Origin of the sequence: Kocuria rosea subsp. polaris, assembly GCF_001483755.1 — a bacterium.
Lineage (GTDB): Bacteria > Actinomycetota > Actinomycetes > Actinomycetales > Micrococcaceae > Kocuria > Kocuria cellulosilytica.
Window position 1 is genome coordinate 169,897 of the sequence record NZ_LQBK01000040.1, and the last position, 55,970, is coordinate 225,866.

General features: G+C 74.5%; 50 protein-coding genes and 4 tRNA genes (2 of these 54 only partly in view). 30 read left to right on the forward strand and 24 right to left on the reverse strand.

All coding sequences use genetic code 11. From position 1 onward, the window contains the following. The 4 genes from AVL61_RS15980 to glsA form a co-directional block, all read right to left on the reverse strand. Positions 1–757, reverse strand: partial view of an inorganic phosphate transporter gene (locus AVL61_RS15980; protein WP_058875301.1) — the 5' portion only. It extends 257 nt beyond the left edge of the window; 757 of the gene's 1,014 nt are visible here — the first part of the coding sequence; the start codon lies at positions 755–757; its stop codon lies off the left edge, out of view. A gap of 4 nt (positions 758–761) precedes the next feature. Next, on the reverse strand, positions 762–1,376 hold the full coding sequence (locus AVL61_RS15985) for a DUF47 domain-containing protein (protein ID WP_058875302.1): 615 nt from the start codon (positions 1,374–1,376) through the stop codon (positions 762–764). Between the two features lie 294 nt (positions 1,377–1,670). Further along, positions 1,671–2,315 (reverse strand): hypothetical protein, encoded by a 645-nt coding sequence (locus AVL61_RS15990; RefSeq protein WP_058875303.1) that lies wholly within the window; start codon positions 2,313–2,315, stop codon positions 1,671–1,673. Between the two features lie 43 nt (positions 2,316–2,358). Beyond that, complete coding sequence (glsA, locus tag AVL61_RS15995) at positions 2,359–4,230, reverse strand: glutaminase A (RefSeq protein WP_058875304.1); 1,872 nt, start codon at positions 4,228–4,230, stop codon at positions 2,359–2,361. A gap of 182 nt (positions 4,231–4,412) precedes the next feature. Here glsA and AVL61_RS16000 point away from each other — a divergent pair. Then, positions 4,413–4,485 (forward strand) — tRNA-Lys (locus AVL61_RS16000). A gap of 917 nt (positions 4,486–5,402) precedes the next feature. Here the strand turns inward: AVL61_RS16000 and AVL61_RS16005 are convergent. Next, positions 5,403–5,684, reverse strand: a complete 282-nt coding sequence (locus AVL61_RS16005; RefSeq protein ID WP_058875305.1) for a hypothetical protein — start codon at positions 5,682–5,684, stop codon at positions 5,403–5,405. A gap of 174 nt (positions 5,685–5,858) precedes the next feature. Further along, entirely contained in the window at positions 5,859–6,113 is a 255-nt protein-coding gene (locus AVL61_RS16010; protein WP_058875306.1) for a hypothetical protein, read from the reverse strand. 162 nt (positions 6,114–6,275) lie between these two features. Between AVL61_RS16010 and AVL61_RS16015 the strand changes: the two genes are divergently transcribed. Next, a complete protein-coding gene (locus AVL61_RS16015; protein ID WP_058875307.1) occupies positions 6,276–6,515 on the forward strand; it encodes a hypothetical protein in 240 nt (79 codons plus the stop codon). 111 nt (positions 6,516–6,626) lie between these two features. Here the strand turns inward: AVL61_RS16015 and pstS are convergent, their stop codons facing one another. After that, complete coding sequence (gene pstS, locus AVL61_RS16020; protein ID WP_058875308.1) at positions 6,627–7,775, reverse strand: phosphate ABC transporter substrate-binding protein PstS; 1,149 nt, start codon at positions 7,773–7,775, stop codon at positions 6,627–6,629. Between the two features lie 121 nt (positions 7,776–7,896). On the opposite strand from pstS, the gene AVL61_RS16025 reads away from it, so the two are divergent. Then, a complete protein-coding gene (locus AVL61_RS16025; RefSeq protein ID WP_058875309.1) occupies positions 7,897–9,189 on the forward strand; it encodes a DUF2254 domain-containing protein in 1,293 nt (430 codons plus the stop codon). A 9-nt stretch (positions 9,190–9,198) separates the two neighbouring features. Here AVL61_RS16025 and AVL61_RS16030 read toward each other — a convergent pair whose 3' ends face one another. Then, positions 9,199–10,725 (reverse strand): MFS transporter, encoded by a 1,527-nt coding sequence (locus tag AVL61_RS16030; protein ID WP_058875310.1) that lies wholly within the window; start codon positions 10,723–10,725, stop codon positions 9,199–9,201. 171 nt (positions 10,726–10,896) lie between these two features. Here AVL61_RS16030 and AVL61_RS16035 point away from each other — a divergent pair, with 171 nt between their 5' ends. The 4 genes from AVL61_RS16035 to AVL61_RS16050 all read left to right on the forward strand — a co-directional run bounded on the left by AVL61_RS16035 (position 10,897) and on the right by AVL61_RS16050 (position 18,806). Further along, a complete protein-coding gene (locus AVL61_RS16035) occupies positions 10,897–12,687 on the forward strand; it encodes an AMP-binding protein (protein ID WP_058875311.1) in 1,791 nt (596 codons plus the stop codon). A gap of 614 nt (positions 12,688–13,301) precedes the next feature. Continuing rightward, complete coding sequence (locus tag AVL61_RS16040; RefSeq protein ID WP_058875312.1) at positions 13,302–15,488, forward strand: RecQ family ATP-dependent DNA helicase; 2,187 nt, start codon at positions 13,302–13,304, stop codon at positions 15,486–15,488. 54 nt (positions 15,489–15,542) lie between these two features. Next, on the forward strand, positions 15,543–16,634 hold the full coding sequence (locus tag AVL61_RS18640) for a glycosyltransferase family 2 protein (protein ID WP_082697235.1): 1,092 nt from the start codon (positions 15,543–15,545) through the stop codon (positions 16,632–16,634). A gap of 75 nt (positions 16,635–16,709) precedes the next feature. Continuing rightward, a complete protein-coding gene (locus AVL61_RS16050; RefSeq protein ID WP_082697236.1) occupies positions 16,710–18,806 on the forward strand; it encodes an acyltransferase family protein in 2,097 nt (698 codons plus the stop codon). Between the two features lie 19 nt (positions 18,807–18,825). Here the strand turns inward: AVL61_RS16050 and AVL61_RS16055 are convergent, their stop codons facing one another. Beyond that, positions 18,826–20,283 (reverse strand): lipopolysaccharide biosynthesis protein, encoded by a 1,458-nt coding sequence (locus tag AVL61_RS16055; RefSeq protein ID WP_058875315.1) that lies wholly within the window; start codon positions 20,281–20,283, stop codon positions 18,826–18,828. Between the two features lie 108 nt (positions 20,284–20,391). On the opposite strand from AVL61_RS16055, the gene AVL61_RS18645 reads away from it, so the two are divergent. The 3 genes from AVL61_RS18645 (at position 20,392) to AVL61_RS16065 (ending at position 21,777) form a co-directional block, all read left to right on the forward strand. Beyond that, entirely contained in the window at positions 20,392–20,514 is a 123-nt protein-coding gene (locus AVL61_RS18645) for a hypothetical protein (protein WP_269433324.1), read from the forward strand. A 5-nt stretch (positions 20,515–20,519) separates the two neighbouring features. Beyond that, positions 20,520–21,626 (forward strand): glycosyltransferase, encoded by a 1,107-nt coding sequence (locus AVL61_RS16060; RefSeq protein ID WP_058875316.1) that lies wholly within the window; start codon positions 20,520–20,522, stop codon positions 21,624–21,626. A 62-nt stretch (positions 21,627–21,688) separates the two neighbouring features. Then, positions 21,689–21,777: transfer RNA gene (locus AVL61_RS16065), tRNA-Ser, on the forward strand. A gap of 68 nt (positions 21,778–21,845) precedes the next feature. Here the strand turns inward: AVL61_RS16065 and AVL61_RS16070 are convergent. Next, entirely contained in the window at positions 21,846–23,132 is a 1,287-nt protein-coding gene (locus tag AVL61_RS16070; RefSeq protein WP_058875317.1) for a hypothetical protein, read from the reverse strand. 244 nt (positions 23,133–23,376) lie between these two features. On the opposite strand from AVL61_RS16070, the gene AVL61_RS18290 reads away from it, so the two are divergent. Together AVL61_RS18290 and AVL61_RS16080 are read left to right on the forward strand one after the other, a co-directional pair. Further along, on the forward strand, positions 23,377–23,766 hold the full coding sequence (locus AVL61_RS18290; RefSeq protein ID WP_197412739.1) for a spore germination protein GerW family protein: 390 nt from the start codon (positions 23,377–23,379) through the stop codon (positions 23,764–23,766). A 12-nt stretch (positions 23,767–23,778) separates the two neighbouring features. Next, positions 23,779–24,189, forward strand: coding sequence for a phage holin family protein (locus tag AVL61_RS16080; protein ID WP_058875318.1), 411 nt, complete (start codon positions 23,779–23,781; stop codon positions 24,187–24,189). Between the two features lie 13 nt (positions 24,190–24,202). Here AVL61_RS16080 and AVL61_RS16085 read toward each other — a convergent pair whose 3' ends face one another. Beyond that, on the reverse strand, positions 24,203–26,320 hold the full coding sequence (locus AVL61_RS16085; protein ID WP_058875319.1) for a prolyl oligopeptidase family serine peptidase: 2,118 nt from the start codon (positions 26,318–26,320) through the stop codon (positions 24,203–24,205). 64 nt (positions 26,321–26,384) lie between these two features. Here AVL61_RS16085 and AVL61_RS16090 point away from each other — a divergent pair, with 64 nt between their 5' ends. Then, on the forward strand, positions 26,385–28,349 hold the full coding sequence (locus AVL61_RS16090) for an FAD/NAD(P)-binding protein (RefSeq protein WP_058875320.1): 1,965 nt from the start codon (positions 26,385–26,387) through the stop codon (positions 28,347–28,349). Between the two features lie 67 nt (positions 28,350–28,416). Here AVL61_RS16090 and AVL61_RS16095 read toward each other — a convergent pair. Further along, positions 28,417–28,504: transfer RNA gene (locus AVL61_RS16095), tRNA-Ser, on the reverse strand. A 95-nt stretch (positions 28,505–28,599) separates the two neighbouring features. On the opposite strand from AVL61_RS16095, the gene AVL61_RS16100 reads away from it, so the two are divergent. The 4 genes from AVL61_RS16100 to AVL61_RS16115 all read left to right on the forward strand — a co-directional run bounded on the left by AVL61_RS16100 (position 28,600) and on the right by AVL61_RS16115 (position 32,156). Further along, entirely contained in the window at positions 28,600–30,036 is a 1,437-nt protein-coding gene (locus AVL61_RS16100; RefSeq protein ID WP_197412740.1) for a cryptochrome/photolyase family protein, read from the forward strand. A 169-nt stretch (positions 30,037–30,205) separates the two neighbouring features. Further along, positions 30,206–31,189: an NAD(P)H-quinone oxidoreductase gene (locus AVL61_RS16105; RefSeq protein WP_058875321.1), complete on the forward strand. Its 984-nt coding sequence runs from the start codon at positions 30,206–30,208 to the stop codon at positions 31,187–31,189. 122 nt (positions 31,190–31,311) lie between these two features. Beyond that, positions 31,312–31,776 carry a hypothetical protein gene (locus AVL61_RS16110; protein ID WP_058875322.1) on the forward strand — a complete coding sequence of 155 codons (465 nt, stop codon included), beginning with the start codon at positions 31,312–31,314 and terminating at the stop codon, positions 31,774–31,776. A gap of 59 nt (positions 31,777–31,835) precedes the next feature. Then, entirely contained in the window at positions 31,836–32,156 is a 321-nt protein-coding gene (locus tag AVL61_RS16115) for a hypothetical protein (RefSeq protein WP_157571470.1), read from the forward strand. A gap of 13 nt (positions 32,157–32,169) precedes the next feature. Here AVL61_RS16115 and AVL61_RS16120 read toward each other — a convergent pair whose 3' ends face one another. The 5 genes from AVL61_RS16120 to AVL61_RS16140 form a co-directional block, all read right to left on the reverse strand. Further along, positions 32,170–32,760: a glycosyltransferase family 2 protein gene (locus AVL61_RS16120; RefSeq protein ID WP_058875324.1), complete on the reverse strand. Its 591-nt coding sequence runs from the start codon at positions 32,758–32,760 to the stop codon at positions 32,170–32,172. Positions 32,761–32,978: 218 nt separating this feature from the next. Next, positions 32,979–33,410 carry an ATP-binding protein gene (locus tag AVL61_RS16125; protein WP_058875325.1) on the reverse strand — a complete coding sequence of 144 codons (432 nt, stop codon included), beginning with the start codon at positions 33,408–33,410 and terminating at the stop codon, positions 32,979–32,981. Continuing rightward, positions 33,403–33,735 (reverse strand): STAS domain-containing protein, encoded by a 333-nt coding sequence (locus AVL61_RS16130; protein WP_058875326.1) that lies wholly within the window; start codon positions 33,733–33,735, stop codon positions 33,403–33,405. The genes AVL61_RS16125 and AVL61_RS16130 overlap by 8 nt, the downstream gene beginning before the upstream one ends. Beyond that, positions 33,719–35,674, reverse strand: coding sequence for a glycosyltransferase family 2 protein (locus tag AVL61_RS16135; protein ID WP_058875327.1), 1,956 nt, complete (start codon positions 35,672–35,674; stop codon positions 33,719–33,721). The genes AVL61_RS16130 and AVL61_RS16135 overlap by 17 nt, the downstream gene beginning before the upstream one ends. Beyond that, entirely contained in the window at positions 35,671–36,768 is a 1,098-nt protein-coding gene (locus AVL61_RS16140) for a PP2C family protein-serine/threonine phosphatase (RefSeq protein ID WP_058875328.1), read from the reverse strand. Before AVL61_RS16140 ends, AVL61_RS16135 begins: the two co-directional genes overlap by 4 nt. A gap of 80 nt (positions 36,769–36,848) precedes the next feature. Between AVL61_RS16140 and AVL61_RS17655 the strand changes: the two genes are divergently transcribed. Beyond that, positions 36,849–38,681 (forward strand): sensor histidine kinase, encoded by a 1,833-nt coding sequence (locus AVL61_RS17655; protein WP_082697239.1) that lies wholly within the window; start codon positions 36,849–36,851, stop codon positions 38,679–38,681. 761 nt (positions 38,682–39,442) lie between these two features. On the opposite strand, the gene AVL61_RS16150 is transcribed toward AVL61_RS17655, so the two are convergent. Continuing rightward, a complete protein-coding gene (locus AVL61_RS16150) occupies positions 39,443–40,354 on the reverse strand; it encodes a hypothetical protein (protein WP_157571472.1) in 912 nt (303 codons plus the stop codon). 194 nt (positions 40,355–40,548) lie between these two features. Next, a tRNA-Thr gene (locus AVL61_RS16155) sits at positions 40,549–40,621 on the reverse strand. Positions 40,622–40,842: 221 nt separating this feature from the next. On the opposite strand from AVL61_RS16155, the gene AVL61_RS16160 reads away from it, so the two are divergent. Both AVL61_RS16160 and AVL61_RS16165 read left to right on the forward strand, forming a co-directional pair. Further along, entirely contained in the window at positions 40,843–41,562 is a 720-nt protein-coding gene (locus AVL61_RS16160) for an HAD-IA family hydrolase (protein WP_058875330.1), read from the forward strand. A gap of 182 nt (positions 41,563–41,744) precedes the next feature. Then, positions 41,745–42,395, forward strand: coding sequence for a hypothetical protein (locus tag AVL61_RS16165; RefSeq protein WP_058875331.1), 651 nt, complete (start codon positions 41,745–41,747; stop codon positions 42,393–42,395). Between the two features lie 25 nt (positions 42,396–42,420). Here AVL61_RS16165 and AVL61_RS16170 read toward each other — a convergent pair whose 3' ends face one another. Genes AVL61_RS16170 through tmk form a run of 3 tightly spaced genes read right to left on the reverse strand, consistent with a single transcriptional unit; the run spans position 42,421 to position 45,902 of the window. Next, positions 42,421–44,010 carry an alpha/beta hydrolase gene (locus AVL61_RS16170; RefSeq protein ID WP_058875332.1) on the reverse strand — a complete coding sequence of 530 codons (1,590 nt, stop codon included), beginning with the start codon at positions 44,008–44,010 and terminating at the stop codon, positions 42,421–42,423. A gap of 33 nt (positions 44,011–44,043) precedes the next feature. Continuing rightward, entirely contained in the window at positions 44,044–45,183 is a 1,140-nt protein-coding gene (locus tag AVL61_RS16175) for a DNA polymerase III subunit delta' (protein WP_058875333.1), read from the reverse strand. Further along, a complete protein-coding gene (tmk, locus tag AVL61_RS16180; protein WP_082697240.1) occupies positions 45,180–45,902 on the reverse strand; it encodes a dTMP kinase in 723 nt (240 codons plus the stop codon). Before tmk ends, AVL61_RS16175 begins: the two co-directional genes overlap by 4 nt. 82 nt (positions 45,903–45,984) lie before the next feature. Here tmk and AVL61_RS16185 point away from each other — a divergent pair, with 82 nt between their 5' ends. From AVL61_RS16185 to AVL61_RS16195, 3 genes are all read left to right on the forward strand, one after another. Further along, the gene (locus AVL61_RS16185; RefSeq protein ID WP_058875334.1) at positions 45,985–47,154 is read left to right on the forward strand and encodes a trans-sulfuration enzyme family protein; all 1,170 of its coding nucleotides are present in this window, start codon (positions 45,985–45,987) and stop codon (positions 47,152–47,154) included. A gap of 10 nt (positions 47,155–47,164) precedes the next feature. Next, a complete protein-coding gene (locus AVL61_RS16190) occupies positions 47,165–47,479 on the forward strand; it encodes a DUF2516 family protein (protein ID WP_058875335.1) in 315 nt (104 codons plus the stop codon). A gap of 95 nt (positions 47,480–47,574) precedes the next feature. Then, positions 47,575–48,333 carry a phosphoglyceromutase gene (locus tag AVL61_RS16195; RefSeq protein WP_058875336.1) on the forward strand — a complete coding sequence of 253 codons (759 nt, stop codon included), beginning with the start codon at positions 47,575–47,577 and terminating at the stop codon, positions 48,331–48,333. A gap of 109 nt (positions 48,334–48,442) precedes the next feature. On the opposite strand, the gene phoU is transcribed toward AVL61_RS16195, so the two are convergent. After that, positions 48,443–49,141, reverse strand: coding sequence for a phosphate signaling complex protein PhoU (phoU, locus tag AVL61_RS16200; RefSeq protein WP_058875337.1), 699 nt, complete (start codon positions 49,139–49,141; stop codon positions 48,443–48,445). Between the two features lie 220 nt (positions 49,142–49,361). On the opposite strand from phoU, the gene AVL61_RS16205 reads away from it, so the two are divergent. Both AVL61_RS16205 and AVL61_RS16210 read left to right on the forward strand, forming a co-directional pair. Then, on the forward strand, positions 49,362–50,630 hold the full coding sequence (locus AVL61_RS16205; RefSeq protein WP_058875338.1) for a sensor histidine kinase: 1,269 nt from the start codon (positions 49,362–49,364) through the stop codon (positions 50,628–50,630). Beyond that, a complete protein-coding gene (locus tag AVL61_RS16210; RefSeq protein WP_058875339.1) occupies positions 50,627–51,307 on the forward strand; it encodes a response regulator transcription factor in 681 nt (226 codons plus the stop codon). The genes AVL61_RS16205 and AVL61_RS16210 overlap by 4 nt, the downstream gene beginning before the upstream one ends. Before the next feature lie 84 nt (positions 51,308–51,391). Here the strand turns inward: AVL61_RS16210 and AVL61_RS16215 are convergent, their stop codons facing one another. After that, positions 51,392–51,940 carry a hypothetical protein gene (locus tag AVL61_RS16215; protein ID WP_058875340.1) on the reverse strand — a complete coding sequence of 183 codons (549 nt, stop codon included), beginning with the start codon at positions 51,938–51,940 and terminating at the stop codon, positions 51,392–51,394. A gap of 156 nt (positions 51,941–52,096) precedes the next feature. On the opposite strand from AVL61_RS16215, the gene AVL61_RS16220 reads away from it, so the two are divergent. The 5 genes in view from AVL61_RS16220 to rlmB are tightly spaced (at most 40 nt apart) and all read left to right on the forward strand, a layout consistent with a single transcriptional unit that may run on beyond the window. Beyond that, positions 52,097–52,579, forward strand: coding sequence for a CarD family transcriptional regulator (locus tag AVL61_RS16220; protein WP_017831963.1), 483 nt, complete (start codon positions 52,097–52,099; stop codon positions 52,577–52,579). 7 nt (positions 52,580–52,586) lie between these two features. Next, positions 52,587–53,411, forward strand: a complete 825-nt coding sequence (ispD, locus tag AVL61_RS16225; protein ID WP_058875341.1) for a 2-C-methyl-D-erythritol 4-phosphate cytidylyltransferase — start codon at positions 52,587–52,589, stop codon at positions 53,409–53,411. Between the two features lie 4 nt (positions 53,412–53,415). Beyond that, the gene (gene ispF / locus AVL61_RS16230; RefSeq protein WP_197412741.1) at positions 53,416–53,907 is read left to right on the forward strand and encodes a 2-C-methyl-D-erythritol 2,4-cyclodiphosphate synthase; all 492 of its coding nucleotides are present in this window, start codon (positions 53,416–53,418) and stop codon (positions 53,905–53,907) included. 35 nt (positions 53,908–53,942) lie between these two features. Beyond that, the gene (gene cysS, locus AVL61_RS16235) at positions 53,943–55,373 is read left to right on the forward strand and encodes a cysteine--tRNA ligase (protein ID WP_058875343.1); all 1,431 of its coding nucleotides are present in this window, start codon (positions 53,943–53,945) and stop codon (positions 55,371–55,373) included. A 40-nt stretch (positions 55,374–55,413) separates the two neighbouring features. After that, positions 55,414–55,970 carry the 5' portion of a 23S rRNA (guanosine(2251)-2'-O)-methyltransferase RlmB gene (gene rlmB / locus AVL61_RS16240; protein WP_058875344.1) on the forward strand. Its footprint extends 418 nt past the window's final position, so the window shows 557 of its 975 coding nt (coding positions 1–557); the start codon lies at positions 55,414–55,416; the stop codon falls past the right edge of the window.

Genomic DNA, 55,970 nt, shown 5'->3' on the forward strand with positions numbered 1-55,970 from the left:
TGATCATCCGGGAGGAGAGGGTGTAGGCGATCCGCCAGGCCCCGAACAGGGTGCCCGTGGCCAGCCCGGCCGCGATGAGCAGGAACAGCCACGGGGTGGAGCCGGCCAGCGGGTCCGCGAACCCGGCGCACAGCAGCAGCGTCGCGAGGATCCACGCGGCCCGGCGGCCGTGGTGGATGCCGTGCCCGAAGGAGACGGCCGCCGCGCCGCCGGCCAGGACCAGCCGGGAGCGGAACGTGGTCGTGTCCGGCTCGGAGTGCCGCAGCAGGTGCAGCAGGGGCACCACGAGCACCCAGGCCACGGCGTAGGCGGACAGCGGCGCCAGCACGAGGGGCACGACGACCTGGTACAGGGCCTCGGCCGTCAGCGGGTTCCCGTCGACGAGGTCCACGGCGTGGGCGCCCAGCAGCGCGCCGAGCAGCCCGCCCGACAGCGCCGTGGTCGAGGAGCTCGGCATGCCCCACCACCAGGTGAGCAGGTTCCAGCCGATCGTGGTCACCAGGGCGCAGACGATCGTCGCGGAGCCCACCACGTCGTGCGGCACGGGCACGCCCGTGATGATCCAGTCCGCGAGCAGGTACGCGGCGGCCCACACGCCGGCGGCGTTGACGAGCGCGGTGAACACCAGGCCCACCCGGGGCGTGAGCGCGCGGAAGCGCACGGGCAGGGCCAGGGCGTTGGGGGCGTCGTGGAAACCGTTGACGAGCACGTGGGCCACGGCCAGGACGATCCCGAGAACGGTCAGGGCCGTCAGCACGGGGTCAGGACTCCGCCACGACGATGCGGCCCACCTCGGTGGAGACCCGGACGAGGGCCCGGGCGGCTCCGGCGAAGCGCCGGACGGCGCGCTCCCGCCGCATCGCGGCGATCGCCTTGTGGTGCTCCAGCAGGTGGGACATGTGCAGCTGGTAGATGCGCTCCGACTGCTTGCCCAGCCGCAGCATCTCGTACCAGTAGTCGTCCAGGCCCTGGAGGCTGCCGAGGTCGCGCATCGCCCGGGTGGTCAGCTCGGACATCCGCTCGATCACCCCGAGCTGGTCCGTGGCGTACGAGGGCGGCCGGGTGAGGGCGTAGGCGACGTGGGCCTCCGCGACGGCCAGCAGCTCCTCGGCGGCCTTGTTGAGCCAGTGCCCCAGGATGTAGACGTCCTGCCGGGGAATGGGGATCACGAACGTGGAGCGCACCGTGGTCATCACGGAGAAGTACAGGTCCGTGGACCGGGCCTCGCACTCGCGGACCGCGTCGAGGGTCGTGGTGTCGACCTCGGGGGAGCCCAGCAGCTCGGACAGGAGCCGGACGGCCTCCGTCACCTGTCCCGACATGTCCGCCAGCAGGTCCAGGACCAGCTCGTCCTCCGGGAAGATGCGAAGCGCCATGTGGTGACCGTCCTGGGCGTGGGGACCTGCGCCGCGGAGCACGGCGGATCCCACTGTACATGGGGGCGTCGGGCGGCCCGGGGGCGCCCGGTGGTCCCCGGGAGGAGGGAAGAGGGGCGGTGCCGGACCGGGAGCGCCTCTCGGCGGAAGGCCGCTCGTGGCGGCTATGTGATGGAGCCCGGGGCTGCCGCGGCCCGGCACCTGGCTCCCATGGTAGTCGACGTGCACGTGAGGCCAAGTCCTGCGGCTGTGGGCTCCCGCACGGCAGGGCTCACGGGGCCGGCGCGGCGGAGCTCAGTCGAGGTGGCCGCGGCGCCACTGGTTCGCGGCGGCCTCGAGCTCCTCCGCGGTCCGTTCGAGCCGCTGGGTGAGGGCCACGGTGCTCGGGGGCCGTGCCGCGCCGGGGTCCACGACCGGCATCTGCCCGGTGTCCGCCAGCCGGATCCGGCCGAGGGCGATCACGCGGCAGAAGGCCGCGAACCGGTCCAGGGCGACGTCGAACTCCCCGTTGAACGCCCCGGAGAGGATGGCGTCCGCCATCGAGGTGATCTCCTCCGCCCCGGGCGGCTCCGCGACCCCGGCCACCACGTGCGAGACCTGCGCGGTGCTCCGCCCCGCCGCGAAGTAGCGGCCCATCCGCACCGGGTCCTTCCGGACCCCGGCCCGCAGGGCGTAGAGCCGCCACAGGGCCCCGGGCAGGGAGACCGCCGGGGCCTCCGCCCACATCTCGGCGATCCCCTCCAGGCCCTGCTCGTCGGTCAGCTCGATGAGCCGCCGGCTGATCTCGGGGTCGTCGCTGGCGCGCCCGCGGGAGACCAGGGCGTGGGCGGCGAGGTGGGCGGCCTCGGAGACGCGCGCCGGGTCGGGGCCGCCCTCGTGCGCGTCGAACTGCTCCGGGGAGAACTTCACCGGCTTGTGGTGGCGGGGAGCTTCGCTCATGCGTCCAGCGTACGGCCGTGGCCCGCGGCGGGCCACGGAGCGCTCACCAGTCGCTGGCCGAGGCGTGCACCGCCGCGTCCCGCCACTGCTGGTCGGCCCGCTCGAAGCCGTCCCGGGCCAGTGCCTTCCACAGCCGCAGTCCCAGGGCGGGGTCCTCCTGCTCGAGCTCCGCGAGCGTCTGCGGGGGCAGCACCCGCGCGGTGACGTCGGTGACGGCGCTGAGCGTCACGTGCTGCTTGTCCCCGGTGCCGAGGGCGAGCTCCCCGAAGCTCATCCCGGGCCCGAGGACCTGCAGCTCGACGCGCTCGCCGACGGGGGTGCGCAGGGACATCGAGACGCTGCCGCTGACGATGAGGTGGATGCCGGCGAAGTTCTGTCCCGTGCGCAGGATGTTCTCCCCGGCCGCCCACGTCCGTTCGACGGTCCGCGCGCGGAGGGCGCGGGCGTCCTCGGGCTCCAGCCGGGAGAACAGCTCGGACTCCACGGGCCGGACCCGGGACGGGGTGCACTCCGGTCCGCCGTGCTCCTCGAGCAGCGCGTCCTCGACCCACTTGATGGCCGCGGCCCGGCTGGGGAAGACCTCCAGCGGCGGCTCGCCCTCGAAGGAGTCGGCGAAGCCCGGATCGGTGGCCACCGCCACCACGGTGCGGCCCGCCGCCTGCAGCTCGGCCCGGGTCTTGGCCAGCAGCGGTATGGCGTACTCCGCGATCACGTCCACCCGGCGCAGGTCCACCACCACGTACTGGGCGCCGTAGGCGACGTCGCGGACCGTGCGGATCGCGGTCTCGGTGCCCGTGAACAGCAGGTCGCCCTGGAGCTCCACGACCACGGCGTCCTTGCCGTGCTCGGCCAGCACCGCCTCGGCCTCGGCGTTGCGGCGCACGAGCGACGGGGACTGGTCGATCGGGTAGCTGGCGCGCACGGTGGAGCGGGCCACCCGGGCGGTGTGCGTGAAGTGCAGGTCGAGGTCCTGGGAGAGCCGCTCGCAGGCGAGCACCCCGCGCACGCTGTTGCCGTGCCGGTCCAGGGCCGGGGAGAAGGTGGCCACCGCCAGCTCCCCGGGCAGGACGGCGATGATGCCGCCGCCCACCCCGGACTTCGCGGGCAGGCCCACCCGGACCATCCACTCGCCGGCGTCGTCGTACATCCCGCAGGAGCTCATGACGGACAGCACCCGGGAGACCGTCCCGACGTCGAACACCTCGTCCCCGGTCAGCGGGTTCGTGCCCCCGTTGGCGAGGGTCGCGCCCATCAGGGCGAGGTCGCGGCACGTGATGAGCACCGAGCACTGGGCGAAGTAGTCCTCGAGGGCCTGGGTCGGGTCCCCGTCGATGATCCCGGCGGAGGCCAGGAGATAGCCGAGGGCGCGGTTGCGGTCCCCGGCGTCGCGCTCCTGGTCGAGGACCTCCGGGCTGATCGCCAGCTCCCGGCCCGCGCACCGCGAGTAGGCGTCCCGGATCCGGTCCCGGCGCAGGTCGCGGTCGCTGTCGGGCACGAGCCACGTCGAGGCGATAGCGCCGGCGTTGATCATCGGGTTGGCGGGCCGTCCGGTGCCGGGCTGGAGGGAGATCTCGTTGTAGGCGTCCCCGCTGGGCTCCACGTCCATCTTCGCGTGCACCGCCTCCGCCCCGAGGTCGGAGAGCGCGAGCGCGTAGGTGAAGGCCTTGGAGATCGACTGGATGCTGAACTCGTCCCGCGTGCTGCCGGCCTCGTAGACGTGCCCGTCCGCGGTGGCGATGACGACGCCGAAGCGCTCGGTGTCGGCCTGCGCGAGCGCGGGGATGGAGGGGCTGGGCTCGCCGCCGCGGACGTCCCGCAGCTGCTCCACCACCTGCGCGAGGTACTCGGTGACGGCCGACGGGCCGAAGAGCCCCGTCTCGGCGCGTGCTTCTTCCTCGGTGCTCGGGTGCGGCACGGTCGGTCCTCCGGTCGGGTCGGCGTGGGCGGCACGGGACAGGCCACCACTCTAGCCGTCGGGCGGCTGAGCGGATCCGGCCTGCCCGCCGGGGGCGGCGGGGTCCGGGTCGCGGCGGGAACCGTGCGGTAGAGTGGTGCCCGCTCCGGACCGGCCGTGCCCCGCGCCCGCCGGTGGAGCACGGGCCTCTAGCTCAGTTGGCAGAGCAGTGGACTTTTAATCCATGGGTCGTGGGTTCGAGCCCCACGGGGCCCACGCAGCGCAAGGGCCTCGGCCCCCGGGAACTCCCGGGGGCCGGGGCCCTTCGCCGTGGCCGGCACGCGGATCGTGTCCCGGGAGCGCCGCGGTCCCCGGGTGGAGGCCTCCGTCGCAGGGGCGGCCCTCGGCGCCGGCCGGGCGGGCGCGCTCCGTGGCGGCCCCGGTGAGGCAGCGGGCGGAGTCGACGAGGCGGGCGTTGCGCTCGGCCGCCCACTGCGGGATCCGGGCGGGCATCGTGGCGTACCAGCCCAGGTTGTCCCGGCACTGCGCCCTCAGGGCGGAGCCGGCGCCGGTGTCGGTCGCCGTCACGGTGAGGGTGGAGGGGAAACGTCGCCGTCCCCGGGCGGACCCGGTGCCGCTGAGCCGGAACGCGACGTCCGACCCGACGTCGACGACGGCCTCCTTGCCCTTCTGCCGGACCGTGGCGCCATCCGCGCGGAAGTGCTCCGTGATGCGGTCCAGGGCCTGGGCGGCGGGCAGCCCCGACGCCCACTCGTCCTGGAGGCAGAAGCGCTCGTGGCGTGCCGCACGGGGGGCCCACCGGCAGAACAGGAGACCGGCGCCGACGGTCCCCAGCCAGAGCACCGTCGCCCAGAGCGGGAGCTCCAGCCGGCGCAGCGCCCAGAACGGCGCCAGCAGAAGGACCGCCCCGAGTGCCGTCAGACCCCTCGGTGTTCCCCGGGTGTCGGTCATGAACGCGTTCCCCCTCCGCGCGGCGAGCGGTGCCCCGTCAGCTGGCTTCCTTCCTACGGGAGGGCATTTGCACCTGCAAGACACGCAAGGGGGGACAGGGGCGGGGGCGCTTCGCGCGCGGAGACCGTGGTGCCGTGGTCCCGGCCGCACGGTCCGCGGTCACGGAGCTGCCGCGGAGCACGTGCCGGGAAGCTCTGCGCCGGGGCGCGGGCGGCGAACTGCTAGTCGAGCAGGGCGAGGGCCTCGCCGATGCGGTCGCGCAGGGCCCTGGCCTGCTCCACGGTCCACGCCTCATGGCCGATGTGGAGGACCGTGCCGTCGGGATGGGCGTAGGAGCCGTCCGCGGTGCTGATGAGCTCCCAGGTCTCCAGGAGCGCGACCGGTGACGGGCCGGCGAGGGACCGGGCGGGCAGCTCCCGCGAGTTGGTGACCGTCTCGGGGTCGGTCATCTCCTGACGGGTGGCCCAGTGGGGGCGGGGGACGAGAGCGGTGTTCTCGTACATGGGGGTGCCTTCCAGGAAGAGGGGGTATGTCCATGTTTGTGCATGTGACGACGTGTTCGCACTCGTGGCGTGCGCGTGTCGCCGATGGATCGAGGAGTAGACGTCCGTCGGCCCCGCCTGCACTTTTGTCCTGCCGGAGGGCGTCGCCGAGCCGGGTCCGGCCTGCTGCCCGCCCTACGGCCCCTCGAGCTGCTCGGAGGGGGTGGGGACGGACTCGGGGCCGGGCGGGTCCGGCGCCGGGGCCGCGGGGCCGGTCCCGGGGTCCGTCGGAAGACCGTCCGGGGTGGGGGTCGGAGTGGTCGTGACCGGGGGAGGAGGGCTGAACGAGGTGGGAGAGACGCCGGGCGTGCTCTCCGCGTCCTGCGGCCGGTCGTCGCACCCGGTCAGCGTCAGCGCGAGCAGGGCCACGGCGGGGATCGTGCGGCGCATCGGGAGCCTCTCTGTCGGGGACGACTCCTCCTACGGTAGCGGGGCGCGGCGCCGTCGCGGAGGAACGTCGCGGAGGAAGGTCGGGTCGCGGGCCCGGCCGCCGCCGGTCCGCCCGGGTGTGCGAGGATCCGGGGACCAGGGTGCCGACCGGCAGGAGCCGCCATGTCCGAGCGAAGCAGCGAACGCACGGCCCTCGTCCTGCTGTCCGCGACCGCGGTGCTGCTGCTCGGGGGCCAGCTCCTCACCTGGTCCGCGGAGGACGGGGCGTTCAGCGCCCTCGTGCTCGTGCTGCTGCTGCTCTGGTCGGCGGTCATCGCCGTCCGGGTGGTCCGCTTCCTCCGGCGGGACCGGCGCCCGGACGATGCCGGACCCGACGGGCACGGGCCCGACGGCCCCGCGTAGGGCGCTGCCGCCGGCTGGCGGTGAGCCGTTCGCGCACCGCCGCGACCGTGTCCCGCGCCGTGTGCGGCCCGCGCCGATGAGCGTTGCCGAGCCCGGCCCCGTCCCGACCGGTCAGCGGAGGCTGATCGAGTCGAGGGCGGCCTGCGCCTCGGCGGTCAGGTTCTCCGGCAGCGGGGCGCTCTTGACGGCCTCCGACGAGGCCTGCTGGCCCTCCTCGCTGACCACGTAGTGCCCGAACGCCTTGGCCAGCTCGAGGACCTCCGGATCCGCGTAGCTGCTGCAGTAGATGTGGTAGGAGACCAGGACCACCGGGTAGGCCCCGGGCACGTCCGGCTCGCGGTCCAGCTCGAGGGCGATGTCGTGCGGTCCGGTGCCCTCCACGCGGGAGGCCTCGCCGACCGCGGCGCCGGCCGCCTCGCCGGACACGGCCACGTACTCGGAGCCGACCTCCACCCTGGCCTTGCCGAGGGACTCGTCCACGAGCGAGTCGTCCGCGTAGGTCACGGCGCCCTCGGTCTCCGCCGTGAGGCTCACCACCCCGGCGTTGCCCTGGGAACGCTCGGTGGGCAGCTCCGACGGCCAGCTGCCGTCCTCCTCGTCCGTCCACACCTCGGGGACCACCGAGTGCAGGTAGTCGGTGAAGTTCTCGGTCGTCCCCGAGTCGTCCGCGCGGGCGATGGGGGTGATGGGCAGGTCGGGCAGCTCCACGCCCTCGTTCTGGGCGGCGATCGCCGGGTCGTCCCACCGGGTGATCTCGTGCCGGAAGATGCGCGCGATGGTCGCGGCGTCGAGGTTCAGCTCCTGGATGCCGGGGAGGTTGAAGGCGATGCTGATCGGGGAGATGTAGACGGGGATGTTCAGGGCGCCGCCGGGACCGCAGAACTCGCGGACCTCGGCCTGCTCCTCCTCGTCCAGGTACGCGTCCGAGCCGGCGAAGTCCGTGCCGCCGCCCACGAGAGCGCTGCGCCCGGCCCCGGAGCCCGCGGAGAGGTACTGCACCTGGGCGTCCGGGTGCCTCGACTCGAAGCCGCTGCGCCAGGTCAGCATGGCGGCGTTCTGCGCCGAGGACCCCACGCCGGTCAGGATCCCGGACAGGTCCGAGCCGCCCTCCTCCGCCGCCCGGCGCTGCTCCTCGCCGAGCGGATAGTCGGAGCCGCACCCCGTCAGCGCCGTCAGGGCCAGGACCAGGGCCGGTGCCGCGCCGGTCCGCAGCGCCCGGGCGGGCCTGGTCCGGCGGGGCGGTCGCGAAGCGTTGAGCATGGAAGGGTCTCCTCGGAAGCGGTCAGGGTGCGGCGTCAGGGAGGCGGCGCACCCGCAGGCGTGCGGGTCCGGGCGCCCAGCCTACCGCCACCGGCGCGGAGGGCCGGTCTAGGGTGAGCCCATGGAAAAGCTCTCCTCCTCCTGGCGCTGGGTGTCCAGCAACTTCTGGTTCGTGCCCGCCGTGTGCGTGCTCATCGCCGTCGTGCTGGCCCAGTCCGTCGTGGCCCTGGACCGGTGGCTGCCCGAGGGCCTGGACTCCCCGTGGATCGCCTGGGTCTACGCCGTCGGCATCGACGGGTCCCGGGCGATGCTCGCCGCGATCGGCGGATCGATGCTCGGCGTGGCCGCGACCGCCTTCTCCATCACGATCTCGGTGATCGCCACGGCCAGCTCCACGTACGGCCCGCGGCTGGTGCGCAACTTCATGGCGGACCGCTGGAACCAGCTGGTGCTGGGCGTGCTCGTCTCCACCTTCATCTACTCCCTGCTGGTCCTGCGCACCATCCGTTCGGCCTCCGACGACCTCGCCCAGCCGTTCGTCCCCCATCTGGCGGTCAACCTCGCGGTGCTGATAGCGGTCGCGGACGTGGCGCTGGTCGTCTACTTCATCCACCACATCGCGGACTCCGTGCAGGTGGACACCCTCGTCCGCGGCGCCCGCCGACGGCTGCTGGGCGTGATCGAGCGGTGGCACCCGGAGGAGGTGCCGGAGGAGCTCGTCCGGACGGTGCGGCACCGCGACGGCGGGGGCGGGATCACGGCGGGCGCCGACGGCTACGTCGCCGACGTCGACTTCGAGCGGCTGCGCGACCACGCAGGGTCCGGTGACGTCGAGATCGAGCTCGTCCCGCGCGTGGGCGACCACGTCCTGGCCTCGGAACCCCTGTTCCGGGTGTGGCCCGAGCACCGCGCCGAGGAGCTCCGGGACCGGCTGCGGCGCTGCGTCCGGCTGAGCGACTCGCGCTCGGCCGACGAGGACGTGCGCTTCGCGGAGCAGCAGGTGGTGGAGCTCGCCGTGCGCGCCCTGTCCCCGAGCACCAACGACCCCTACACCGCGGTCAACGCCATCGAGGAGGTCGCGTCCGGTCTCGTCCGGGCCGTCTCGCGCCCGCTGCCCGGCAACACGGTCGTGATGGACGGCGTGCACCGGCTGCGGTACGGGACGGTGGGGATCGACGAGCTCGTCGACATGCCGTTCGACCAGATCCGCCCGCACGCCACCGGGCACGTGAGCGTCCTGCTCGCCCTCGTGGACCTCGCCGCGCGCCTGGAGGAGGCGAGCATCCACCCGTCCGTGCAGCGGCAGGTGCGCGAGCACGTCGAGGTGCTGCTCGACCAGTTCCGGGACAGCGCGCCGCACCCCCGGGACCTCGCCCGGGTGGAGCAGCACGTCAGGGTGCGCTCGGCCGGCTGAGCGCGTCCGCTACCGGCGCCGGAGCCGCGGGACGCGGCGCAGCAGGACGCCCACGGCCACGGCGGTCGCGGCCAGCAGGGCGGCGCCGATCCCGGCCGACAGGTGCACGCCGGCCTCGAAGGCGGCGACGGCCGAGGCCAGCAGCTCTCCGGACGCGTCCGGGCCGAGGGCCGCGGCGACCACGACCGCCCCGCCGAGGGTCTCGGACGCGGTGGCGGCCTGCTCCGGGTCCAGTCCGGGCGGCAGGACCGTGCGGCGGGCGTAGGTCGCGGTCACGGCTGTGCCCAGGACGGCCACGCCGAGCGCGGCGCCCAGCTCGTAGGCGGTCTCCGAGATCGCCGAGGCGGCGCCGGCCTGCTCGAGCGGCACCTCGGTGAGGACGAGGTCCCCCGCGATCGTCTGGGCGGCGCCCGAGCCCAGCCCGACGACCACGAGGGCGACCACGAGCACGAGCCCGCCGGAGAGGTCGCCGAGCAGGACGAGCAGGAAGCCCGAGGCCATGACGAGCAGCCCGCCGCCGAGCACGAGCGCCGGCGGCACGAAGCCGACCACGTGCACCACCAGCAGCCCCGAGGCGATCGTGACGGCGGCGCCCGGCAGGAGGGCCAGACCCGCCTGCAGGGGCGGCATGCCCTCCACGAGCTGCAGGTGCTGGGAGACGAAGAACAGGAAGCCGATGAAGGTGGTCGAGGCCACCAGGTTGTTGAGCAGTCCGCCGGCGAACGGGGCGTGGCGGAACAACCGCAGGTCCAGCATCGGCACCGGGCTGCGCAGCTGACGGCGCACGAACAGCGCCCCGGCGGCCGCGGCCGCCACCGCGGCGGCCAGCACGCCGGCGGAGGGCCCGTGCGCGCCGAGATCCTTGATCCCGTGCACCAGGGCCACCATGGCCACCACGATCAGCGCGGCGCTGGGCACGTCCACCGGACCCGGCGCGGGGTTGCGGGACTCGGGCACCAGCACGGGCGCCAGGACCAGCAGCGGCAGCAGCACGGGGACCGCCAGCAGGAACACGGACCCCCACCAGAGGTGCTGGAGCAGGAACCCGCCGACGACCGGCCCCAGGACCCCGCCCGCCGAGAAGCCCGTGGCCCACACCGCGATGGCCGTCCGCCGCTGCGTGGCGTCGTGGAACATGTTGCGCAGCAGGGACAGGGTGGCGGGCATCAGCATCGACCCGAAGAGGCCCAGCGCCGCCCGCGCGGCGACGAGCACCTCCCCGCTCGGGGCGAACGCGGCCACCGCGGACACGGCCGCGAAGCCCGTGCTGCCCACCAGCAGCAGCCGGCGGCGGCCCACCCGGTCCCCGAGGGCGCCCATGGGCACGAGCAGCCCGGCGAGCACCAGCGGATAGGCGTCCACCATCCACAGCAGCTGGGCTCCGGTGGGGCGCAGCTGCCGGGAGATCTCCGGCAGGGCGAAGTTCAGCACCGTGTTGTCCACGGAGATCAGCAGCACCGGCAGCATCAGGACCACGAGCGCGGCCCACTCACGGGCGCCGGCGCGGGCCGGGGCGTCGGGTGCCGGGGACAGCATGGCGGGACGGAGCTCCTTCGGGACGGGGTGCGGGGCCCATCCTTCCAGAGCCGGCGCCGGCCCGTTCCGGACGGAGGGGTCCGCGCCGCACTAGACTGCTCGGGACGGCCCGCCGGGCGAGCCCGCCCGGCACGTAGCGGCAAGCACGCAGCGGAAAGATTGAGGTCCCCGATGGTCGAGCCGGTCCCCACGAGCGCGATGTCCGACGCCGCCCCCGGCGTCTCCGAGCAGTACGAGGCGGCCCGGGACCGTGTCCTGGAGCTGCGGGAGGACTACAACCGGGCCCGCGAGGAGTTCCGCTGGCCGCGGATGGAGCACTTCAACTACGCCCTGGACTGGTTCGACCACGTGGCCCGGGACCCGCGGCGCGGGGCCCGGGACGCGCTGTGGATCGTCGAGGAGGACGGCACGGAGCTGCGCCGGACCTTCCGCGAGCTCGCCGAGTCCTCGTCCCGCACCGCGAACTGGCTGCGGGGCCTCGGGGTGCGGCGCGGCGACCGGGTCCTGCTCATGCTCGGCAACCAGCTCGAGCTGTGGGAGGTCCAGCTCGCCGGCATGAAGCTGGGCGCGCCCCTGATCCCCACCGCCGTCATGATGCCGCCCGCGGACCTGCAGGACCGGGTGCAGCGGGGGAGGGTCTCGTGGGTCGTCACGGACACGACCAACGCGCCGAAGTTCGCGGGCGTCGAGGGGGACTACCAGCTCGTCGTCGTCGGGGCGGGGGCCGGAGCGGTGCGCGAGCAGCTGCCCGGCCGTCCCGTGCACGCCTACGCCGAGGCCGCGGACGCGGACCCCGTGCTCGTGCCGGAGGGCGTCACCCGCTCCCGGGACCCCCTGCTGCTGTACTTCACCTCCGGCACCACGTCCCAGGCCAAGCTCGTGGAGCACACCCACTACTCGTACTCCTTCGGGCACCTGTCCACGGTCTACTGGATGGGCCTGCGCCCCGGGGACGTCCACCTGAACATCGCCTCGCCCGGCTGGGGCAAGCACTCGTGGTCCAACTTCTTCGCCCCGTGGATCGCGGAGGCCACCGTGTTCATCCACAACCAGGCCCGCTTCGACGCGGTGGGCCTCATGGAGCAGATGGGCCGCGCCGGGGTCACGAGCTTCTGCGCCCCGCCGACCGTGTGGCGGATGCTCATCCAGGCCGACCTGCACCGCGTGCAGGACCCGCCGACGTCCGCCGTCTCCGCCGGGGAGCCGCTCAACCCCGAGGTGATCCGCCGGGTCCGGGACGCGTGGGGCGTGACGATCCGGGACGGCTACGGCCAGACGGAGACCACGCTGCAGATCGCCAACACCCCGGGGCAGCCGGTGGTCCCGGGAGCCATGGGGCGGCCCCTGCCCGGCTTCGTCGTCGAGCTCTTCGACCCGCAGACCGGTGCGCCCGCCGAGGAGGGGGAGATCTGCCTGAAGGTCGACGACGACCCGCCCGGGATCATGGCGGGCTACATCGACGAGCCCGAGCGCACCGCCGAGGTGGTCCAGGACGGCTGGTACCACACCCGCGACATCGCCCGCCGGGACGAGCACGGCGTCTACACGTACGTGGGGCGCACCGACGACGTCTTCAAGGCCTCCGACTACCGGATCTCACCCTTCGAGCTGGAGTCCGTGCTCATCGAGCACCCGGCGGTGGCCGAGGCCGCCGTGGTCCCGGCCCCGGACCCGGTCCGGCACGCGGTGCCGAAGGCCTACCTGGTGCTCGCCGCCGGCGCCGAGCCCACCCGGGAGCTCGCGGGGGAGATCCTGCGCTTCGCCCGGGAGAACCTGGCGCCCTACAAGCGGGTGCGCCGGGTGGAGTTCACCGATCTGCCGAAGACGATCTCGGGCAAGATCCGCCGGGTGGTGCTGCGGGAGCGCGAGGAGGCGGCGGACCGCACCGGCGCCGCGGCGCCCGCGGACGGCGGCTACGGCGTCGAGTACACGGAGGCGGACTTCCCCGGGCTGCGCGGCTGACGTCCCGCCGCCGGGCGCGGCGCACCGGCCGGTGCGCGGCACCCGGAATGTGACGTCACGCACATCCCGGGCCGTGCGCCCAACGGGGGACGTCCGGCGTGCGGGGTGTCCCCACTTCGTGCCACGCGGGCCGCCGCGCAATACCGCCCGGTAGGGAAAAGGCGCCGCCGAACCCCTCGCTGACCAGCACCAATGGATGAATTCCGATGGATGTCCCCCGAGGCGAATGTGACTTCACGCGCCGTGACAGGTCCCGGAAACCCTGCCACCATGGTGGCAATTGGTTCACCCGATGGGGCAGAACCAACTGATCCGCCGGGGGGCGGATCGACAGCGGTTCATCGGGGGATGGGCCGCGTGCACGACGGCATCGGGGGGTGCCCGTGCAACCGGTTCATCGGGGGGTGAACCGAATGGGAGCACCGCTGGGGGGCGGTACTCCCGCCAGGCGAGTCTCTGCTCGCCACCGGCCGTCAGGCCGGTCGATGCGCCCGTTGCGGGGGCCATCCGCTCGGCGGATGGGCAGCGGGCGCATCGCTCTGTCCGGGCCCGCCGCCACGGCAGGTCCCCGCCTCCGGTCGGGCGGCGTCGGGGGGCCCTGGAAGACTGGGGCCATGACGACTTCCCCGGCCCACGACACCGCCGCCCACGACACCGCGCCGGACCCGGCGCTGCACGAGGACGCCCTCGGGCTGCTGCGCGCGCTCACCGGCCGGCCGGACGCCGCGTTCCACCCGGGGCAGTTCGAGGCCGTCGAGGCCCTCGTGGGACGCGGCCGGCGGGCCCTGGTGGTGCAGCGGACCGGATGGGGCAAGTCCGCGGTCTACTTCCTCTCCGCCCTGCTCCTGCGGGCCCGGGGGCGCGGGCCCACCCTGATCGTCTCCCCGCTGCTGGCCCTCATGCGGGACCAGGTCTCCGCCGCCGCCCGCGCCGGCGTGCGGGCGGCCGCCATCAACTCCGCCAACGCCACCGAGTGGGGGCAGATCGCCGCGCAGCTGGAGGCCGACGAGCTCGACGTCCTGCTGGTCTCCCCGGAGCGGCTCAACAACCCGGTGTTCCGGGAGCAGCAGCTGCCGCAGCTGGTGGCTCGGCTCGGGCTGCTCGTGGTGGACGAGGCCCACTGCATCTCCGACTGGGGCCACGACTTCCGTCCCGACTACCGGCGCATCCGCGACCTCATCGCCCGGCTCCCGGAGCAGGTCCCCGTCCTGGCCACGACCGCCACCGCGAACGAGCGAGTGGTCGCCGACGTCGAGGAGCAGCTGGGCGTGCGGCCCGGCGGCAGCAGCACGGGCGAGGTCTTCACGCTGCGCGGCCCGCTCTCCCGGGCGTCCCTGCGCCTCGGCGTGCTGGAGCTTCCCTCGGCCACGGCGCGGCTGGCCTGGCTGCTCGAGCACGTCGGGTCCCTCCCGGGCAGCGGGATCATCTACGCGATGACCGTCGGCGCCGCCGAGGACACCGCCCAGGCGCTCGCCGGCGCCGGCATCCCGGTGCGCGCCTACACGGGGCGCACCGACCAGGGCGAGCGCGAGGAGCTCGAGGCCGCCCTCAAGGAGAACCGGGTCAAGGCCCTCGTGGCCACCTCCGCGCTCGGCATGGGCTTCGACAAGCCGGACCTCGGCTTCGTGGTGCACCTGGGCGCGCCGTCCTCGCCCGTGGCCTACTACCAGCAGGTGGGCCGTGCGGGTCGCGCCACGGACAACGCGGACGTCCTGCTGCTGCCGGGCACCGAGGACCGGCGGATCTGGGAGTACTTCGCCACCGCGTCGATGCCCACCGAGCAGAAGGCCACCGCCGTGCTGGCCGAGCTGGCGGCCGCGGGCGGGCCCCTGTCGGTGGCCGTGCTGGAGTCCCGCGTGGACGTCCGGCGCAGCCCGCTCGAGCTGCTCCTGAAGGTCCTCGCCGTCGAGGGCGCGGTGGAGCGCGTGCAGGGCGGGTGGCGGGCCACGGGGACGCCGTGGCACTACGACGCCGAGCGCTACGGGCGGATCGCCGCGGCGCGGGTGGCCGAGCAGAACGCCATGCTGGAGTACGAGCGCACCACCGGGTGCCGGATGGAGTTCCTCGCCCGGCAGCTCGACGACCCCACGGCCGAGCCCTGCGGGCGCTGCGACGGCTGCGCCGGTCCCTGGTACCCCACGACCGTCGACGAGTCCGCCACCGACTCCGCCGGGGCCGCCCTGACCCGGGTGGGCGTCGTGCTGGAGCCGCGCGCCCAGTGGCCCACCGGGATGCCGCGCCTCGGGGTCGACGTCAAGGGACGCATCCCGGAGGAGGAGCGCTGCGCCGAGGGCCGGGCGCTCGCCCGGCTCACGGACCTGGGCTGGGGCAACCGGCTGCGCGAGGTGTTCCGCACCGACGAGCAGGGCGCGCCGGTCGACGGAGCGGTGGACCCCGCCCTCGGCCGGGCCTGCGTCCAGGTGCTCGCCGAGTGGGGCTGGGCGGACCGGCCCGCCGCGGTCGTCTCCGTCCCGTCCCGCTCCCGGCCCCGGCTCGTGCGGTCCCTGGCGCAGGGCATGGCCGAGGTCGGGCACCTGCCCTATCTCGGGGAGCTCGACGTCCCCGAGGGCTTCCCGTCCGGGGGGCACGGCGGCAACAGCGCGTACCGCCTCGCGGCCCTGTGGGAGAAGTTCGGGGTGTCCCCCGAGCTCGCGGAGGGGCTGGACCGGCTCGGCGGGCGGCCCGTGCTGCTCGTCGACGACCTCGTGGACAGCCGCTGGACGCTCGCCGTGGCCGCCCGTGCCCTGCGCCGGGCCGGCGCCGGGCCCGTGCTGCCGTTCGTCCTGGCCGCCCAGGGCTGAGGCGCGGACCGCGCCCGGGCAGGACCCCCGGCGCGGTCTTGTACGCTGTCCTGCGTGTCCTCTGCTCCCACGCCGCTCGTCGACGTCATCATCCCGGTGCACACCACCGCACGACCCGTCGACCGGGCCGTCGGCTCCGTGCTGGCGGGCGGGCTGCCGGTCGGCGGACGCGGCGGGGTGCACATCACGGTGGTCTGCCACAACGTGCGGGCCGCGCTGATCCGCGACCGGCTCCCGGTGCAGCACCGGCCGCTCGTCGAGCTGCTGGAGTGCTTCGACGGCACCGCCAACCCGGCCGCGCCCCGCAACCTGGCCCTGGAGCGCTCCCGCGCCCGGTACGTGTCCTTCGTGGACAGCGACGACACCCTCGCTCCGGGGGCGCTGGCGGCCTGGACGGCGATCGCCGAGCGCCACGGCTCGGCGGCGGTGCTGCCTCGGCTGCTCCGGGGCGGCGGCGGCGTGCTCCGCACCCCCGTGCCGCGCCCCTTCCGCCGGGCGGACCTCGACCCCGTCAAGGACCGGCTGGCCTACCGCACCACCAGCCTGGGGCTGCTCCGCCGGGAGGTCCTGGCCGCCCGCGGCCTGCGCTTCCAGGGACAGTACGCCACCGGGGAGGACCTGGGGCTCACCGCCCGCGCCTGGTTCGGGGGCGGACGCATCGACCTCGCGCCGCGGCGGGCGTACTACGTGGTGCACGACGACGCCGACGGGCGGATCACCACCGGGGAACGGCCCCTCGCCGAGGACCTCGCGGCGTTCACCGACCTGCTCGGCGGCACCTGGTACGCCGGGCTGGCGGCGGCGCAGCGCACGGCCATCGCCGTCAAGGTGCTGCGGGTCCAGCTGCTCGGCGCCGTGCACGCCCGGGCGGCGCAGGCGTGGACCGGCGACGACACCGAGACGTGCCGGGCGCTGCTCCGGCTGCTGGACCGGGTGGGCGGACCGGCGCTCGAGGTCCTCCCGCGGGCCGACCGGGACCTGCTCGACCTCGTGGTCCGGCCGGGAGCCACCGCCGAGCAGGTGCTCGAGGCCTCCGCGCGACGGCGCTGCTTCGGCCGTCCCGGCACGCTGCTCCCGCGCGACCCCCGGTGGGCCCTGCACCGGGAGGCGCCCCTGCGGTTCATGGCCGCGTCCCTGCTGGTGTGACCGGACGGTGACACCGTTCGGTGGAACAATGGGGCCCAGCCAGTCGCCCGACCCCCCGCCCGACGAGAGAACTCCATGAGCCGACTCCTCCCCGCCGACCCTTCCCCCGGGGTCGTGAGCCGCACCGCGCCCCCGGTGGGCACGGCCCCGCCCGCCCACCGCTTCCGCCCCGAGGTCCAGGGGCTGCGGACCGTGGCCGTCCTCCTGGTCGCCGTCTACCACGTGTGGATCGGCGGGGTCTCGGGCGGGGTGGACGTCTTCCTGTTCATCTCCGCGTTCCTCATGACGCTCTCCTTCGTCCGGCGGATCGAGTCCGGCCGCGGGCCGCAGCTGGGCCGCTACTGGGCCAGGACCTTCTCCCGGCTGCTGCCCCCCGTCGTCGTCACGGTCCTGGGCACCCTCGTGGCGGTGCGCCTGCTGTTCCCGCCCGACCGCTGGTACGCCGCGATCGAGGAGGCGGCGGCCACGGTGCTGTACGTCCAGAACTGGCTGCTCGCCTTCAACGCGGTGGACTACTACGCCGCGGACACGTCCGGGGCCAGCCCGTTCCAGCACTTCTGGTCCCTGTCCGTGCAGGGCCAGGTGTTCCTGCTCTGGCCGCTGCTGCTGGCCCTGTGCGGGCTGCTCGCCCGGCGCACCGGGTGGTCCGTCGCCAGGGTGGCCACCGGCGTGTTCGGCGCCGTCTTCCTCGCCTCCTTCGCCTTCTCCGTGGTCTCCACGCACAACGAGCAGGCCTTCGCCTACTTCGACACCCGTGCCCGGCTGTGGGAGTTCGCCCTCGGCTCGCTGCTGGCCCTGGCCGTGCTGCGGGGCGTCACCCTCCCGGGCGCGCTGCGCCTCCTGCTGGGCTGGACCGGGCTCGTGGCGATCGCCGTGTGCGGGCTCGTGCTCGACGTCCAGGGCTCCTTCCCGGGCTGGGCGGCCCTGTGGCCGCTGACCGGGGCCGCCCTGGTGATCCTGGCCGGGCACACCGGCGACCCGCGCGGGGCGGACGCCCTGCTCAGCCGCCGGCCCCTGCTGGTCCTGGGCGAGGCCTCCTACGCCGTCTACCTGGTGCACTGGCCCGTGCTCGTGACCTACCTGGTGGTCACCGACCGCGCCAAGGCCACGCCGCTGCACGGACTGCTCATCCTGGTGGGGAGCATCGTCCTGGGCGTGCTGGTGCACCGGCTCGTCGAGCGGCCCCTGCGGCCCCGCGGGGGACCCCGCGCGAGCCTGCACCAGCTCGGGCTCGTGGTGCTGTGCGTGGCGCTCGTGCTGGTCCCCGTCGCCGGGGCACGGGCGGTCCTGGACCGGCAGGCGCAGGAGGCCGCGGAGCGGGCCGCCGTCGAGAACCCGGGAGCCACCGTGCTGACCGGGGACCTCTCCTGGGAGCGGGACCCGGACGTGCCCACGATCCCGGACCCGTTGGTGCGCGAGGGGCAGTGGTCGGCCCTGCCGGAGTCCTGCGACGCCGCGACGGAGGACTGGTTCGACGGCTACAAGGTGGCCTGCTCGACCCTGCCGGTCGACCCGGACGCCGAGGTCGACGCCATGGTGATCGGCAACTCCCACGCCGAGCAGTGGCTGCCGGCGGTCGAGGCCGTGGCCCAGGACCGCGGCTGGAACCTGCGCTCGATCGTCCGGGGCGCCTGCCGGTACCAGCCCGTGGAGACCACGGACAACACCGAGTGCCAGGAGCTGATCGGGCTCACGGACCGGTACCTCGAGGAGCAGGACATCGACGTCGTGTTCACCACGTCCACGGTCACCGCCGACGAGGGGCCGGGCGAGCAGATCGCCCCCGGCTTCGAGCAGGTCCTCGAGGACCTCGGCTCGCGGGGCATCACGGTGGTCGGGATCCGGGACAACCCGCGGTTCCCCTTCAACATGGTCACCTGCATCGACCAGCACGGCCCGGACGCCGAGCGCTGCAATCCGCCGCGGGCGCAGAAACTCGCCCCGCAGAACCCGGCCGAGGCACTGATGGCGCGGCACGAGAACTTCGTCAGCATCGACATGAGCGACTGGATCTGCCCCGACGGCACGTGCCCGTCCCGGATCGGCAACCGCTGGGTCTACATGGACGACAACCACATGCCCCGCGACTACGTGGTCTCGATGGTCCCGGCCTTCACGGAGCAGTTCGACCGGCGGGTCCAGCAGGGGGCCGGGCGGCTGCCCTCGGAGTGAGCGTGCGCGGGAGGCCGGCTCAGCGGCGCAGCCGGGCGCGCACGGCGCGCACGGCCGGCCGCAGGTCCCGCAGGCTGAGCCCGGCCCAGACCGCGAGGAACACGGCGGTCGCCCCGAGCGCCGGCAGCACCCGGAAGTCCGGGCCCAGCACCTGCAGGGCGGCCAGGACCATCGCGTAGCCGGCCACGATCCGCAGCAGCACCGTGCCCCACGCCATCCGGTCGAGGCGCCAGACCACCAGCAGCGGCAGGACCGAGCTCAGCAGCGAGCCCACGAGGTAGCCGACGGCGGAGGCCATGATGCCCAGCTCCGGGCCCAGCAGGAGCATCGTGAGCACCCCCAGCCCCAGACCGAGGCCGTTGGCGGCCGCCAGCACCTTGATCCCCCAGGGCTCGGTGCCGTTGAGCCGGGCGTTCGCGGCGTTGAAGCTCGTGGCGGAGACCGCGAAGAACAGGACCACCAGGAGGGGCTCCGCCTCCTGGTACTCCTGGCCGAAGATCAGCAGCACGGGCTCGGCCCAGAGGATGCCCACCCCGAACACCGGGAGGAACACGGTGACCATGGTCCGCAGGATGACGTCCACCTGCCCCGTGAGCCCCGCCGTGTCACCGGCCGAGAACATCCGGGCCACGCTGGGGGACAGGGCCGTGAGCATCGCCCCGGAGAGCATGCTGGCGGGGGTGGCCAGCGCCACCGCGGAGGCGTACAGGCCGACCTCGGCCTTCGTGGCGAAGCCGTCGCCGATCACCAGGGACAGCTGCATCAGGCCGGTCGCCGCGACGATGTGGGCCGACCCCCAGGCGGTGAAGACCAGGATCGCCCGGCGCCGCGCCGGGTCGAGGCGGGCCCCGGTGCGGCGGGGCCAGGACGGCAGCGCGTAGACCGTGTAGCCGGTGATCAGGGGCAGCAGCAGCGCCCAGTGCCAGCCGGCGAGCAGGACCAGCAGCAGCAGGGTGAGGGTGAGGAACGAGCTGATGGTGTCCCACGCCGTCGTCGTCACGAACTGGTTGTTGCCCGTGCGGACCCCGCGCACGAAGTTGTAGGCCGACAGGGCGAGCACCAGCAGGCCCGCCGAGACCGCGTAGCCCCAGGAGAGCTCGAGCACGAACGCGGCGTAGAGCACCGCCGAGACGGACAGCAGCGCCATCCCCGCCGCCGCGCTGGTCGCGGCGAAGGAGGCCGTGGCCGCCTGTCCCTCCGGGTCCTGGCGGCCGCGGGCCATCGCGATGAACTTCGAGGCGGCCGTGCCCGAGGCCTGGGGCCACAGCAGGACGAGGAACAGGGCCAGCGAGATCGTCAGGTTGACCTCGCCCAGGGTCTCCTGGCCCAGCAGGCGCCCCACCAGGACGCTGTAGCCGAAGCGGGACAGGCCCTGGACGAACACGGCCACCACGGTCAGCGCGAACGCCGACCCCAGGGGGTTGTCGGTGTTCGCGTGGTTGGGCGGCGGGAAGAGGATCGAGCGCAGCCGGGACATCAGGCGGCCGACCCGGGGGAGGGGCTGGTCATCGGGCCCGAGTCTACCCGCGCCCCCGGCGCCCTCCCGGCACCTCCCCGGGTGCGGCCCCGCCGATAGGCTGGTGCCATGACCGCCGCCCCCGCCCCGTCCAGCATCCCGTCCGGCAGCCCCTCCGGCACCTCCCTGCGCACCGCCGCGTGCGCCGCGCCCGGCGACGCCTCCGGCCGCCCCGGCGCGGGGAGGGGCTGAGCGCCGTGCGCGTGCTCGTCGTCAGCACCTGGTACCCGTCGGCGGAGCGGCCCGGCGAGACGCCGTTCGTCCCCCGGCACGTGCGCGCCGCCGCCCGCCACCACGACGTCCGGGTGCTGCACGTGCGGCTGCTGCGCACCGGGCCAGCCGTCCGGGAGCAGTGGGACGGGGTGCCGGTGCTCCGGCTCCCGTTCCACCCCCTGCACCCGGCCACCGTGCTGCGGGCGTGGGCCGCGGTCCGCCGCCACCTGGCCGGCGCCGACGTCCTGCACACCATGCCCTTCTCGGCCGCGCTCGTCTGCCTTCCCTTCGCGGGACGCCGCCCGTGGGTGCACACGGAGCACTGGAACGGCGTGCTCACCCCCGAGCAGAACGGGCCCGTGTGGCGGCGCCTCGCCGGGCTCCGCCGGATCCTGCGCGTCCCGGACCGCGTCACCGGCGTGAGCACCATGATGTGCGAGGTGCTGCGCCGCTTCGCGCCGGCGGAGCGGGTCGAGCGGATCGGCAACGTGGTCGACCACGCCGAGCACGTCACGGCCCCGCCGCGGGCGCGCACCCTCGAGCTCGTCGCGGTCGGCGCCCTGCGCGGCATCAAGGACCCCCTCCTGGCGGTCGACACCGTGGCCTGGCTGCACGACGCCGGCCACGACGTGCGCCTCACCTGGTGCGGCTCCGGCGGGCTCGAGCAGGACGTCCGGGACCGCGCGCGGGCCCGGGGGATCGGGGACCGCGTGCGGCTGCTGGGCAGCGTCGGCCCGGACGAGGTGCAGCGGCGCCTGGCCGCCGCCGACGTGTTCCTGCTGCCCAGCCGCTCGGAGACCTTCTGCGTGGCGGCGGCCGAGGCCCTCGCCGCGGGGCGGCCGGTGGTCATGGGCGCCCTCGGCGGGCAGCGGGACTTCGTCCACCCGGGCAACGGGCGGCTCGTGGCCGAGCGCACCCCCGAGGCCTTCGGCCGGGCCGTGCTGGACGTCGTGGCGGACCCGGACCTGCTCGGCCCGGAGGCCATGGCGGAGGAGATCCGCTCCGTCTACGGCTCCGAGCGGGTCGCGGCGGACCTGGACCGGCTCTACCGCGGCACGGTCGCCGGGCGGCGCGGACGCCGCAGGCTTTGACCCCGTGCCCGGTCCTCGCTTAAGCTGGCCCGTGTTGTCCACCCGCGCGGTGGGCCACGGATGGAGACGTGCCAGAGCGGCCGAATGGACTTCACTGCTAATGAAGGGTCGGGGTTGAACCCGACCGGGGGTTCAAATCCCCCCGTCTCCGCGCTCGTGATGTCCCAGGACATCGGAAACACCCCGGACCCGCGGTCCGGGGTGTTTCGCGTTCCGGGGTCACCGCGCGGCGTCCTGCCCGTGCCAGGTCTCGAGGTGGTGCGCGTGCGTCGGGAGGTAGGCGCCGGGCCGGTAGTGCGTGTCGTAGAACTCGGTGTCGAGGTGCACGGCCTGGACGTAGCCCGTGAGCACCATGGTCGTGAAGGTGTTCGGGAACCTGCCGCAGGTGTCGAGGACGTACTGGGCGACCTGGCCCAGGCAGTCGACGAACTCCTCGGAGTAGGGCGTGACGCCGCGCTTGACCGCCTCGGAGTCGGCCCAGGCTCCCGGGGTGCTGGGGTCGTAGGCGCCCTCCGGCCCGAACTTGCGCGCCACGAAGATCTCCACCGCCTCGCGCATGTCCGACACGTACGGCGGGCACAGGCCCTCGAACCGGCCGTCGAGCCCGACAGGGTTGGGCAGGCCCCCTCGGGGGTCCTCCACGAAGCGGAAACCGAGCCCGGCGATCCCTCGCTCGCCGAACGCGCCCAGCACGCTCCACCGGTTGAGCCCGTTGAAGTACAGGCCCCCGAGCCCCATGGCCTGCAGCGTGAGCACGATGTTGTGGCCCATGAAGGCGAGCTCCGCGACGTTGGCCTCGTAGGCCATCTGCTGCAGCACCGTCAGCGGGACGCGCTTGTCCTCCTGGAGGAGGCCGCTGCGGATGAAGGGAGCCGGGTCACCGGCCGGGCGGCCGGCCACGTCGTCCACGAGCACGTTGCCGTTCGCCAGGGCCATGGCCATGAGGCCGAGCACCTGCTCACTGGCGTCGCCCACCGGCATGAACAGGGTCGAGCCGGGGGCGTTCGCCATCCAGGTGTTCGGCTCCAGCATGTGCGGCGGGGCCGCGGGGAGGTCGAGGCGGCGGTCCGACAGCTGCACCGTGTGGGCCCGGACCACGCCGGCCATGGCCTCCAGGGCCTCGTCGCGGGTTCCACCGGCCGGTCGCGGGTGGTCGGGGAGCAGGTCACGGGTGTTCGTGAGGTAGGTCCCCGAGTCGTCGGTGGTGAACAGCACCGGCGTCCCGATGCCCGCGGCGGTCGGCGCCGTGCGGCCCGTGAACCGCTGCGTGTAGTGGGCGTGCTCCTCGGGGCGGTCGGGGCCGAAGGGCACCCCGAAGGACCAGCCGGTGACCCCGGTCCCGGCGGCCACGAGGATCGCGCGCTCGCGCTCCGACAGGCCCAGCGGCTCGGACCCGGAACGGTGGGCGAGCGGACCGGACGGGATCTCCATGCCCAGCCCGAAACGTCGGGCACGGCGTCCGGCGAGGGCGTCGAGCAGCGGGAAGTCGGTCAGTCCGTCCGGCATGGGTGCCTCCCGCCCGGCGCACGGCGAGCGCGCCGTTCACCTCGACCGTACGCCTGGTCGTCCGGCCGGTCCAGGGCACCGCGGCGGCCGGACGGCACGTGCCCCGGAGGCCGCCGGAGCGGCCGCGCCGCGTCATCCGCCCGCACCCCTCGCACCCCCGCCCGGTGGCGTCCTAGGCTGGCGGTCAGAGCCGTCGACGGAGCCGCCGACGGAGCCGCCGGCGTCCGAGCCCAGGGGGAACACCATGTCCGAGCAGCAGCACCGCGCCGTCCCCGCCTGGCGGGCCGGGACCACGGACCGCTCCGTCCTCGAGCAGGCCGTCGACGCCGTGACGGTGCGCCGGGTCTTCGGCGAGGCCTACGAGGTGGGCGGCAGCACGGTCGTCCCCGTCGCCCGCGTCCGGGGCTGGGGCGGCGGTGGCGGTGGCTCCGGCGAGGAGAAGGACAGCTCGGGCAGCGGCTCGGGGGTGGGCTACGGCGTGCGCGCCGAGCCCGCCGGGGTCTACGTGGTCCGGGGGGACGGCGTCACGTGGCGGCCCGCCGTCCACGCGGAGCGGATCGCCCTCACGCTGGGCCTGGCGCTGTGCGGCGCGATCACGGTGGTGGGCTGGGCCGCCGTCACCCGCCGCTCCTGAGAGGATGGGGCCATGTCGTTCCTGCTCCGTGTCCTCGTCAACGCGCTCGCCATCTGGGTGGCCGCCTGGATCCTGCCCGGGATGGGCATCGCCGCGGACCCCTCCGTCGTCTCGGCCGTCGGGGGCGAGACCGCTGCGTCGGTCCTGGCCTACCTGTTCGTCGGCCTGGTCTTCGGCGTCGTGAACGCGGTCGTGCGGCCCGTGCTGAGCATCCTGTCCCTGCCGATCACGTGCCTGACGCTGGGGCTGTTCGCCATCGTGGTCAACGCGGCGATGCTGTGGCTGACGTCCTGGCTGAGCTCGTTCACGCCGCTGCGGCTCGAGCTCGACTCCTTCCTCTGGACGGCGGTGCTCGCCACCCTGATCATCGGGGTGGTCTCCCTCCTGATGGGCTGGCTCGTCCCCGAGCGCGAGAAGCGCTGACCCGCGCCGGGGCTCAGCCCCGGTGCAGCGCCGTCCACAGGAACTCGTGGGAGAGCGCGTGCAGGCGGGCCGCCTGCTTGTTGTCGCCCGCGCCCGCGTGCCCGCCGTCGGTGGCCTCGTAGAACCACACGTCCTCGTAGCCCATCCCGAGCATCCGCGCCGCCGCCTTGCGCGCCTGGACGGGCCCCACGCGGTCGTCGCTCGTGGCCGTCCAGAACAGGACGGGCGGGTAGTCCCGCCCCTCCTCCAGCAGGTGGTACGGCGAGAAGGTGCGCACGGACTCCCACTGCTCGGGATCGTCCGGGTCGCCGTACTCCGCGATCCAGGAGTAGCCGGCCGAGAGCTTCGTGTACCGGCGCATGTCCAGCAGGGGCACCCCGCAGGAGACCGCCCCGAACAGCTCGGGGTGCCCGGTGAGCATGTTCCCCACGAGCAGTCCGCCGTTGGAGCCGCCCGAGCACGCGAGCGTCTCCCGCCTGCACACCCCGCGGGCCTGCAGGTCCGCCGCGACGGCCGCGAAGTCCTCGTACGCCCGGTGCCGGTTCCCCTGCAGGGCGGCACGGTGCCACGCCGGGCCGTACTCCCCGCCGCCGCGGATGTTGGCGAGCACGTAGACGCCGGAGCGCCCGGCGTCGTCGGTGCGGGTCAGCCAGGACCGGCCGAGGGCCCCGGAGTAGGCGGGGGTCCGGGAGACCTCGAAGCCCCCGTAGCCGGAGAGCAGAGTCGGGTTGCCCCCGTCGAGGACCGGGTCCGAGGGGCCCACCTGGAAGTAGGGAACCCGGGTGCCGTCCGCGGAGACCGCGAAGTGCTGCTCGACCGAGAGCCCGGCCGCGTCGAAGAACGCCGGTGCGGTCCGCGCCGTGCGCGGCGGCGCCCCCGCCCCGCCGCCGGCCGGGAGGGTCCCGCGGGACACGGTGGTGGGGGTGAGGAAGCCCGTGGCCACGAGCCAGTAGTCGTTGCCCGCCTCCGGGTCCTCGTCGTCGACGGCGTAGGCGTCCACGCTGTGCAGCGCCGGCGCCCCGGGCAGCTCGGTCGAGGTCCACGGGCCCGGCTCGGCGACCCGCACCACCGAGGAGACGTCCTGCAGCAGGCCGAGGATCAGCCGGTCGGCCGTCCAGGACCAGGACTGCAGGGAGGTGCGCTCGTCCGGGACGAAGACGGCGGCCACGGACCGGTCCCCGGCCAGGAACGCCTCGAGCTCCGCCGCCAGCAGCGATCCGGCCGGGTGCACGGTCCCGTCCAGCTCGAGCTCCTCCTGCGGGCGCAGCAGCAGCCACTGCCGGTGCAGGTCCACCGTCACCGAGTCGGGGACGTCGACGTGCACGGGCCCGCCGTCCCGCAGCAGGTAGGTGCGGGAGGAGAAGAAGTCCACCACGTCCACGGCCACGTCCCGGACGAAGCCCGGGGTGTGGTCGCGCACGAGCACCGCCTGGACGTGGTCCTCGGCCACCTCGAACGCCTGCCGGGCCTCGGCCAGGTCCTGTCCGCGGCGCAGGACGCGGACCGTGCGGGGATAGGAGGACGTGGTCATCGACCCGGGGCCGAAGTCGGTGCCCACGTGCAGGGTGTCGGCGTCCACCCACGTCACGGAGGACTTCGCCGTGGGGACGTCGAAGCCGCCGGGCACGAACCGGCGCTCCTCGAGGTCGAACTCGCGCACCCGCTTCGCGTCGCCGCCGTCGGGGGAGAGGCTCAGGAGCGCCCGCCGGTGCTGCCCGCCGGTGTACTGCGGGCGCAGCAGCCGGGCCCCGCCCCAGACCCAGTCGACGCCCTCCTCGGCGGCCAGCGCGTCGACGTCGAGCAGGACCTCCCACCGGGTGTCCTCGCCGAGCCAGGACTCCCACGTGGTGCGGCGGAAGACGCCGCGCGGGTGCTCGGCGTCGCGCCAGAAGTTGTAGTAGTGCGGCCCGTGCTTGGAGACCATGGGGATCCGCTCGGTCGAGTCCATGACCGCGAGCACGTCGGCCTCGAGGCGCCGCAGCCGCGGGCTCTCGAGCGCCGCCAGGGTGCGCGCGTTCTGCTCCGCGACCCACTCCAGGGGCGCGGCCCCCGTGATCTCCTCGAGCCACAGGTTCTCGTCGTGCGGCTGCTCGGCGGTCGGGCGGGCGGCGGTCTGCGCGGTCTCGGTCATGACCGCCATCGTAGGCGCAGGCCCGTGCCCGTGGCCCACCGCGCGGGTCGATACCCTGAGAGTCATGAGCGCAACGGGCAGGGCAGGCAGCGAACGGCGGGTCACGGTGATCGGGGCGGGCCCCCGCGGGCTGTCGGTGGTGGAGCGGCTCGCGGCGCGCGCGGCGGCCTCGGGCACCCGGGTCCGCGTCGACGTCGTGGACCCCTTCCCGCCCGGCCCGGGGCACGTGTGGCGGACGAACCAGTCCCCGCTGTACCTCATGAACACGCCCTCGGTGTACCCCACGGTGATCGCCGACGACGGCGTGCTGCCCGTGGACCCGCTCGAGCCGCTGCGGAACATGAGCTTCGAGCACTGGCGCCTCGCCGCCGTGTCCGGGGAGATCGCCGTGGACCCCGACGACGCCGCGCACCTCACCCGGATGACGCCGCAGTCCTACCCCTCCCGGCGGATGTACGGCGTCTACCTCGCCTGGATCTTCCGCGCCCTGCAGGACGCGCTCCCGGGCCCGGTCCAGCTGACCGTGCACCGGGCGGAGGCCGTGGGCGTGCACGTGCGCGAGCACGCGCGGCACCGCTACGACGTGGAGATCAGCGGCGGGCAGAACCTGCCGGCCGACGCCGTGGTGCTCGCCCTCGGCCACCTCGACGCCGATCTGCGCCCGGACCAGCAGGAGCTGGTGGACGGCGCCGCGGAGTTCGGACTGACCTACTGGCCGCCGGCCGTGCCCGCCGACGTGCACTGGGACGACCTGCCGGCCGGGGAGACGGTCCTGGTGCGCGGGATGGGGCTGAACTTCTGCGACGTCCTGGCCCAGGTGACCGAGGGCCGCGGCGGGATCTACACCCAGGAGGGGGAGCGCTACGTCTACCACCCGTCCGGGCGGGAGCCCGTGATCGTGGCCGGCTCCCGGCGCGGCGCCCCGTACCGCTCCAAGGCGGTGCTCGAGGGCTACTACGCGTCCTCCCTGGTCACCCGGTTCTTCACGCTCGATGCCGTGCGGGCGCTCGCGGCGCGCACGGAGGGACCGCTGTCCTTCGAGACGGACCTCTATCCGCTGATCCGCAAGGACGCCCAGTGGAACTACTACACCGTCCTGGCGCGGACCGCCCCGGACGCCTTCGAGACCGACCCGCGGCAGTTCCTGGCGCGCTTCGACGCCGTGCTCGGCACCGGGGACGACCACCCCGAGGGGCCGTGGACGTCCCGGGCCGAACGGCTCATCGCGTCCGCCGTGGTCCCGGGCCGGCAGCTCAACGCCATCCGGCTCGCCCGCCCCTTCGAGGGGCTCAGCTTCGCCTCCCACGACGAGTACGCGGCGGCCGTGGTGCACCACCTGGACCGGGACGTGCACGGTGCCCTGGCCGGTGAGGACGACCCGCTGCAGATGGCGGTCGCCTCCCTCAACGCCGCCCGGACCGTGCTCAAGGCCGTGCTCGCGGACATCGGGATCGGCGACGCCTCCTGGACCGACGAGCTGCGACGCGCGTTCGAGCCGTTCGTGGAGGGCCTCGCCTCCGGGCCGCCGGTGCTGCGGACCCAGCAGCTGGCGGCGCTGGCGCGGGCCGGCGTGGTGCGCTTCCTCGGCCCGGACCCGCAGTTCCGGGTGGACGAGGAGGAGGGCCGGTTCGTGGCGAGCTCCCCCTGGGTCAAGGACGAGCCCTTCCGCGCCGAGCACCTCGTGGAGGCCATGTCCCCGCCCAACGACGTGCGGCGCAACATCTCCCCGCTGCTGTCCGCGATGCACCGGGAGGGCCTGGTGCGGGTCCGGGCGATGGAGACCCGGGACGGCGTGGCGACCGTGCCCGGCACCGGGCTGGACGTCACCCGACCTCCGCACCGGGCCGTGCGCGTCGACGGCGGCGTGGAGCCCGGCGTGCTGGTGCTGGGCCTGCAGCTCTCGGCCGTCCAGTGGGGCGTGTCGATCGCCGCGGAGGCCGGCGCGTCCGCGGAGCTGGGCGCCCGGACCCTGGCGGACGCCGACCGCATCGCCGAGGCGGTGCTGGACGCGCACCCCGCCGCGGCCTGATCGGCGGTCCCGGGCCGGGACGCGCGGAGGCCCCCGCCGGCGGGTGCGGCGGGGGCCTCGTGCGGGGCGGAAGGTAAGGGATTTGAACCCTTGGTACGGGGTCACCGCACACCGGTTTTCAAGACCGGCTCCTTAGGCCGCTCGGACAACCTTCCCCGTGCCCGGCCGGCCCCGGACGGGGGCGGCGGAGCGCGCAGCCCATTCTTCCACGGCGCCCGGAACGCCGCCAAAGCCCGGGTAGGGTGAGCGCGTGGACGCACCCGAGAGCCCCGCCCGCGGGACGACGACGATCGTGTGGTTCCGGGACGATCTGCGCGTCACGGACCACCCCGCCCTCGACGCCGCGTGCCGGCGGGGCTCGGTCCTGGCCCTCTACGTCCTGGACGAGGCCTCCGAGGGGGTCCGGCCCCTCGGCGCGGCCGCGAGGTGGTGGCTGGACGGGTCGCTGCGGTCCCTGCGGGAGTCCCTCCGCGAGCTGGGCATCCCCCTCGTGCTGCGCCGCGGCCCGGCGGAGCACGTGCTCCCCGAGGTCCTCGGGCGCACGGGAGCCGGCGGGATCACCTGGAACCGCCGCTACGGCGGGCCCGAGCTCGCCGTGGACGCCGGGGTCAAGCAGTGGTGCGCCGAGCACGGGGTGGAGGCGCACTCGTTCCAGGCCGCGCTGCTGCACGAGCCGTGGACCCTGCGCACCGGGGCCGGGGGCCCGTACAAGGTGTTCACCCCGTTCTGGAAGGCCCTCCGGACCCTGGAGATCCGGCAGCCCCTGCCCGCCCCCGGCGCGGGCCGGGGCGCGGACGCGGAGGCCGTGTCCGCCGCCGGCCCCGAGGACCAGGACGACTGGGGCCTGCAGCCGTCCCCCGAGCGCGCGGCCGGCCTGGACGCGGCGTGGACCCCCGGGGAGGCCACCGCGTGGGAGCGGCTGGACGACTTCCTGGACCGTGTCGAGGACTACGCCGAGGGCCACGACCGGCCTGACCGGGACGGCACGAGCCGGCTCTCCCCGCACCTGCGGTGGGGCGAGATCAGCCCCTTCGCGGTGTGGGACGCGGCCGTCCGGCACCGCGCCGAGCAGGGGAGCAGCCCGGGACTGGAGCGGTTCCTGGCCGAGCTGGGCTGGCGGGAGTTCAACTGGCACCTGCTCCACCAGGTGCCGGACCTGCACGTGCGCCACGTCCGCCCGGCCTTCGACGCGTTCCCGTGGCGGGACCCGGCGGAGGCCGCCGCCGACGTCCGCGCCTGGCAGGAGGGACGCACCGGCTTCCCGCTCGTGGACGCGGGCATGCGGCAGCTGCGGGCCACGGGCTGGATGCACAACCGGGTCCGGATGGTCGCCGGATCCCTGCTCACCAAGAACCTGCTGGTCGACTGGCGGGCCGGGGAGCAGTGGTTCTGGGAGACGCTCGTGGACGCCGAGCCCGCGTGCGGGCCGGGGAACTGGCAGTGGGTCGCCGGCTCCGGCGCGGACGCGAGCCCGTTCTTCCGCATCTTCAACCCGCTGACCCAGGGCCGGAAGTTCGACCCCGAGGCCCGCTACATCCGCCGCTGGGTCCCCGAGCTGGCCGGCGACGAGGGCGTGGACCCGCACGAGCCCGGCCTGCTCGGCCCCTCGGTCGGTTACCCCGCGCCGGTCGTGGACCTGCCGGCCAGCCGCGGCCGGGCCCTGGACGCCTACGCCTCGATCCGCTGAGCACCTCGGTCCGCTGAGCACCGGGGGCCGCCGAGGACTTTGATCGGCTGAGCACCTGGATCCGCCGAGCGCCGCGGGCCGCTGTTCGCCACGGGCCGACGCCGGGTGACCGGACCCCGCCCCGGGACACAATGGGAGCGCACGTCGACCCCGACCGGAAGGCCCCACCATGCGCGCAGTGCTCGAGACCACCCCCGGCGGACCGGAGGTCCTGGCCGTCACCGAGGTCCCCGCCCCGGAGCTCACGCCCGACGGCGTGCGGATCCGGGTCCGCGCCGCCGGGATCAACCGGGCCGACGTCATGCAGCGGCAGGGCAGGTACCCGGTCCCGCCCGGCGCCTCGGACGTCTTCGGCCTCGAGGTCTCGGGCACGGTGCAGGAGCTCGGTCCCGCGGTGCCGGCCGGAGCCGGTTTCTCGCCCGGGGACGAGGTCGTGGCCCTGCTGGACTCCGGCGGCTACGCCGAGGAGGTCGTGGTCCCGGCCGGCCAGGTCCTGCCCGCGCCCGCCGGGGTGGACCTGGTGGCCGCCGCCGGGCTGCCGGAGGTGTGCGCCACGGTGTTCTCCAACGTCTTCATGGCCGCCGCCGCCCGCGAGGGCGAGACGGTCCTGGTGCACGGGGGCACGGGCGGCATCGGCACCAACGCCGTCCAGATGTGCCGGGCGCTCGGGCTGCGGGTGCTGACCACGGTCGGCGGTCCGGAGAAGGCCGGCGCCGCACGGCGGCTCGGCGCGGAGACGATCGACTACCGGCAGGAGGACTTCGTCGAGCGCGTGCGGGAGCTCACGGACGGACGCGGCGCCGACATCGTGCTCGACGTCGTGGGCGGGTCCTACCTCGGGCGCAACCTGGACGCGCTGGCCACCAGCGGGCGGATCGTGGTCATCGCCACCCAGGGCGGGCGGACGGGGGAGCTGGACCTCGGCAAGCTCATGGCCAAGCGTGCCGCCGTGATCGGCACCACGCTGCGCCCGCGGCCCGTCGCGGAGAAGACCCGGATCATGGCCGCCGTGCACGAGCACGTGTGGCCGCACGTCGAGTCCGGGGCCGTCCGCCCGGTCGTCGACCGCACCTTCCCCCTGGCCGAGGTCGCGCAGGCCCACGAGTACTTCGACTCCGGCACGCACATCGGCAAGGTCCTGCTCGTGCCGTGAGCGGACCGGCGGGCCCGCGCCGGCGCCGGCCCGCCGTCGTGGCGCCCCGCCCCCGCCGCGTGCGCGCGGGAGGCGGGCCGCCGCGCCGTAGGATGGACCGTCCCCTCCTGAAAGGACCGCCCGTGGCATTCCTGCGCGACTACCGCGCCGCTCGCCGTGACGAGGCCGAGCTCGGGCTGGGCGTGTGGCGCCGCGCCCACGACCGGTTCCGCCGGGGTCTGGACCGCTTCCACCAGATCCTCGAGAGCCTCCCCGACACGTCGCTCGCGCAGTCCGTGGTGCCTACCGCCAACGCGCTCGCCGATCTGCTCCCGGAGGTGCGGGCCGTGTGCGCCGCGGCGCAGCGCACGGCGCCGAGCCGCAGCTACGACATCCCGGCCTCCCCGGGCGGCTACCTCAACGACGTCCACCGTGAGCTCTCCCGGGCCGGCAACGCGATGGCCCAGGCCGCGGAGGCCCTCACCATGGCCCGGTTCATGCGCGCCGACGACGAGAGCGCGGCCCACCGGCTGGACGCGGTCGTCCGCCGGGCCGAGGCGGTGCGGGAGCACGTGGAGCGCGCCGGGGAGCTGCTGCAGCGCGGCTGAGCCCGCCCCCGCCCGCGGCAGGGTGGACCCGACAGCCTGCTGATGGTTTGATGGGCGGCATGAACGCTTCCGGTTTCGACTACCGCGCGGCCGACGACGAGTTCGACGCCCGCTGGTCCCGCTCGCCCCTCGGCCGTCCCGGCCGCGGGGGCCCCGGCCGCTTCGGACCCGGCTACGACCTTCCCGGCCGCCGGGGCGGGACGTCCGGGCACCGCTCCGGCTTCCGGATGCTGCCCTTCCCCGGCTGGTCCACCCGGACCCGCCGGGGCACGAACGTCACGGTGGGCGGGTGCTGCCTGCCGATCCCGATCGGGTGCCTGACCACCACGGTCCTGACGGGCGCGGCGGCCGTGGTCGTGGGCCGCACCGTCCGCGACTGAGCGGCCCGGCGGCTCACGCGGCCGCCGGCTCCGCCCCGACGAGCGCCACCGGCAGGGGAGCGACGCGCTCGGCCGGGGCCGGCACGTCCTCCTCGGCCTCCACGGGCGGGCCGAGGCGCCAGCCGACGGCCTCGAGGTCCAGGGCGAGACGCATCTGGCCGGTCACGGGGCCCTCGTCGCAGTAGCGGCCGAAGGAGCGGTGGACGTCCTCGAGCGCCTGCCGCCGGATCAGGGCGGCGGTGCCGCCGACGGCGGTGGGCCGGGCGGAGACGGCTCCCACGTTGCGGTCCTGGAGGGCCGCCAGGGCGCGGGCCAGGAAGCCCGGTGGCAGCCGGACCCCCGGCTCGAGGACCAGCACCAGGTCGTCCGCGTCCATCCGGACGGTGGCCAGGGCCTGGTTCAGCGCCCCGGCCCGGTGGAGGCGGTTGTCCACGGTGAGCAGGACCTCGGCGCCGGCGTCCAGGGCGACCTCGACGGTGGCGTCGGTGGAGTCGTCCGACATCACGAGGATGCGCTCCGGCGGACGGGTCTGGCGGTGGAGGGAGGTGACCGCGTGCTGGACGCGCGCCGCCTCGTCGTGGGCGGGAATGATCGCGGCGATCATGACGGCTTCTCCCGGTGTGCTCGGGGTGCGGTCCGCCGCCGGCGTCCCCCTGCGACGAGGCGCCGGACCGGTCCCTGAACGAGTGCTTGCGGTGACAACGTGAGCCCCCTGACGTGTTGTCCTGGACCAAAGTCTAGGCACCGGGACCGACAGTTTACATCCGCAAATCAGGGGACGTCCGGCCTGGCGGGACCGCAGATCGGGGGTGCCGCGGGGCGCTACGCCCCGGCCGGGCCGCACTCCCGGCACAGCTTCCAGATGTTCGTGTCCCCGTGCCGCTCGAACACCACGCGGCTGACCAGCGCCTGGATCAGCGCGAGCCCGCGGCCGGACTCGTGGTGCTCGTGCGCCATGGGCCCGGTGAGGTCCACGTGGGCCGGGGCGGCGCCGATCTCGTAGATCCGTGCCTCCAGTCGCTGCGGGTCCGCGGCCAGCTCCACCGCGAGCTCGATCGGCTCCTCCGCAGCGGGCACCGCGTGGACCACCACGTTGCCGGCGGCCTCCACGACCGCGAGGGTGAAGGCCATCCGGTCGGCCTCGGGCACGAATCCGGCCTCGTCCCACAGCGCGTCCAGGTCCTCGTGCAGGGCGTCCACCGTCCCGGCCTCGGCCGGGCCCCGGCGCGAGCGGCGGGAACCGGCCTCAGTCATCGGCGAAGGCCGCGTCGGCGGTGTCGTAGGGGGTCAGGACGCGGTGCATGCTGGTGAGCTCGAGGACCATGCGCACCTGGGGGCGGACGTTGGCGATCCGCAGGTCCCCGCCGGCCTGGCGGGCCAGCTTGAGGCACCCGATGAGCGCGCCCAGGCCGGAGGAGTCCATGAACTCGGTGCCGCCGAGGTCGACCACCACGTGGTTGCTGCCCTCGTCGACGACCTTCGTCACGACCTCCCGGAGCTTGGGCGCTCCCACCATGTTGAGCCGTCCGGTCCCCGTGATGTGGGCGAACCTCGGCTTCTGCTCAACCGTGAACTGCATCGGCACTCCTCTCCTCGGGCTCGAAGCCCGGATATCTCGCGGCGGTGACGAGCACGCTCAGCACCACCAGGTCGAAGGCGACCCAGGCCACGTTGACCAGGGTTCCCACGGGTTCGTTCAGCCCGGTCGCCAGCCGGACGGTGCCCACCACGAGCGCCGCCGCCAGCAGCCCCATCACCACCAGCTGGGGCCGGACCAGGTGCCAGGCGGGACCGGAGTCCTGCCGCACCTTGGGCGTGACCGCGAAGCCGAGGGGCCGGCCGAACCACACGTTGCGCGCGGCCGTGGTGCACGCCCTGATCCAGACGGGGAACAGCGCCAGGCTGTACTGCTGGCCCCGCCACGTGGGGATGCCGCGGCCCACCACCAGGAACAGCAGCTGGTTCACCACCATGAACGGGATGAAGCGGACGAAGAAGTCCCAGCTGAGGCTCGTGACCGGCAGGATGCCCAGCACCAGGTACACGATGGGGGCGGCGAAGTAGACGACGGCCGCGAAACCGCTGAGGTAGCTCCACATCGTGGCGAAGTACATGAGCCGCTGCCCCCAGCCGAGCCGGCGCTGCAGCAGCGGGTTCTCCCGGAGCAGGACCTGCACCGTGCCCTGCGCCCAGCGCAGGCGCTGGGTGAGCATGGTCCCGAGGTCCTCGGGGGCCAGGCCGTGGGCGAGGACCTCGTGGTGGTAGACGCTGCGCCAGCCCAGCCCGTGCAGGCGCATCGCGGTGGCCATGTCCTCGGTGACCGAGATCGTCGCCAGCGGCATCACCGGCTGGGCCTCGCCGGGCCGGTCCACGGAGACCGCCTCGAGCACCTCCCGGACCGGCTCCACGGCGGCCAGCGGGGAGAGGTCGCGGCGGGACATCCGCTCCACGGCGGCGGCGAGCTCGTCCGGCCACACCATGCCGTCCTCCGGGGGCAGCTCCAGAGCGGCGATCGAGGCGAGATCGGCCTCGATCTGGGAGAAGTCCCGGGTGACCGTCCGCCGGGCCGCGGCGTCCACCTCCCGCTGCAGCCGGTAGGTCAGCTCGGTCAGGGGGGCCCCGGCCTTCAGCTCGGCGCGGGCCCGCTCGGTGGCGGCCTCGACGTCGTCGAGCATGCCGGCGACGACGGGGTTCGCGGCCTCCGGGGACCGCCGGGCCCTCCGCAGCGCGGCCCGCGTGCGGGCGAGCGCGTTCCGGACGTCCTGCTCGACCTCGCGGACGTAGCCGGCGAGCCCGAGCTGCATGAGCGCCTCCCGGCGCAGGATCGCGTTGGAGCCGCAGAAGAAGGCGGCGTTCCAGCCGTCCTTGCCCTGCTGGATGGGGCCGTAGAACAGGGGGGCCTGGCTGCCGAGCGGGTCGTGCCGGGGCACGTTGACGAACCACTGCGGCGTCTGCACGAGCGCCACCCTGCGGTCGTTGAACCAGCCCAGGGTGCGGTCCAGGATCTCCGGGTCCGGGACCTGGTCGGCGTCGAGGATCAGGAGGAACTCGCCCTGGGTGGTCATCAGGGCGTTGTTGAGGTTGCCGGCCTTGGCGTGGCGCGGCCGGTCCGCCCAGTCCTCGCTGCGCGTCAGGTAGCCCAGCCCGTGCTCGGCGGCCAGCGCCTCCAGCTCGGGGCGGGAGCCGTCGTCGAGGATCCACGTGCTGTGCGGGTGCCGGACGGCCTGCGCCGCCAGGGCGGTGCCCATCACGAGGTCGAGGGGTTCGTCGTAGGTGGTGATGAAGACGTCGACGGTGGCGCCCGCGGGCGGGGCGCCGGCCTCGCCCCGGCGCCGGAGCCGCCACACGGTGAGCCCGAAGAGCGAGACGTCGATCAGGCTGTACGTCTCGGCGAGCACGAGGGGCACGGCGATCCACCACGCGGCCCAGTTCAGCGACTCGAGCCAGCGCCAGGCGATGTAGTTGACGCCGAGCAGGAGGGTCAGGACGACCAGCAGCCGGACGAGGAAGCGGTTCACGGGGCGGTCCGGCGCCGGACCACCACGGCGGTGACGTCGTCGGAGAGGGACTCCCCGGCGGCCAGGTCGAGGACCGCGGAGCAGACCGCCGGGGCGTCCTCGTGGCGGGCGACCACGTCCGCGACCGCCCGCACGGCGTCGTCGACGTCCTCGTAGGCGTCGAGGAGGCCGTCGCTGACGACGACGAGCGCGTCGCCGGGCGCGAGCACGATCCGCCCGGGCACCCACTGCGTCCCGGGCACGGCCCCCACCGGCGGGCCTCCCGGGCGCAGCCGGTCGATCCCGTCCGCGCGCACGTGCAGCCCCAGCCCGTGGCCCGCGTCGACGTACGCCACGGTCCCGTCGGCCGTGTCCAGGCGGGCGTGGAAGAGCGTGACGAAGGAGTCGGAGTGGGCGAGGTCGTTCTCGAGGTGCCGGCACGTGTCGCGGAAGGCCTGCGCCATGTCCGGCTGCCCGGCCGCGGAGCGCAGCACGGCCCGCACCGTGGCGGCGATGAGCGCGGCGCCCATGCCCTTGCCCATGGCGTCGGCCAGGGAGACCTGCAGCCCGCCCTCGGTCGTGTACCAGTCGAAGAAGTCCCCGCCCACGCTGCGGGAGGGCCGGCACGCGCCGGCCACGTCGTAGCCGGGCACGGACGGCGCGGCGGTGGGCAGCAGGCTGCGCTGGACCTCGGCCGCGCGGCGCAGCTCCTCGGCGTCGGCCTGCTCCGCCCGGGCGCGCGGCCGGCGGAACATCGCCTCGATCCGCGCCTGGAGCTCCCGCGGGCTGAACGGCTTGCTGATGTAGTCGTCCGCCCCGAGCTCGAGGCCCTCCAGCCGGTCGATCTCGCCCGGGCGGGCCGTGACCATGAGCAGGTAGGCGTCGGAGAACTGCCGGACCCGCCGGCAGACCTCCAGCCCGTCGAGGTCCGGGAGGTTGAGGTCCAGGGTGATGAGGTCGGCGCCGTCGCGGCGCACGGCCTCGAGGCCCTCGAGGCCGGTCGCGGCGGTCGTCACGGCGAAGCCGCGCATGCCGATGGTCTGGGCGAGGAGGTGGCGGATGTCGTCGTGGTCTTCGATCACGACGGCACGGCGACCCTGGGGGGAGGGGGTCATGAACTCATTAAGCCGCTATTCTTTGCAATTGTCATCCCGACCCCCCGTGGATGACGCCCCCTGTCGGAAGAGATTCCCCCGTGGACCGTCTGCTCACCGTCCTCTCCCTCGACCGGATCAGCTTCCACGAGCTGTCGATGCGCTCGCGCGTGCTCCTGAGCCAGCTGCCGCTGTTCGTCACGACCGTCGTGCTCGTCGCCGGGATCTGGGTCGTGCACGAGCCGCTCCGGGACGACCTGCGGGTTCAGCTCGCCCTGGCGCTCACGGTCGCGCTGACGGCCCTGTGCGTGCTGGTGCCGTGGGACCGGCTGCCCCACGGGGCGTTCCTGGCGGTGCCGGTCCTGGACTTCGTGCCCATCACGCTGCTGCGGGAGGGCACGCTGAGCACGGTGACCGGGGTGGGCATGATGGCGGCGTTCCCCGTCATCTGGTTCACCGGCTCGGGGCGGCTGCCCCGGGCGGCCGCCCCGCTGGGGTTCCTGCTGACCCTCGCCATGGTGTGGGTCCCCCTCCTGGTCCCGCCCCGGCCGCTGAGCGCGCAGCTGCTGACGGCCCCGCTGCTGATCCCGTTCATGCTGCTGGGCATCGGGCTCACCGTCCAGGTGCTGTCGAACAGCATGGAGCGCCAGAACGCCGAGCTCGAGGCCAAGGACGCCGAGCTGCGCCGGCTGCTGAGCGCGACCGCGCGGCGGGAGCGGCTGCTGAACACCGTCCTGGACACGGTGGACGTGGGCGTGCTGGCGATCGACGAGCACGGCCACGACATCCTCATGAACCGGCGCCAGCACCGGATCCACGAGCTCTCCCTGCCCGAGGGGATGCGGGACGGCGCCGAGGCGGACCTGCGCGTCTACGGGGACGCGGGCGGGACGCCGCTGCCGGCGGAGCGGCGTCCCGCCCGCCGCGCCATCCGCGGCGAGTCCTTCTCCGACGTCCTGATCTGGGCGGGGGAGCCGCCCGTGCAGCGGGTCCTCTCCGTGTCCGCCCGGGTGCTCCGGGACGAGGACGGGAGGACCGAGGGCTCCGTCCTGTCCTTCAACGACGTGACCGAGCTGGTGGCCGCGCTGCAGGCCAAGGACGACTTCCTGGCCGGCGTCTCGCACGAGCTGCGCACCCCCCTGACGTCCATCCGCGGCTACACCGAGCTGCTGGCCATGGACGACCGGCTCCCCGGGCACGTCCGCTCCGGGCTCGAGGTCGTCGAGCGCAACGCGGACCAGCTGCTCGTGCTGGTCGAGGACCTCCTCCGCACGGCCGGCCCCGGTCTGGAGCTGCAGCTGGTGGAGGCCGACCTCGTCGCGGTGGTCCAGCAGTCCGCGGCGGCGGCCGGGCTCCGTGCGGCGGAGGCGGGAGTGGACCTGCGGGTCGACGCCCCGTCCCGCCTGGCCCTGCCGTGCGACCCCGTGCGCCTGGGCCAGGTCCTCGACAACCTGCTCTCGAACGCCATCAAGTACTCCCCGGACGGCGGGCCGGTGACGGTCCGGGTGACCCCCGCCGGGGCCACCGTGCGGGTGGAGGTCGCCGACCGCGGCATGGGCATGCGCCCGGAGGACGCCGAGAACGTCTTCGGCCGGTTCTTCCGCAGCCGCAACGCCCGGATGAGCGCGATCCCGGGGCTGGGCCTGGGCCTGGCGGTGGTGCGCGAGATCGTCCAGCGCCACGGCGGCACCGTCCGGTGCGAGAGTGCGCCGGGGCAGGGGACGGTCTTCACCCTGGACCTGCCCGCGGCCGGACCGGCCGGCGCGGAGGCCGACAGCGCGGAGGACGGCGCCCGGGCGGCGCGGGGCGGCTCAGCGGCTGTACTCGAGCCGGACGGAGCCGTCGTCGGGCAGGACCAGGACCGTGCTGTGCTCGACGGTCCAGCCCTCGGGCAGCAGGAAGTACCGGCCGCCGCGCAGCGTGAGCAGCCGTAGACGGTCGTAGCGGTGGAGCGGGTCGTCCGGCGTGCCCACCTGCTCTGTGCCGACCCCGGGGAGACCCACGTGCAGCGGCTCCTCGCTGTAGACGACCGCTCGTGGCAGATCCTCCCGGTCCCTCTGCAGCGCCTGCGCCATGAGCCGTCCCGTCTCCTCGGCCGCGGCGGTCGTGCCCCAGAACACCAGGAGGCCGACCACCGACACCAGTGCGGCGGCGCCCAGGAGCTGGCCGCGCGGCGCGGTGGGCGGCCGGTCCCTGGCCGTGACGCGCCGCCGGAGCCCGGCGGCCCACGCGGCGCCCAGGACGCACAGCGCCATGGCGAAGGGGAGGATCCAGGCCTCCCTGCTGTCCCGAACGGTGCGCTCCAGGAGCCACCCGGCGACGGCCAGCCCGATGAAGAACCACGTCCCCCGGCGCGCCCACCGCGCCACCTGCGCGCTCCCGGACGCCCGGACGCGCGCGTCGACGCGCTCGCGGACCAGGCGGTCCGCCCACAGCCCGGCGAGGAGGGCCACGGCGATCCAGAAGAGGATGCCGTACAGGGAGCTGATGCTCAGCAGCAGGTAGTCCTGGGTGGTGTAGCCGAAGAGGTGCACGTCCAGGCCCATCGCCCGGGCCTGGGCGCCGGCGCGGACCCAGCCGTAGTAGACGAGCAGGGCCGTGAGCAGGCCGACCGAGACGCCCAGCTCCGAGACCGCCTGGACCAGGCGCGTCCAGAGCGGGGCCGTGGCCGGTCCCTCCGCCGCCACCGGGGCGCCTACGGCGTGGGCGCCGGAGCCGGTGTGCCCGCCGGAGCCGGTGTGCCGGTCGGGCCCTGGCCGGCCGTCGGCGGACCGGGGCAGGCGGTCGCCGGCACCTCGTAGACGAGGTGGGCCAGGCCGCCGACGGGCCAGTCCGCGTCCGTGACGGACACCGGGACGTGGCCGGTCACGTCGGACGGAGGGGCGCGGAAGAACAGGCTCCCGTTGCCCTGCTCCACCGGCACCTCCGTGGCGCCCACCGTCACGGCGCGGATGCCCTCGGGCGGCATCCACTCGAGATTGCCCTGCAGGAAGACCGGGGCGCCACCGCAGGTGGAGACGGGGATCTCGGGGCCCTCGAGCCCGGGGGCCAGGGGGGAGACGAGGCCCTCCAGGACCAGGGGACAGGCCGTGCCCTCGGGCACCCGCAGGTCCGGGACCGCCTCCGGCGCCCTGCGGTGGAACTCGACCAGCCGCTGCAGGCCCGCCACGGTCTCCTCCTCCCAGCAGCTGCCGGGGGCGGGGGCGGCGGCCAGGGCCTCCTCGCCCTGCCGCCACAGCTCGTCGTCGTTGGTCGTGGCGGCCTCGCACAGGAGGGCGCCGGCCCGCGGGATGGGCTGACCCCGGGACGAGAGCAGCTGCTCGTCGCCGCAGTCGCCGTCCTTCAGGGGGTCGTACCACAGCGGGGTGCCCTCCCCATTGGGCCCGATCCGCAGCCAGGTCAGGATGCGCGAGACCGGGGGGTCGCCGGTCTCGCCCGGCGAGGCGACCGCGGACCCGGACGGAGCCGCGGAGCCCGAGGGGTTCGCGGAGCCGGACGGGGCGGGCGTGCTCGGGGACGAGCCGGGGGAGCCGCCGCAGGCCGGCACGGTCAGTGCTGCTCCGGCCAGGACGAGTTCGCAGAGCAGCTGTCGGGAACGGAGTTGCATGGTGCACCGCCAAAGTCGTCCGTGGTGGCCGGTCGCCCGGAACAGCCTCAGCGTACGGCGGGCCCCGTGCGAGAAACAGGGCAGTGACCTGCGGTGACGCGACTGTGACGGCGGTTGCGCACCGTCCGGCGGGGGCGGCCGGGGAAGTGCAGAAGGCTCCGGACCCAGGGGGTCCGGAGCCTTCCGTCCGTCGGAGCCTCCTGTCGGAATCGAACCGACGACCTTTTCATTACGAGTGAAACGCTCTACCGACTGAGCTAAGGAGGCGTGCACGCAGCCGTCCGGGACGGCCTCAGTGCAGGTGAAACTGTAGCAGAGAGCGGCGGGGCGTCCCCAATCGGGGCGGCCCGGCGCCGTGCGGGCGTTCCCCGGGAGTTCACCGGCTCTTCGGCCGGCCCGCCTTACCGGCCCGGGGGAGCGGGGCGCAGCATGGACGGACACGACGACGGGGCGGGCCGCTGCGGTCCGCCCGGAACAGGAGCACCCCCGTGCGCACCCCGGACAGCGGCATCGCGCCGGACCTCGAGCTGGCCTTCCTCGACATGTCCGGGACGGTGTTCCACGACAACGGGATCATGGAGCGGGCCTTCGAGCGCACCGTGACGGGCCTCGGCGTCGACCCCGGCTCCGAGCGGTTCGGGCAGATGCTCCAGCACGTCCGGGGCACGCTGGGCCAGTCGAAGGCCGGGGTGCTCGAGCAGCTGTTCGCCGCCGAGCCCGAGCGCGCCCGGCAGGCGGTCCGGGACTTCGGGCGCCATCTCGACGAGCTGCTGGCCACCGAGGGGGTCGTTCCCGTGGCGGGCGCGGAGGAGGCCGTCACGGCGCTGCGCGAGGCGGGCCTGCGGGTGTGCCTGGCCACCGGCTACGACCGGCACAGCCTCAACACGCTCCTGGAGCAGCTCGGCTGGACCGGTCTCGCCGACCTCAGCCTGTGTCCCTCGGACGCGGGGCGCGGACGGCCCTGGCCGGACATGGTGCTCACCGCGGTGCTGGCGCTGGACCTCGGCGACGTCCGCCGGGTCATGGTCGTGGGGGACACCGCCGCGGACGTGCAGGCCGGGCTGCGGGCCGGGTCCGCCGCGGTGGTCGGCGTCCGCACGGGCGCGCACGACGCCGCGTCCCTGCGCGCGGCCGGGGCCCACGTGGTGGTCGACTCGGTCCGGGACCTGCCCGGTCTCGTCCGGGCGCCGGTGCCCGGACGGCGCTGACGCCCACCGCGCCACGGGGTGACGGCGGGGCACGACGGCGGGGCGGCGGCCCGGACCGTGCGCGAGTGTGACGCGCTCCGTCGGGCGGGGGCGACGACGCCCCTCGGATGTTGGCATGCTGGACGACGGACGACGGACGCCCGGCCGTCCGGACCCGCAGCGAGCACCCCGCAGAGGACGCCATGGAAAGCGCACACCTGTCCCCCCACCGTGTCCGGCACCGGTCGTGGCGGCCCGCCCAGCGGCTCGCGCTCCTGGGCGCGCTGGTCTCCTTCGGGCTGCTCGGGCTGCTCAGCCTGCTGGCCGGCGTCGAGACCGTGGTGCGGGCCGGGCAGGGGTCGGCCGATCTGTGGCTGGAGGCCGCGGCGGTGACCGCGCCCAGCATGGTGGACCTGGGCCCGGGCCTCTCCTCGCAGGGCTACGACCACGTGCACGTGGGCGTGACGGGGGTGAGCCCGTCGAGCATGGTGCCCTACGCGCTGACCCTGGCGCTCGGCTCCACGGTGTTCGCCGGGATCTGCGCCTTCCTGGCGTACCTGTGCGGCCGCATCTACCTCGGCAGGCCGTTCGGGCGGGTCCTGACCGCGGGACTGACGGCCTGCTCGGCGGCGCTCGTGGGACTCGCCCTGCTCGGCCCGCTCCTGTTCGCCACGGCCCAGGCGCGGATCTTCGCCGACCTCGGCGTCGACCTCGGCCGGGCTCCCTTCGTCAACGACTACGCCTTCGGCGACACCGACGCGGTCGTGCTGGTCGCCGGCGTGCTCCTCGGGCTGACGGCGCTGGCCTTCCGCGCGGGCGGAGGGCTCCAGCCGGAGGAGCAGGACCCGGCCTGACGGAGGGGGTCCGGGTCGTCCGGCCTCACGAGCAGGTCGTCCCCGGCTCGGGGAGCTCGCCCTCGAGCAGGTAGGCGTCCACGGCGTCCTGCACGCAGCGGTTGCCGGCCGAGTAGGCGGTGTGGCCGTAGCTGTCGTAGGTCAGCAGCCGGGCGCTGTCGAGCTGCTCCACGAGGGCCTCGGACCAGTGGTAGGGCGTCGCGGGGTCGTGCGTGGTGCCCACCACGAGGACGGGATCAGCGCCCTCGGCGTCGATCGGCTCCTCGAGGCCCGCCGGCTCGGCGGGCCAGCCCTGGCACGCGGCGTCGCCGTAGCCGAGGTACGGGCCGAAGGTCGGCGCGACCTGCTCGAGCTCCTCCTGGTGCCGGGCCATCTGCTCCGCCGTGACCGTCCCCTCGGGCCGGTCGAGGCAGTTGACGGCCGTGAACGCCATCGTGGTGTTGTTCGTGTACCGGCCCTCGGCGTTGCGTCCGTGCGTGGCGTCCGACTGGGCGAGCAGCGCGGAGAAGTCGCCCTCGAAGGCGTCCCCCAGGGACTCGTTGAGCGCCTCGTAGGTGCTGGTCGAGTAGAGCGGGCCCAGGATGCCCTCGACCACGTTGGTGGCGGTGACCCGGCGGCCGTCCGCGGCGGTCACGGTCCCGTCCTCCACGGAGGCGATGAGCTCCTGGACGCGGGTCATCGCCTCGTCCACGGAGACGCCGGCCAGCACGCAGTCCGGGTTCTCGAACTGGCACTGCTGCACCCAGTGGCGCAGGTTCGCCTCGAAGCCCTCGGCCTGGTCCGTGGTGGCCTCCATGTCGCTGAGGGTCGGGTCCACGCCGCCGTCGAGCACGAGCCGGCCGACCCGCTCGGGGAACAGCTCGGCGTACACCGCGCCGAGGTGCGTGCCGTAGGAGAAGCCCAGGTAGGTCATCCGCTCGTCGCCGAGGACGGCCCGGAGCACGTCCATGTCCCGGGCGGCGCTCACGGTGTCCATCTCGGCCACGAGCTCGCCGGAGTCCTGCACGCACGCGGCGCCGAGCTGCTCGTACTCCGCCCGGATCTGCGCGGCCGGCTGCTCCTGCGGGTCGAACATCGGCTCGGCGCGCCACGCGTCCAGCTCCGCGTCGTCGAGGCACTCGATCCCCTCGGAGCGGCTCACCCCGCGCGGGTCGAAGCCCACGACGTCGTAGGCCTCGCGCACGTCGCCGGTGACCGTGTACTGCGCGTAGAGCATCGCGTCCACCCCGGAGGCACCGGGGCCGCCGGGGTTCAGGAGCAGGCTGCCGCGGGCGTCCCCGCGGGCGGGCAGGCGGGACATCACCACGGTGGTCGTCGGCCCGGCCGGGTCGGCGTAGTCGAGGGGCACCTCGACGTCGGCGCACCGGAGGTCGTCCTGCGCGCCGTTCGTCTCCACCTCGAACTCGCAGTCCTCCCAGACGACGGTCTGCGTGTAGAAGCGCTGCAGCTCCTCGGGGCTGCCCTCGACGACGGCGCCGGTGGCGCCCCCCGAGGTCGGCTCGCCCGTGGCGCCGGCGCCGAGGGAGGAGCACCCGCTCAGGAGCAGGCCGGCCGCGCCCAGCACGGCCGTGGCGGGCAGGAGGGCGCGGCGCGAAGGGGCGGCACGGCGGATCATGGGGCTCCTCAGGGGGGTGCGGGAGGGGGGATTTCAGAGCAGGGAGACGGCCATGGCCTCGAAGGCCAGCTGCGCGCTGACGTTGGTGCGGATCCGGTCCCGGGTCCGGCTGATCACGTCGATGCGGTGCAGCGTCCGCTCGGGGGTCGCGTTGGACGCGTGGTCCTGCAGCTGCTGGGCCAGGTGCTCGTTGACCAGGGCGGAGCCCGTGCGCAGCTGGAGGGTCAGGACGTCGCGGTAGAAGGTCGTGAGGTCGATGAGGAAGCGGTCGAGGGTGTCCGTCTGGATCCGCCGGGACCGGCGCTTCTGGTCGGCCTCGAGCCGGTTGAGGGCGCCGCGGATGGCCGGCGGCACCCGTCCGGACTCCGGCGCGCCCAGGGCCACGAGCAGCTGCTTGCGCTCCGCCTCGTTGCGGGACTCGGCGTCCGCCTGGGACTCCTCCACGGCGATCTTGTGCAGCCGGTCCGCGGCCCGCACGGCGTCCGGCACCCCGGAGAGCTTCAGCGGCATGGAGACGACCTCCTGCCGCCGGGTGCGGGCGTCATCGTAGAGGGCGAGCCGCTTGGCGATCCCCACGTGGGACTGGGCGAGCCGGGCGCTCTCCTCCGCGCGCCGGCGCGGCACCCCGTGCCGGCGGATCAGCAGCTCGGCCACGTCCTCCACGGCGGGCACCTTCAGCGTGGCCGGACGGCAGCGCGAGCGGATCGTCACGAGCACGTCCATGGGGCTCGGCGCGCACAGCAGCCAGATGGTGTTCGGCGGGGGCTCCTCGATGGCCTTGAGCATCACGTTGGAGGTGCGCTCCGCCATGCGGTCGGCGTCCTCGACCACCATGACCCGCCAGCGGCCCACCGAGGGCCGGTCCTGGGCGCGGACCACGAGCTCGCGGGCCTCCTCGATGGTGATCTGCGGGTTCTCCGTGACGAAGTGGGTGAGGTCCGCGTGCGAGCTGGCCAGGACGGTGCGGCACGCGTGGCACTGCCCGCACCCGCGCTCGGCGGGGTCCTCCTGCTCGCACAGCAGGGCCGCGGCGAACGCGAGGGCGGCGTTGGAGCGGCCCGAGCCGGGTGGCCCCGTGAACAGCCAGGCGTGGGTGGGCCGGTCCTCCTGCGCGGCGCGCCGCAGCTGCGCCACCACGGCGTCCTGGCCCAGCAGCTGGTCCCACACGCTCACACGCCCACCTCCGCGGTCCGGGCGGAACGGGCGAGCCCGGCCAGGCGGGCGCGCACGGCGGCCGTGATCTCCCCGGCCGGCCGGGTGGCGTCGAGCACCAGGTAGCGCTCCGGCGCCCGTCCGGCGAGCTCGAGGAACGCCTGCCGGTTCGCGTCGTGGAAGACGTCGGGCTCGGTCTCCAGGCGGTCCCCCGGGGCGCCGTCACGGGCCTCCCGGCGGGCGCGCCCGGTCCCGGCCGGGACGTCGAGCAGCACGGTGAGGTCCGGGACGAGCCCTGCGGTGGCCCACGCGTTGAGCTCCGCGACGCGGTCGACCCCGAGGCCGCGGCCGGCGCCCTGGTAGGCGGCGGACGAGTCGGCGAACCGGTCGCAGACCACGGTCCGTCCGGCGGCGAGCGCAGGGCGGATGAGCTGGGCGACGTGGGCGGCGCGGGCCGCGGCGAACAGCAGGGCCTCGGCGCGGGCGTCGACGGGCCCGTGCGCGGGGTCCAGCACGAGCTCGCGCAGCCTCTCGCCCAGCGGGGTGCCCCCGGGCTCCCGGGTGCGCACGATCTCGTGCCCCTCGGCGCGCAGGGCCTCCACGAGCCGGCCGGCCTGGGTGGACTTCCCGGCGCCGTCCCCGCCCTCGAACACGACGAAGAGCCCGCGCCCGGACGGGGCGGGGGAGGATTCCGCGGCGGCGGCGGCGGGCAGCGGGACGGGAGCCGGTCGGGTGGTCACGGTCCCAGCCTATCCACCCGGGAGGACAGCGCCCTCCGGTCCCGTGCGGGCTGGGGGCGCCGCGGGCCGATAGCCTGGGCCCATGACTGCGCGCCCCGAGATCCCGCCCGCCCACGGCCCCGCCGACCTCCGCCCGGACACCGTGCTGGTCGCCGGCGGGCGGCCCGCACCGGAGCACGACGCGCCGGTCGGCCCGTCCATCGTCCTGACCTCCACCTACCGGGGCTCCGGCGAGCTCGACGAGCGGAACCGCACCTACGGGCGCTTCAGCAATCCCACGTGGGAGGACGTCGAGGACGTGCTGGCACGGCTCGAGCAGGCGCAGCTCCCCGGCCTGCTCTACGCCTCGGGCCTGGCCGCCGTCGCGTCGGTGCTCTCGCTCGTCCCGGCGGGCGGGTGCCTGGTGCTGCCCCGGCACAGCTACCAGGGCTCCCTGGCACTGGCCACGGACCTCGAGTCCCGGGGGATGCTCACCGTCCGGACCGTGGACGTCACGGACACCGAGGAGGTCGTGGCCGCCCTGGACGCCGCCGACCTGCTCTGGCTCGAGAGCCCCACCAACCCCATGCTGGAGGTCGCCGACCTCCCCGCGCTCCTCGCGGCGGCCCGCGAGCGCGGGGTGCTCACGTGCGTGGACAACACCTTCGCGACCCCCCTCCTGCAGCGCCCGCTCGAGCACGGCGCCGACGTCGTGGTGCACTCCGTGACCAAGTACCTGGCGGGGCACTCCGACGTCGTCCTGGGGGCGGCCGTCACCTCCGACCCCGCCCTGCGGACCCGGCTGCAGGGGCACCGCTCGCTGCACGGCGCGATCCCGGGCCCGTTCGAGGCCTGGCTGGCGCTGCGGGGGATGCGCACCCTGGCGCTGCGGGTCGAGCGCTCCGCGGCCAGCGCCGCGGAGCTCGCCCGCCGCCTCCAGCGGCACCCGGCGGTGCTCGAGGTCCGCTACCCGGGCCTGCCCGGGGACCCCGGCCACGAGCGCGCCGCCGCGCAGATGGACGGCTTCGGCGCGATCGTGGCGATCGTCCCCGCGGGGGACGTCGCCGCCGTCGAGGCGGCCGTGGACACGCTGCGCGTGTGGACCCCCGCGACGTCGCTCGGCGGGGTGGAGTCGCTGGTCGAGCGGCGGCGCCGGCACCACGAGGAGCCGCACAGCGTCCCGGAGACGCTGCTGCGCCTGTCGGTGGGCATCGAGAACGTCGAGGACCTCTGGGAGGACCTCGACCGCGCCCTGTCCGCGATCGACCGGTAGGCTGGGCGGCGTGGACATTCCCTGGGTCTTCCTACTCGTGCGTCTCATCGACATCTCGCTCGCGCTGGTCGTCGCCGGCCTGGCCGTGTGGGCCTTCGTGGACTGCCTGACCAAGGCACCGGTGCAGTTCCAGCGCGCCTTCAAGCGCACCAAGGGCTTCTGGCTCGCGCTCACGGGGGGCTCGCTGGCGTTCACCGTCTTCACGCTGCTGCTCCTGCGGCCCAGTCTGTTCGTGCTGCTCATCGCGGGCACGGCCGTGGGCGTCTACCTCGCCGACGTCCGCCCCGCCGTGGGCCTGGAGTCCAAGGGCCCCAACAACTGGTGACCGCCCGCCCCCGGGCGCGCGGCTGATCCCCGCGACACGGGGCGCCGGTGACGCCCGCTTGTCCCGCGCCGCCGCGCGGGTGGAAGAATGGCGCCATGGCTACCGAATCAGCACCGCACAAGCTCGTCCTGCTCCGGCACGGACAGTCCGACTGGAACGAGAAGAACCTGTTCACCGGGTGGGTGGACGTGGACCTGACCGAGAAGGGGCGGGAGGAAGCCGTCCGCGGCGGTGAGCTGCTCGTCGAGAAGGGGATCGCCCCGGACGTCCTGCACACCTCGCTGCTGCGCCGGGCGATCACCACCGCCCACCTCGCGCTAGACCGGGCGGACCGGCACTGGATCCCCGTGAAGCGGTCCTGGCGGCTCAACGAGCGCCACTACGGTGCGCTCCAGGGCAAGGACAAGACCCAGGTCCGCGAGGAGTACGGCGACGAGCAGTTCATGACCTGGCGCCGCTCCTTCGACGTCCCGCCGCCCGAGCTCGAGGACTCCGACCGGTACTCCCAGGCCGGCGACCCCCGGTACGCCGACGTCGAGAACGCGCCCCGCACCGAGTGCCTCAAGGACGTCCTCGACCGCTTCATGCCCTACTGGGAGCAGGAGATCGTCCCCGACCTGCGGGTCGGGCACACCGTGATCGTCGCCGCGCACGGCAACTCCCTGCGCGCGCTCGTGAAGCACCTCGACGGCATCTCCGACGACGACATCGCGGCCCTGAACATCCCCACGGGCATCCCGCTCTACTACGAGCTCGACGAGGACCTCCGCCCGCTCGTGGCCGGCGGCGAGTACCTCGACCCCGAGGCCGCCGCGAGTTCCATCCAGGCGGTCGCCAACCAGGGCAAGAAGTAGTCCCGGCCGGCTCCCGCGGCACGAGCAGAGGGGCCGGGCCCGCCGCAACGGCGGGCCCGGCCCCTCTGCTCGTGCCCGGACGCGGCTCAGCGCGCGCCGGGACGGGCGCTCACTCGCCCCCGTCGCGGCCCACGTGGCCGTGGCCGGTCGGGCGGTCGGAGGTCGCCGGCACCCAGTCGCCGGTCACCAGGTAGGAGACCTTGCGGGTCACCGAGACCCCGTGGTCCCCGATGCGCTCGAGGTAGCGGGAGCACAGGGTGACGTCCACGGCGGTGGGCACGGAGCAGTCCCAGCTCGGCGCGGCGAGGGCGTCGAAGACGGACTGGTGCAGCTTGTTGACCTCGCCCTTGAGCGAGAAGATCTCGTCGGCCAGGGAGAGGTCGCGCGTCTGGAGCACCTGGATGACCCGGTCCACGATCTGCAGGTCGAGGTCGAACATCCGGGTGAACGTCTCCACGAGCGGCTCGGGGATGACCGGCTCGGGGTAGCGCAGGCGCACGGCCTGGGCCAGGTGCCGGGCGAGGTCGCCGGCGCGCTCCAGCGAGGCGCTCATCCGCAGCGCGCCCACGATCATCCGCAGGTCCGAGGCGACCGGGCTCTGCAGCGCGAGGATGTCGATCGAGCGCTCGTCGAGGTCGTTCTGCAGGAAGTCGATCCGGGCGTCGTTGGAGATGACCTCCTCGGCGAGCTGGATGTCCGCGTCGAGGAGCGCGTCCTTGGCGCGGGCGAGGGCCTCGCGCACCAGGGTCGCGATCTGGATGAGCTCCTCACCGACCTGGTGGAGTTCTGCCTGGAAAACCTTGCGCACGGATGCGTCCTTTCGAGATGCGGCGGCGTCCCGCGCGGCCACGGCCGGGGTGCGGCGCGGAGCGGGACGGATGACGTGGGGGCCGGGTGCGAGCACACCCGCCGCCACCGTCACAGCCAGGAGTGAACTTTCGCTCATCTTAGGATGAACGTTCGTTGAACCTGTAGCTCGTGACGCCCCGTGCGGGGCCGCCGCGCCCCCGAGTGCCTAAGCTGGATCCGTGAGTCCAACAGCCATCGCCGTCGCCGCGGGTCTGCTCGGCTTCGCCCTCGGGGTGAGCGGTCTGATCGCCCTGCGGGTGAGCGGGCGCGGCCGCCGCGCCCGCGCCGACGTCCAGGAGCCCACGCTGCCCGACGGCACCGCGGACGTGCTCGCGGTGATCGGCCGGGCCTACGTGGTCGTGGACGGGGTCGACGGCGTGGTGCGCGCCTCCCCGGCCGCCTACGCCTTCGGCCTGGTCCGCGGGCACACCGTGGTGCACGAGCAGATGCTCGAGATGATCCGGCGGGCCCGGCGCAGCGGTGTGATCGAGGAGCGGCGGGTCGAGCTGACCCGGGGGCCGTTCCAGACGGGCGCGGCGGTGCTCGACGTCCGCGTGGCCCCCATCGCGGAGGAGTACATCCTGCTGCTCGCCGACGACCAGACGGAGATCGTCCGGGCGCAGTCGATCCGCAACGACTTCGTCGCCAACGTCTCGCACGAGCTGAAGACCCCCGTGGGCGCCATCGGGCTGCTCGCCGAGGCGATCGAGGACGCGGCCGAGGACGAGGAGGCCGTGCGCCGCTTCGCCCAGCGCCTGCACAAGGAGTCCGCCCGCCTGACCGCCCTGGTCCAGGACATCATCGAGCTCTCCCGCCTGCAGGGCGCGGACGTGGTCACCGAGGGCCGGCCCGTGGACCTCAACCAGGTGATCGCCGACGCCGTGGACCGCAACCGGTTCCCGGCCGAGACCAAGGGCATCGAGATCGCGGTGGGCGGGCGCGTCACCCGGCCCGTCTTCGGCGACCCGGACCTGCTCGTCACGGCGCTGCGCAACCTCATCGACAACGCCGTGCACTACTCCCCGGAGGGCACCCGCGTGGGCGTCGGCGTCCGGGAGCGGGACGGGATGGCCCAGATCTCGGTGACCGACCAGGGCCCGGGCATCCCCGAGGACGAGCAGGACCGGATCTTCGAGCGCTTCTACCGGGTGGACGCGGCCCGCTCCCGCCGCACGGGCGGGACCGGGCTGGGCCTGAGCATCGTCAAGCACGTCATGTCGCAGCACGGCGGCGAGGCCACCCTCTGGTCGCAGCCGGGCCGCGGCTCCACGTTCACCCTGAGCATCCCCCAGATCGAGGGCGCCGACGACCCCGGGGAGGCCGCGCAGCCGGCTCCCGGGGCGTCCGCCCGCCCGGTGCCGGAGCCGGCACCACCCCGCCCAGTGGCATCGACCCCACGGCCCGCCGCCCCCGCGGCGCGCGCCGGGAGCACGGAGGACCGACAGTGACCCGCATCCTGATCGTCGAGGACGAGGAGTCCCTCAGCGACCCGCTCTCCTACCTGCTCGGGAAGGAGGGGTTCGAGGTGGAGGTCGTCGACAACGGCGTGGACGCCGTGGCGGAGTTCGACCGGTCCGGGGCCGACCTGATGCTGCTGGACCTCATGCTCCCGGGGCTCTCCGGCACCGAGGTGTGCCGGCAGGTGCGGCAGCGCTCGTCCGTGCCGATCATCATGCTCACGGCCAAGGACGCCGAGATCGACAAGGTGGTGGGGCTCGAGCTCGGGGCCGACGACTACGTCACCAAGCCGTACTCGTCCCGGGAGCTCGTCGCCCGGATCCGTGCGGTGCTGCGCCGGCAGGCGGAGCCCGAGGAGCTGGTCTCGGCGACCGTGCAGGCCGGGCCCGTGCGGATGGACATCGAGCGGCACGTGGTCAGCGTCCACGGCGAGCGGGTGGCCATGCCGCTCAAGGAGTTCGAGCTGCTGGAGATGCTGCTGCGCAACGCCGGGCGGGTGCTGACCCGCGGGCAGCTCATCGACCGGGTCTGGGGCTCGGACTACGTGGGGGACACCAAGACCCTCGACGTCCACGTCAAGCGCCTGCGCGCCAAGATCGAGCCCGACCCCTCCGCCCCGCGGCACATCGTGACGGTGCGGGGACTGGGCTACAAGTTCGAGGGCTGAGGCCGCCCGGCGCCGACGGACAGGGCCCGGAACCCCGCGGGGTTCCGGGCCCTGTCGTCCGAGCGCGCGTGCCGGCAGGAGGCGTCAGTGACCGCTCTCCTGGCCCACCATCTCGTCGACGGGCACGGGCGTGTTGGAGGGGTTGGCCGGGGTGGAGGGGGCGCCGCCGGGGACGAACTCCGCGTAGCGCTCGAAGGTGTGGTCGAGCACCGGGACCTGTTCGGTGAGGGACTCGCCGCCCACGGTGAACTCGGTCTCGACCATGAGCCCCGGTGCGGCACCGGCGCGGTCCACGACCACGGGGTCGGCCTCCTCCAGCGACACGGAGCCGTTGGCCGGGATCTGCACCTCGGCGCTGGCGCCGTCGACGTCCATCGACAGCGTGACCTCCTGGTCGCCGTCGTTGTCCAGGGTCCCCAGCACACGGCCCTCGGCGTCGGCGGCGGTGGCCACGATCAGCACGTTGGTCAGCTTGACCTCGCCCACCCGCTCCACGATGCCGTCCGCGGGGGAGTAGATCATGGTCGTGGCCGGAGGGTTGATGTATGCGCATCCGGCGGTGGACAGCAGGGCGGCCGCGGCGGCGGCACTCAGGCCTGCGCGCTGCAGCAACTTGGGGGCGGCGATCTTCACGGCGCGTACTCCTCGGGAGCTCAGGACGGTGTCCCGCCCAGCCTATCCGTTTGCCGACGGTTCGTCCGCATCGCCGGGCCCGGAGGGCCCCTGCCGGCCCGGATCGGCGAATCCTACACCGTGTTAGAATGGAAGTTCTGAAAGGGGTATTTCCATATGGTTTTTGAGGTTGGCGAGACGGTTGTCTACCCGCACCACGGCGCGGCGACCATCGAGGAGATCAAGACCCGCACCGTCAAGGGCGAAGAGAAGATGTATCTCAAGCTCAAGGTGACCCAGGGGGATCTGGTGATCGAGGTACCCGCGGAGAACGTCGACCTGGTGGGCGTGCGCGACGTCGTCGACGAGGACGGGCTCAAGAAGGTCATCTCGGTCCTGCAGGCGAAAGACACCGAGGAGGCCAGCAACTGGTCCCGGCGCTACAAGGCCAACCTCGAGAAGCTCGCCTCGGGCGACGTGCTCAAGGTCGCGGAGGTCGTGCGCGACCTCTGGCGCCGCGACCGGGACCGCGGGCTCTCGGCGGGGGAGAAGCGGATGCTGACGAAGGCCCGTCAGATCCTCACCTCCGAGCTCGCGCTCGCCAAGAAGATCGACGAGGAAGAGGCCGAGAAGCGCCTCGACGACATCCTGGCGTCCTGACCGGCCCGTGACCGGCGGCGCAGCACGGCCCAGCACGGCGAACCCGCCCTCCCCGGAGGGCGGGTTCGCCGTCGTCGTCGTGGCGGCCGGTTCCGGCACCCGGCTCGGGCACGGCATCCCCAAGGCCCTGGTGGCCCTCGACGGCCGCCCCCTGCTGGAGCACGCGCTGCGGGGCATCCGGGACGCCGGGCCGACCGGACCCGTGCTGGTGACCGTCCCCGCCGGGGACGTCGAGCTCTCCGCGACCGCCCGGGCGCACGGCGCGCGGCCGGTGACCGGTGGCGCGTCCCGCGCGGAGTCCGTGCGGGCCGCACTGGCCGAGCTCGCGCGGATCGAGCCCGCCTGCCCCGCCGTGCTCGTCCACGACGCCGCGCGCTGCCTCACCCCGCCCGAGGTCTTCCGCACCGTGGTGGACCGGCTGCGCGCGGGGGAGCGGGCCGTGGTGCCCGTGCTGCCCGTCGCGGACACGATGCGCCGGGTCGACGACGCAGACCGGTCGCTCGGCACCGTGGACCGCACCGTGCTGCGCGCGGTGCAGACCCCGCAGGGCTTCGACCTCGCCCTGCTCCGGGCGGTGAACCGCGCCGCCGAGGCGGCCGGGACGGACCCCGGGTCCGTCACCGACGACGCCTCCCTGGTGGAGGCCCACGCCCCGGGGACCGCGGTGCTGACGGTGCCCGGGCACGAGCACGCCTTCAAGATCACCCGCCCGCTCGACCTGGTGCTGGCCGAGGCCGTCCTGCGCGGGCGCGCCCCGGGCACGGCCGGAACGGTGCCCGTCACCGCCACGACCTCCCTCCCCGACTCCCCTCCCGATCCCGAGGAGCGCTGAACCCGTGATCCTGCCCCGCACCGGCATCGCCGTGGACGTCCACGCCTTCGGGCCCGAGGGCACCCCGCTGTGGGTCGGCGGCCTCGAGTGGCCGGGGGAGCGCGGTCTCGCCGGGCACTCGGACGGGGACGTCGTGGCCCACGCGGCCGCCGACGCCCTGTTCTCCGCCTCGGGCACCGGTGACCTCGGCGCCAACTTCGGCGTGGACCGCCCGGAGCTCGAGGGCGCGTCCGGGACGCGGATCCTCGCCGAGGCGGCCCGGATCGTCCGGGAGGCCGGCTTCGAGATCGGCAACGTGGCGGTGCAGCTGATCGGGAACCGGCCGCGGTTCGCGCCGCGGCGCGCCGAGGCCGAGGCCGTGCTCACCGCGGCGGCCGGCGCGCCCGTCACGGTCAGCGCCACGACCTCCGACCGGCTCGGGCTCACGGGCCGCGGGGAGGGCCTCGCGGCCGTGGCCACCGCCCTGGTCGTCCCCGCGGGCACGGGCGGGGCCTGACCGGCGCGCCGCGGCCCGCCCTTATGATGGGCCGTGTGACTCTGCGCTTCTACGACACCGCCACCGCGACCGTGCGGGACTTCGAGCCTGCCCACCCCGGCGAGGCCCGTCTGTACTACTGCGGCGCCACCGTCCAGGGAATGCCGCACATCGGCCACGTCCGCTCGGCCCTGGTCTTCGACCAGGTCGCCCGGTGGCTGGCCCACCGCGGCTACCGGGTGACCACCGTGCGCAACGTCACCGACATCGACGACAAGATCCTCGCCAACTCGGCCGCGTCCTTCGCCCCGGACTACGACGGCGAGCACCCGCGGGAGCCGTGGTGGGCGCTCGCCTACCGGTTCGAGCAGGCGTTCAACGCCGCCTACGACGCCATCGGCGTCGGCCGGCCCACGTACGAGCCGCGCGCCACGGGCCACGTGCCGGAGATGCACGCCCTGATCCGGACCCTGGTCGACGCCGGGCACGCCTATCCGGCGCCGGACGGCTCCGGGGACGTCTACTTCGACGTCCGCTCCTGGGAGCGCTACGGCGAGCTCACCCACCAGTCGGTCGAGGACATGCAGGACGCCCCCGACGCCGACCCCCGCGGGAAGCGGGACCCCCGCGACTTCGCCCTGTGGAAGGGGCACAAGCCGGGCGAGCCCGAGACCGCGAGCTGGGACTCGCCCTGGGGCGCCGGCCGTCCCGGCTGGCACCTCGAGTGCTCCGCCATGGCCGCGAAGTACCTCGGCGAGCACTTCGACATCCACGGCGGCGGGCTGGACCTGCGCTTCCCCCACCACGAGAACGAGCTCGCCCAGTCCGCGGCGGCCGGGCAGCGGTTCGCGAGCCTCTGGCTGCACAACGGGCTCGTCACCTACGCGGGCGAGAAGATGTCCAAGTCGATCGGCAACACCGTGTCCCCGGCGGACATGCTCGCCGAGGCCCGGCCGCTGGCCGTGCGCTACTACCTCGGTCAGGCCCACTACCGGTCCGTGCTGGACTACCGGCCCACCTCCCTGGCCGAGGCCACGGCCGCGGTCGAACGGGTGGAGTCCTTCCTGCGCGCGGCCCGGGACGCCGGGGCCGGCCCCGACGGGGCGGCCGGGGACGTGCCGGAGGCCTTCGGCGAGGCCATGGACGACGACCTCAACGTCCCCCAGGCCCTCGCGGTCCTGCACGAGACCGTCCGCGCCGGCAACTCCGCGCTCGCCGACGGCCTCGACGCCGCCGGGCCCGCCCGCGCGGTCCGCGCGATGACCGACGTGCTCGGGCTGACCGGGCTCATGGACCTCGGCGTCGCCGCGGGCAACGCGGCCGAGCACACGGCCCTCGACACCCTCGTGCGCTCGCTGCTCGCCCAGCGGGACCGGGCCCGCGCCGCCAAGGACTGGGCCCGGGCCGACGCGATCCGGGACGAGCTCGCCGCGGCCGGCGTCGCGGTGCGCGACGCCCCCGGCGGATCCACCTGGTCCGTGGCCTGACCGGCCCGCCCCCACCACCCACGACCGAACAGAGGAACCCATGCCAGCCCCGAAGCGTCCCGGCGCGATCCGCAAGAACAAGAAGGGCCCGCTGGTCGGCACCGGCGGCCACGGCCGCAAGGCCCTCGAGGGCCGGGGCCCCACGCCCAAGGCCGAGGACCGCCCCTACCACAAGGCGCACAAGATGAAGAAGGCCGCCGAGCGCCGGCAGAGCCCGGGCGGCCGCACCCCGGCGCGCTCCCGCGGCAGGGTGCAGGAGGATCTCGTCACCGGGCGGAACTCGGTGCTCGAGTCGCTGCGCGCGGACATCCCCGCCAAGGCCCTGCACGCGGCCAGCAAGATCGACGTCGACGACCGCGTGCGCGAGATCCTGCAGATCTGCGCCGAGCGCGGGATCACGATCCTCGAGGCCTCCAAGGGCGAGCTCGACCGGCTCACCAGCGACGCCGTGCACCAGGGCGTGGCCCTGCAGGTGCCGCCCTACGAGTACCAGGACGCCGTGGAGACGGCCCGCAAGCTCATGACCCAGTGGGAGAAGCGGCACGTCCGCCGCCCCCCGCTGCTGGTCGCCCTCGACGGGATCACCGACCCCCGCAA

Excerpts from the sequence above, each read along its gene's own strand:
- AVL61_RS18290 (WP_197412739.1), top strand. The coding sequence starts at position 23,377 with ATGTCCGAGCAGCAGCACCGCGCCGTCCCCGCCTGGCGGGCCGGGACC.
- AVL61_RS16125 (WP_058875325.1), bottom strand. The coding sequence starts at position 33,410 with ATGACTGAGGCCGGTTCCCGCCGCTCGCGCCGGGGCCCGGCCGAGGCC.
- AVL61_RS16010 (WP_058875306.1), bottom strand. The coding sequence starts at position 6,113 with ATGCGCCGCACGATCCCCGCCGTGGCCCTGCTCGCGCTGACGCTGACC.
- AVL61_RS16070 (WP_058875317.1), bottom strand. The coding sequence starts at position 23,132 with ATGCCGGACGGACTGACCGACTTCCCGCTGCTCGACGCCCTCGCCGGA.
- AVL61_RS16130 (WP_058875326.1), bottom strand. The coding sequence starts at position 33,735 with ATGCAGTTCACGGTTGAGCAGAAGCCGAGGTTCGCCCACATCACGGGG.
- AVL61_RS16185 (WP_058875334.1), top strand. The coding sequence starts at position 45,985 with ATGACTGCGCGCCCCGAGATCCCGCCCGCCCACGGCCCCGCCGACCTC.
- AVL61_RS16040 (WP_058875312.1), top strand. The coding sequence starts at position 13,302 with ATGACGACTTCCCCGGCCCACGACACCGCCGCCCACGACACCGCGCCG.
- AVL61_RS16035 (WP_058875311.1), top strand. The coding sequence starts at position 10,897 with ATGGTCGAGCCGGTCCCCACGAGCGCGATGTCCGACGCCGCCCCCGGC.
- AVL61_RS16165 (WP_058875331.1), top strand. The coding sequence starts at position 41,745 with ATGGAAAGCGCACACCTGTCCCCCCACCGTGTCCGGCACCGGTCGTGG.
- AVL61_RS16140 (WP_058875328.1), bottom strand. The coding sequence starts at position 36,768 with ATGACCCCCTCCCCCCAGGGTCGCCGTGCCGTCGTGATCGAAGACCAC.
- AVL61_RS16015 (WP_058875307.1), top strand. The coding sequence starts at position 6,276 with ATGTCCGAGCGAAGCAGCGAACGCACGGCCCTCGTCCTGCTGTCCGCG.
- pstS (WP_058875308.1), bottom strand. The coding sequence starts at position 7,775 with ATGCTCAACGCTTCGCGACCGCCCCGCCGGACCAGGCCCGCCCGGGCG.
- AVL61_RS16170 (WP_058875332.1), bottom strand. The coding sequence starts at position 44,010 with ATGATCCGCCGTGCCGCCCCTTCGCGCCGCGCCCTCCTGCCCGCCACG.
- AVL61_RS16085 (WP_058875319.1), bottom strand. The coding sequence starts at position 26,320 with ATGACCGAGACCGCGCAGACCGCCGCCCGCCCGACCGCCGAGCAGCCG.
- AVL61_RS15990 (WP_058875303.1), bottom strand. The coding sequence starts at position 2,315 with ATGAGCGAAGCTCCCCGCCACCACAAGCCGGTGAAGTTCTCCCCGGAG.
- AVL61_RS16055 (WP_058875315.1), bottom strand. The coding sequence starts at position 20,283 with ATGTCCCGGCTGCGCTCGATCCTCTTCCCGCCGCCCAACCACGCGAAC.
- AVL61_RS16050 (WP_082697236.1), top strand. The coding sequence starts at position 16,710 with ATGAGCCGACTCCTCCCCGCCGACCCTTCCCCCGGGGTCGTGAGCCGC.
- AVL61_RS16080 (WP_058875318.1), top strand. The coding sequence starts at position 23,779 with ATGTCGTTCCTGCTCCGTGTCCTCGTCAACGCGCTCGCCATCTGGGTG.
- AVL61_RS16220 (WP_017831963.1), top strand. The coding sequence starts at position 52,097 with ATGGTTTTTGAGGTTGGCGAGACGGTTGTCTACCCGCACCACGGCGCG.
- AVL61_RS16090 (WP_058875320.1), top strand. The coding sequence starts at position 26,385 with ATGAGCGCAACGGGCAGGGCAGGCAGCGAACGGCGGGTCACGGTGATC.
- AVL61_RS16120 (WP_058875324.1), bottom strand. The coding sequence starts at position 32,760 with ATGATCGCCGCGATCATTCCCGCCCACGACGAGGCGGCGCGCGTCCAG.
- AVL61_RS16025 (WP_058875309.1), top strand. The coding sequence starts at position 7,897 with ATGGAAAAGCTCTCCTCCTCCTGGCGCTGGGTGTCCAGCAACTTCTGG.
- AVL61_RS15985 (WP_058875302.1), bottom strand. The coding sequence starts at position 1,376 with ATGGCGCTTCGCATCTTCCCGGAGGACGAGCTGGTCCTGGACCTGCTG.
- AVL61_RS16115 (WP_157571470.1), top strand. The coding sequence starts at position 31,836 with ATGAACGCTTCCGGTTTCGACTACCGCGCGGCCGACGACGAGTTCGAC.
- AVL61_RS16105 (WP_058875321.1), top strand. The coding sequence starts at position 30,206 with ATGCGCGCAGTGCTCGAGACCACCCCCGGCGGACCGGAGGTCCTGGCC.
- AVL61_RS16005 (WP_058875305.1), bottom strand. The coding sequence starts at position 5,684 with ATGTACGAGAACACCGCTCTCGTCCCCCGCCCCCACTGGGCCACCCGT.
- AVL61_RS16150 (WP_157571472.1), bottom strand. The coding sequence starts at position 40,354 with ATGCAACTCCGTTCCCGACAGCTGCTCTGCGAACTCGTCCTGGCCGGA.
- AVL61_RS18645 (WP_269433324.1), top strand. The coding sequence starts at position 20,392 with ATGACCGCCGCCCCCGCCCCGTCCAGCATCCCGTCCGGCAGCCCCTCC.
- AVL61_RS16030 (WP_058875310.1), bottom strand. The coding sequence starts at position 10,725 with ATGCTGTCCCCGGCACCCGACGCCCCGGCCCGCGCCGGCGCCCGTGAG.
- AVL61_RS16195 (WP_058875336.1), top strand. The coding sequence starts at position 47,575 with ATGGCTACCGAATCAGCACCGCACAAGCTCGTCCTGCTCCGGCACGGA.